At 52.1% G+C, this 56448-nt stretch carries 57 protein-coding genes (2 of these 57 running past the window's edge); 42 read left to right on the top strand and 15 right to left on the bottom strand.

The window, feature by feature from the left end:
• The 6 genes from BUB13_RS01555 to galE form a co-directional block, all read left to right on the top strand.
• Window positions 1-347, top strand: partial view of a class I SAM-dependent methyltransferase gene (locus BUB13_RS01555; RefSeq protein ID WP_072904988.1) — the 3' portion only. The gene continues 316 nt to the left of window position 1, outside the view; the window shows 347 of its 663 coding nt (coding positions 317-663); the start codon falls outside the window, past its left edge; the stop codon is at window positions 345-347.
• Window positions 344-1372, top strand: a complete 1029-nt coding sequence (locus BUB13_RS01550) for a polyprenyl synthetase family protein (protein ID WP_072904987.1) — start codon at window positions 344-346, stop codon at window positions 1370-1372. Before BUB13_RS01555 ends, BUB13_RS01550 begins: the two co-directional genes overlap by 4 nt.
• On the top strand, window positions 1369-2556 hold the full coding sequence (locus BUB13_RS01545; protein WP_072904986.1) for an ABC transporter permease: 1188 nt from the start codon (window positions 1369-1371) through the stop codon (window positions 2554-2556). Before BUB13_RS01550 ends, BUB13_RS01545 begins: the two co-directional genes overlap by 4 nt.
• Window positions 2553-3242, top strand: a complete 690-nt coding sequence (locus tag BUB13_RS01540) for an ABC transporter ATP-binding protein (RefSeq protein ID WP_072904985.1) — start codon at window positions 2553-2555, stop codon at window positions 3240-3242. The genes BUB13_RS01545 and BUB13_RS01540 overlap by 4 nt, the downstream gene beginning before the upstream one ends.
• Before the next feature lie 146 nt (window positions 3243-3388).
• A complete protein-coding gene (locus BUB13_RS01535) occupies window positions 3389-4687 on the top strand; it encodes an NCS2 family permease (RefSeq protein WP_072904984.1) in 1299 nt (432 codons plus the stop codon).
• 28 nt (window positions 4688-4715) lie between these two features.
• On the top strand, window positions 4716-5732 hold the full coding sequence (gene galE, locus BUB13_RS01530; RefSeq protein ID WP_072904983.1) for a UDP-glucose 4-epimerase GalE: 1017 nt from the start codon (window positions 4716-4718) through the stop codon (window positions 5730-5732).
• A gap of 311 nt (window positions 5733-6043) precedes the next feature.
• On the opposite strand, the gene BUB13_RS01525 is transcribed toward galE, so the two are convergent.
• Window positions 6044-6712 carry a 3'-5' exonuclease gene (locus BUB13_RS01525; RefSeq protein ID WP_072904982.1) on the bottom strand — a complete coding sequence of 223 codons (669 nt, stop codon included), beginning with the start codon at window positions 6710-6712 and terminating at the stop codon, window positions 6044-6046.
• 95 nt (window positions 6713-6807) lie between these two features.
• On the opposite strand from BUB13_RS01525, the gene BUB13_RS01520 reads away from it, so the two are divergent.
• Entirely contained in the window at window positions 6808-7065 is a 258-nt protein-coding gene (locus BUB13_RS01520; protein ID WP_072904981.1) for a carboxymuconolactone decarboxylase family protein, read from the top strand.
• A 105-nt stretch (window positions 7066-7170) separates the two neighbouring features.
• Window positions 7171-7347, top strand: a complete 177-nt coding sequence (locus tag BUB13_RS18725) for a carboxymuconolactone decarboxylase family protein (protein ID WP_139249270.1) — start codon at window positions 7171-7173, stop codon at window positions 7345-7347.
• A gap of 45 nt (window positions 7348-7392) precedes the next feature.
• Here BUB13_RS18725 and BUB13_RS01515 read toward each other — a convergent pair whose 3' ends face one another.
• Entirely contained in the window at window positions 7393-7899 is a 507-nt protein-coding gene (locus BUB13_RS01515) for an FKBP-type peptidyl-prolyl cis-trans isomerase (RefSeq protein WP_072904980.1), read from the bottom strand.
• A gap of 153 nt (window positions 7900-8052) precedes the next feature.
• Between BUB13_RS01515 and BUB13_RS01510 the strand changes: the two genes are divergently transcribed.
• The 4 genes from BUB13_RS01510 to BUB13_RS01495 are packed head-to-tail and all read left to right on the top strand — an operon-like array spanning window position 8053 to window position 10466.
• The gene (locus tag BUB13_RS01510; protein ID WP_072904979.1) at window positions 8053-8433 is read left to right on the top strand and encodes a nucleotide pyrophosphohydrolase; all 381 of its coding nucleotides are present in this window, start codon (window positions 8053-8055) and stop codon (window positions 8431-8433) included.
• Window positions 8430-9443: a helix-turn-helix transcriptional regulator gene (locus BUB13_RS01505; protein ID WP_072904978.1), complete on the top strand. Its 1014-nt coding sequence runs from the start codon at window positions 8430-8432 to the stop codon at window positions 9441-9443. Before BUB13_RS01510 ends, BUB13_RS01505 begins: the two co-directional genes overlap by 4 nt.
• Window positions 9444-9503: 60 nt before the next feature.
• Window positions 9504-9869, top strand: a complete 366-nt coding sequence (locus tag BUB13_RS01500; protein ID WP_072904977.1) for a hypothetical protein — start codon at window positions 9504-9506, stop codon at window positions 9867-9869.
• Window positions 9870-9878: 9 nt separating this feature from the next.
• Window positions 9879-10466, top strand: coding sequence for a Maf family protein (locus BUB13_RS01495; protein ID WP_072904976.1), 588 nt, complete (start codon window positions 9879-9881; stop codon window positions 10464-10466).
• A 1-nt stretch (window position 10467) separates the two neighbouring features.
• Here BUB13_RS01495 and BUB13_RS01490 read toward each other — a convergent pair whose 3' ends face one another.
• The 4 genes from BUB13_RS01490 to BUB13_RS01475 all read right to left on the bottom strand — a co-directional run bounded on the left by BUB13_RS01490 (window position 10468) and on the right by BUB13_RS01475 (window position 15177).
• Entirely contained in the window at window positions 10468-11778 is a 1311-nt protein-coding gene (locus tag BUB13_RS01490; RefSeq protein WP_072904975.1) for a DUF3422 family protein, read from the bottom strand.
• Window positions 11779-11881: 103 nt separating this feature from the next.
• Complete coding sequence (locus BUB13_RS01485; protein ID WP_072904974.1) at window positions 11882-12919, bottom strand: GMP reductase; 1038 nt, start codon at window positions 12917-12919, stop codon at window positions 11882-11884.
• A gap of 74 nt (window positions 12920-12993) precedes the next feature.
• Window positions 12994-14202 carry a cation:proton antiporter gene (locus BUB13_RS01480; RefSeq protein ID WP_072904973.1) on the bottom strand — a complete coding sequence of 403 codons (1209 nt, stop codon included), beginning with the start codon at window positions 14200-14202 and terminating at the stop codon, window positions 12994-12996.
• Between the two features lie 111 nt (window positions 14203-14313).
• Window positions 14314-15177, bottom strand: a complete 864-nt coding sequence (locus BUB13_RS01475; protein ID WP_072904972.1) for an HDOD domain-containing protein — start codon at window positions 15175-15177, stop codon at window positions 14314-14316.
• A 297-nt stretch (window positions 15178-15474) separates the two neighbouring features.
• Between BUB13_RS01475 and dnaE the strand changes: the two genes are divergently transcribed.
• The 9 genes from dnaE to BUB13_RS01430 all read left to right on the top strand — a co-directional run bounded on the left by dnaE (window position 15475) and on the right by BUB13_RS01430 (window position 25630).
• Entirely contained in the window at window positions 15475-18945 is a 3471-nt protein-coding gene (dnaE, locus tag BUB13_RS01470) for a DNA polymerase III subunit alpha (RefSeq protein ID WP_072904971.1), read from the top strand.
• A 49-nt stretch (window positions 18946-18994) separates the two neighbouring features.
• The gene (locus BUB13_RS01465) at window positions 18995-19966 is read left to right on the top strand and encodes an acetyl-CoA carboxylase carboxyltransferase subunit alpha (RefSeq protein ID WP_072904970.1); all 972 of its coding nucleotides are present in this window, start codon (window positions 18995-18997) and stop codon (window positions 19964-19966) included.
• 5 nt (window positions 19967-19971) lie between these two features.
• Complete coding sequence (locus BUB13_RS01460; RefSeq protein WP_072904969.1) at window positions 19972-20724, top strand: septal ring lytic transglycosylase RlpA family protein; 753 nt, start codon at window positions 19972-19974, stop codon at window positions 20722-20724.
• A 353-nt stretch (window positions 20725-21077) separates the two neighbouring features.
• A complete protein-coding gene (locus BUB13_RS01455; RefSeq protein ID WP_072904968.1) occupies window positions 21078-21278 on the top strand; it encodes a cold-shock protein in 201 nt (66 codons plus the stop codon).
• Window positions 21279-21406: 128 nt separating this feature from the next.
• Entirely contained in the window at window positions 21407-22348 is a 942-nt protein-coding gene (locus BUB13_RS01450) for an AAA family ATPase (RefSeq protein ID WP_072904967.1), read from the top strand.
• Window positions 22345-23208, top strand: a complete 864-nt coding sequence (locus BUB13_RS01445; protein WP_072904966.1) for a DUF58 domain-containing protein — start codon at window positions 22345-22347, stop codon at window positions 23206-23208. Before BUB13_RS01450 ends, BUB13_RS01445 begins: the two co-directional genes overlap by 4 nt.
• On the top strand, window positions 23195-25156 hold the full coding sequence (locus tag BUB13_RS01440; protein ID WP_072904965.1) for a transglutaminase TgpA family protein: 1962 nt from the start codon (window positions 23195-23197) through the stop codon (window positions 25154-25156). Before BUB13_RS01445 ends, BUB13_RS01440 begins: the two co-directional genes overlap by 14 nt.
• Before the next feature lie 18 nt (window positions 25157-25174).
• Window positions 25175-25396, top strand: a complete 222-nt coding sequence (locus BUB13_RS01435; RefSeq protein WP_072904964.1) for a tautomerase family protein — start codon at window positions 25175-25177, stop codon at window positions 25394-25396.
• 12 nt (window positions 25397-25408) lie between these two features.
• Window positions 25409-25630, top strand: a complete 222-nt coding sequence (locus BUB13_RS01430; protein ID WP_072904963.1) for a hypothetical protein — start codon at window positions 25409-25411, stop codon at window positions 25628-25630.
• Window positions 25631-25679: 49 nt separating this feature from the next.
• On the opposite strand, the gene tgt is transcribed toward BUB13_RS01430, so the two are convergent.
• A complete protein-coding gene (gene tgt / locus BUB13_RS01425) occupies window positions 25680-26816 on the bottom strand; it encodes a tRNA guanosine(34) transglycosylase Tgt (protein ID WP_072904962.1) in 1137 nt (378 codons plus the stop codon).
• Window positions 26817-26906: 90 nt separating this feature from the next.
• Here tgt and cas6 point away from each other — a divergent pair, with 90 nt between their 5' ends.
• The 3 genes from cas6 to BUB13_RS01410 all read left to right on the top strand — a co-directional run bounded on the left by cas6 (window position 26907) and on the right by BUB13_RS01410 (window position 28715).
• Window positions 26907-27860: a CRISPR system precrRNA processing endoribonuclease RAMP protein Cas6 gene (gene cas6 / locus BUB13_RS01420; protein ID WP_072904961.1), complete on the top strand. Its 954-nt coding sequence runs from the start codon at window positions 26907-26909 to the stop codon at window positions 27858-27860.
• 90 nt (window positions 27861-27950) lie between these two features.
• Entirely contained in the window at window positions 27951-28271 is a 321-nt protein-coding gene (locus tag BUB13_RS01415; RefSeq protein ID WP_072904960.1) for a TFIIB-type zinc ribbon-containing protein, read from the top strand.
• Window positions 28272-28715, top strand: a complete 444-nt coding sequence (locus BUB13_RS01410; protein ID WP_072904959.1) for a hypothetical protein — start codon at window positions 28272-28274, stop codon at window positions 28713-28715. It abuts the gene before it with no gap.
• A gap of 79 nt (window positions 28716-28794) precedes the next feature.
• On the opposite strand, the gene BUB13_RS01405 is transcribed toward BUB13_RS01410, so the two are convergent.
• Window positions 28795-30159, bottom strand: coding sequence for a sigma-54-dependent transcriptional regulator (locus BUB13_RS01405; RefSeq protein ID WP_072904958.1), 1365 nt, complete (start codon window positions 30157-30159; stop codon window positions 28795-28797).
• A complete protein-coding gene (locus tag BUB13_RS01400; RefSeq protein WP_072904957.1) occupies window positions 30156-31262 on the bottom strand; it encodes a sensor histidine kinase in 1107 nt (368 codons plus the stop codon). The genes BUB13_RS01405 and BUB13_RS01400 overlap by 4 nt, the downstream gene beginning before the upstream one ends.
• 393 nt (window positions 31263-31655) lie before the next feature.
• Between BUB13_RS01400 and BUB13_RS01395 the strand changes: the two genes are divergently transcribed.
• Genes BUB13_RS01395 through BUB13_RS01380 form a run of 4 tightly spaced genes read left to right on the top strand, consistent with a single transcriptional unit; the run spans window position 31656 to window position 38189 of the window.
• The gene (locus BUB13_RS01395) at window positions 31656-32933 is read left to right on the top strand and encodes a TolC family protein (RefSeq protein WP_072904956.1); all 1278 of its coding nucleotides are present in this window, start codon (window positions 31656-31658) and stop codon (window positions 32931-32933) included.
• A 3-nt stretch (window positions 32934-32936) separates the two neighbouring features.
• The gene (locus BUB13_RS01390) at window positions 32937-34442 is read left to right on the top strand and encodes an efflux RND transporter periplasmic adaptor subunit (protein WP_084091690.1); all 1506 of its coding nucleotides are present in this window, start codon (window positions 32937-32939) and stop codon (window positions 34440-34442) included.
• A 21-nt stretch (window positions 34443-34463) separates the two neighbouring features.
• Window positions 34464-37691, top strand: a complete 3228-nt coding sequence (locus BUB13_RS01385; RefSeq protein ID WP_072904954.1) for an efflux RND transporter permease subunit — start codon at window positions 34464-34466, stop codon at window positions 37689-37691.
• 51 nt (window positions 37692-37742) lie between these two features.
• The gene (locus BUB13_RS01380) at window positions 37743-38189 is read left to right on the top strand and encodes a hypothetical protein (protein ID WP_072904953.1); all 447 of its coding nucleotides are present in this window, start codon (window positions 37743-37745) and stop codon (window positions 38187-38189) included.
• Between the two features lie 84 nt (window positions 38190-38273).
• Here the strand turns inward: BUB13_RS01380 and BUB13_RS01375 are convergent, their stop codons facing one another.
• Both BUB13_RS01375 and eno read right to left on the bottom strand, forming a co-directional pair.
• Window positions 38274-38471, bottom strand: coding sequence for a hypothetical protein (locus tag BUB13_RS01375; RefSeq protein ID WP_072904952.1), 198 nt, complete (start codon window positions 38469-38471; stop codon window positions 38274-38276).
• 178 nt (window positions 38472-38649) lie between these two features.
• Window positions 38650-39936 carry a phosphopyruvate hydratase gene (eno, locus tag BUB13_RS01370; RefSeq protein ID WP_072904951.1) on the bottom strand — a complete coding sequence of 429 codons (1287 nt, stop codon included), beginning with the start codon at window positions 39934-39936 and terminating at the stop codon, window positions 38650-38652.
• 147 nt (window positions 39937-40083) lie between these two features.
• Between eno and BUB13_RS01365 the strand changes: the two genes are divergently transcribed.
• On the top strand, window positions 40084-41139 hold the full coding sequence (locus BUB13_RS01365; RefSeq protein WP_072904950.1) for a TIGR04283 family arsenosugar biosynthesis glycosyltransferase: 1056 nt from the start codon (window positions 40084-40086) through the stop codon (window positions 41137-41139).
• Between the two features lie 69 nt (window positions 41140-41208).
• On the opposite strand, the gene BUB13_RS19455 is transcribed toward BUB13_RS01365, so the two are convergent.
• Both BUB13_RS19455 and BUB13_RS01355 read right to left on the bottom strand, forming a co-directional pair.
• On the bottom strand, window positions 41209-41373 hold the full coding sequence (locus BUB13_RS19455; RefSeq protein ID WP_084091650.1) for an SdiA-regulated domain-containing protein: 165 nt from the start codon (window positions 41371-41373) through the stop codon (window positions 41209-41211).
• Between the two features lie 99 nt (window positions 41374-41472).
• Window positions 41473-42228 carry a GAF domain-containing protein gene (locus BUB13_RS01355; protein ID WP_072904949.1) on the bottom strand — a complete coding sequence of 252 codons (756 nt, stop codon included), beginning with the start codon at window positions 42226-42228 and terminating at the stop codon, window positions 41473-41475.
• Window positions 42229-42651: 423 nt separating this feature from the next.
• Here BUB13_RS01355 and ahcY point away from each other — a divergent pair, with 423 nt between their 5' ends.
• Window positions 42652-44082 (top strand): adenosylhomocysteinase, encoded by a 1431-nt coding sequence (gene ahcY / locus BUB13_RS01350; RefSeq protein WP_072904948.1) that lies wholly within the window; start codon window positions 42652-42654, stop codon window positions 44080-44082.
• A gap of 77 nt (window positions 44083-44159) precedes the next feature.
• Here the strand turns inward: ahcY and lptG are convergent, their stop codons facing one another.
• Complete coding sequence (gene lptG / locus BUB13_RS01345) at window positions 44160-45239, bottom strand: LPS export ABC transporter permease LptG (RefSeq protein ID WP_072904947.1); 1080 nt, start codon at window positions 45237-45239, stop codon at window positions 44160-44162.
• Window positions 45236-46411 (bottom strand): LPS export ABC transporter permease LptF, encoded by a 1176-nt coding sequence (gene lptF, locus BUB13_RS01340; RefSeq protein ID WP_072904946.1) that lies wholly within the window; start codon window positions 46409-46411, stop codon window positions 45236-45238. The genes lptG and lptF overlap by 4 nt, the downstream gene beginning before the upstream one ends.
• A gap of 226 nt (window positions 46412-46637) precedes the next feature.
• On the opposite strand from lptF, the gene rpsB reads away from it, so the two are divergent.
• From rpsB to ilvD, 12 genes are all read left to right on the top strand, one after another.
• Complete coding sequence (gene rpsB, locus BUB13_RS01335; RefSeq protein ID WP_072904945.1) at window positions 46638-47435, top strand: 30S ribosomal protein S2; 798 nt, start codon at window positions 46638-46640, stop codon at window positions 47433-47435.
• 120 nt (window positions 47436-47555) lie between these two features.
• Window positions 47556-48464 (top strand): translation elongation factor Ts, encoded by a 909-nt coding sequence (tsf, locus tag BUB13_RS01330; protein WP_072904944.1) that lies wholly within the window; start codon window positions 47556-47558, stop codon window positions 48462-48464.
• A 58-nt stretch (window positions 48465-48522) separates the two neighbouring features.
• Window positions 48523-49248 carry a UMP kinase gene (gene pyrH / locus BUB13_RS01325; RefSeq protein ID WP_072904943.1) on the top strand — a complete coding sequence of 242 codons (726 nt, stop codon included), beginning with the start codon at window positions 48523-48525 and terminating at the stop codon, window positions 49246-49248.
• On the top strand, window positions 49245-49802 hold the full coding sequence (gene frr / locus BUB13_RS01320; RefSeq protein ID WP_072904942.1) for a ribosome recycling factor: 558 nt from the start codon (window positions 49245-49247) through the stop codon (window positions 49800-49802). Before pyrH ends, frr begins: the two co-directional genes overlap by 4 nt.
• Window positions 49803-49834: 32 nt before the next feature.
• Complete coding sequence (locus BUB13_RS01315) at window positions 49835-49999, top strand: DUF362 domain-containing protein (protein WP_072904941.1); 165 nt, start codon at window positions 49835-49837, stop codon at window positions 49997-49999.
• 139 nt (window positions 50000-50138) lie between these two features.
• On the top strand, window positions 50139-50915 hold the full coding sequence (locus tag BUB13_RS01310; protein WP_084091646.1) for an isoprenyl transferase: 777 nt from the start codon (window positions 50139-50141) through the stop codon (window positions 50913-50915).
• The gene (locus BUB13_RS01305; RefSeq protein WP_341860467.1) at window positions 50860-51711 is read left to right on the top strand and encodes a phosphatidate cytidylyltransferase; all 852 of its coding nucleotides are present in this window, start codon (window positions 50860-50862) and stop codon (window positions 51709-51711) included. The genes BUB13_RS01310 and BUB13_RS01305 overlap by 56 nt, the downstream gene beginning before the upstream one ends.
• Window positions 51712-51724: 13 nt before the next feature.
• Window positions 51725-52885 carry a 1-deoxy-D-xylulose-5-phosphate reductoisomerase gene (locus BUB13_RS01300; protein WP_072905329.1) on the top strand — a complete coding sequence of 387 codons (1161 nt, stop codon included), beginning with the start codon at window positions 51725-51727 and terminating at the stop codon, window positions 52883-52885.
• Entirely contained in the window at window positions 52882-54201 is a 1320-nt protein-coding gene (gene rseP, locus BUB13_RS01295) for an RIP metalloprotease RseP (protein ID WP_072904940.1), read from the top strand. Before BUB13_RS01300 ends, rseP begins: the two co-directional genes overlap by 4 nt.
• Window positions 54201-54902 (top strand): tRNA (adenosine(37)-N6)-threonylcarbamoyltransferase complex dimerization subunit type 1 TsaB, encoded by a 702-nt coding sequence (gene tsaB / locus BUB13_RS01290; protein ID WP_072904939.1) that lies wholly within the window; start codon window positions 54201-54203, stop codon window positions 54900-54902. Before rseP ends, tsaB begins: the two co-directional genes overlap by 1 nt.
• A gap of 106 nt (window positions 54903-55008) precedes the next feature.
• A complete protein-coding gene (locus BUB13_RS01285) occupies window positions 55009-55227 on the top strand; it encodes a DUF465 domain-containing protein (RefSeq protein WP_072904938.1) in 219 nt (72 codons plus the stop codon).
• 152 nt (window positions 55228-55379) lie between these two features.
• A protein-coding gene (gene ilvD / locus BUB13_RS01280; RefSeq protein ID WP_072904937.1) for a dihydroxy-acid dehydratase crosses the window boundary here: on the top strand, window positions 55380-56448 show its 5' portion. Its footprint extends 602 nt past the window's final position; the window shows 1069 of its 1671 coding nt (coding positions 1-1069); it begins with the start codon at window positions 55380-55382; its stop codon lies off the right edge, out of view.

The following is a 56448-nucleotide window of genomic DNA, read 5'->3' as shown; positions in this document are numbered from 1 at the left end:
CTCTGGCGGAAGAACTGCCATTTGCCGATGGACAATTTGATCTTGTAACTTCGGCCCTTTTTTTTCACCATGTTGACCGAGAACTGAAACTACAGTCTTTGCGAGAAATTCATCGTGTCCTCAAACCTGGAGGAAGCCTGCTGATTGCCGATATGGATCGTCCTTATACCTGGCTTGGCTGGGCGATGTCGTGGGTAGCCTGGAAGCTCCTGCGCCAACCGGAAATCAAGGAAAACATGGATGGTCTATTGCATGAACTTATTGACCAAGGTGGTTTCTCTAAACCCAATGAGATTGGACGTTTTTCTGGTTATATCAAGGTTCTGCTGGCGAAGAGGGATCTATGAAGGAAAACGCTCTATCAGTTCTACGGCACTGCGAACCCTGGCAGCGGGCTTATCAACTGCAACAGAAAACAGTCGGCCATTTTTATCAAAGCTGCAGCGAATTGCTTGATATGAGCTGCGCCATCGAGCCGTTGCCGGAAGAGTACTTTTCGATGGAGCGCAACCTGTTTTCTACGCTGTTTCTTCTGGCGCTGGAGGCTTCTGGTGTCGCCAGCGAAAAAATGCCATTTTATGCCATGGTCAATCAATGTCTACGGGTGCAGGTGACCGGTTGCGACAACCTGCTTGATGACGAATATAAAAGCGTCATCCCTTTCTCTATGGCAGGAGAAGGGATCCGTTTTCGTTCAGTGTTGACTATCATGACCGGTGATGCGGTGCTGGCAATGCTGGCTGCAGATGAAGTTGCTTCCGGCCGTTTCGATGCGCAGGCGGCCAAATGCCTGTTGTCGGCGGTACTGGCTGTGTTGATTCCCAGTGGCATTGAAGAGCATGAAGAAGAGAGACGCGGTGAAAGAGTTATGCTTTCCGTTGAGCAGATGCTCAAAGAAATTCACTACCGTAAAACCGGCCTTTTGTTCGAAGCGCCGGTCCGGTTGGCGGCAAAAATGCGGGATGTGGATTCTCAGCGGGCAGAGCAGGTAGCCAAGGCATTATCAACCTTCGGAATCGGCTGTCAAATTCTTGATGATTTGAAAGATATTGCCGACGACCTGTATTTCAATAAACATAACCTTGTCGTATCCGTGGCCCATTACGGAGCGAGCGAGGCCGAGCGAGATAGCATTTCTGCATTTGTTGAGAAACGTGGGTCGCTTGAAGATGCGCGACTATTGGCGAATCAGCTTCCAGCTGCTAAAAAACGCTGTTGGGAGTTGGCGGTAGATTATTTTCAGCGTGCTCAGCACGATTTCAGCCGGTTGATGCCCGCTTTTGGCGATGTGCAGGCCGCTGCTCTCGGAATCCTGGTGCAGGGGGCGATTATGGCAGAACGAAATGAGCTGGCGCTGCGGAGCTTCTCATGAGCTTCTGGCTGCGGTTTGCTTTTCGTTCGGTGCTGCGCAGACGGCGGCGGACGATGATTACCTTTGCTGCTGTTGGTTTTGGCATTGCCATGCTGATTGTGCTTGGGGCGATCATGGTCGGCGTGAACGATACCATGGTGAGAAATGCTGTCGCGTTGCGAAGTGGTCACCTGCTGATTGAATCTTCTCCAGTCGCTATGCCTGACGCACTTGCAGAGACTGAACATTGGCAAACAGTTGTCAGCCAGCAGGAGAGGGTGACAATGTTGCCGCGATGTTCCCTCAGTGGCGTATTGAAGCAGGGCAATCAACTACGGGCTCTTAAAGTGCAACTGGTTGATCCGGCAGCTGAATTTCGACAGTCGCCAATCCCGAAAAACATTAAGGCCGGAAGTTGGCTGAAGGATCAGCCGGGACTGGTGATCGGTGATCAGGTTGCAACTGATTTGGCGTTGGAAATTGGTGACATTGTGCAGCTCGAAACACCTCAAGGCGACTATCGATTGCCGCTGCTGGGTACTTTCCACACCGGAGTACAAGCTCTGGACCAAACACTCGGCTATTTATCATTGGCTGTTGCGGAGCTGTTTACCGCTGAACCGGCGATCAGCGTCGAGAGCGCGTTATTTGCAGACCCCGGAAGTGACCTCAGCTCTCTCCGTAACGAATTGCAGCTGGCCGGTGGCTCTTCGGCGCAAGTTTTTATCTGGCCGGAGAAATTGCCCGAAGTGGAACAGTTGGTCAAGTTGAACGAATTTTCCATGCAGGTGATGATTCTGCTGGTTATCGCTATCCTTGCCTTTGGAGTTGCCAATTCCCTGCTGATCTCAGTTATGGACCGTTATCGCTACTTCGCTATTCTCAAAGCGATTGGGGTGCGCCCGAGAGAGCTGGTTGTGACTGTCATCGGTGAGGCGCTGGTTCTCTGCCTTGGGGCTGGTTTGCTCGGAACTCTGATGGGCATTATCGTCAGTCTTGCCTGGGGCGAGGTCGGTCTCGACCTGAGCCGTTACACGTCCTTCAACCCACATTTCAGTATAAATCCCGTCATTTATCCGCGCTTGGAACCGGTCATGGTATTGCTGCCACAGGGCTTGGCGCTGTTGGCCGGTTGCCTTGCTGCTTTTTGGCCGGCTTTGGTTGCTGCACGGCGCACAGTGAGTGGGGGAATGAGAGATTTATGAGCAGCTCATTTCTATCTCTTGAGCGGGTTTCCCGCTGTTTTGGTACTGGTCATGCTGCGGTTCAAGCGTTGAGCGAAGTCAGTTTTTCTTTGGCTGCTGGTGAGCAGGCTGCTTTGATTGGACCGAGTGGGTCGGGAAAAACCACATTGTTGAATGTGGTTGGGGCTCTCGATCGACCAAGTTCCGGTCGAGTGTTTATTGATGGTGAATGCAGCTCAGCTTTTTCTGAAGCGCAGGCCGCTGAATTTCGTCGTCGCCGGGTCGGGTTCGTTTTTCAGGATGATGCCCTGGTGCCCGAATTGACTTTGGAAGAAAATATCGCGTTGCCACTGGTTTTGTTGAGTGTTCCGAAAGTAGAGAGACAGCAGCGGGTCGCTGAGCTATTGACAGAGTTCGGTTTGCAGGACCGTGCTAAAGCTTATCCTCCTTTGCTTTCCGGTGGAGAAAAGCAGCGCGGAGCAGTTGCACGGGCAGTTATCCATTGTCCCGGAATACTGTTGGCTGATGAACCGACGGCGAACCTTGATGCAGGCGCTGCAACGAGGGTCATACAAAAAATTCAAAAACTGGCGAATCAGCAGGGCATGGTGGTGTTGGTGTCGAGTCATGACCCCCGGGTGTTTGAGCAGTTCCCTCTGCGACTATGCCTGGAAGATGGGTGCTTAGTCGGCGCCCCGGGTTGTTGAGGACGCTTCGCTATCCGCCGGTGCCGGTTTCAATGGACCTGAATCTGTGGGTATATTGATTTGATTTTTGCTACAGGATAAGGCATTTTTATCCTTTTTTCGGAGTCGAGACTCCGAGTGTTATTCATTTTTTTCAAGGCGAGTTTATGTTCGAAAAACTTTTCAAGCTGCAGGAAAACGGTACCGATGTCAAAACCGAAGTGATTGCTGGAATCACGACTTTCATGACGATGGCTTATATTATCTTCGTCAACCCGGCGATCTTGTCGAAAACCGGGATGGATTTCGGCGCAGTGATGATGGCGACGGTTCTGGCAGCCGGTTTTGCCAGTATCTTTATGGGACTGTTTGCTAATTACCCGTTTGCCCTGGCCCCGGGGATGGGACTGAACGCCTACTTTACTTTCACTGTCGTTATGCAGATGGGCTACGAATGGCAGACGGCACTCGGTGCGGTGTTTATTTCCGGTGTGCTTTTCATCGTGCTGACAGTGGCACGTATCCGCCAGTGGATCGTCAATGCCATTCCAAATTCGATGAAGCTGGCAACTGCCGGCGGTATCGGCCTGTTTATCGCTCTGATCGGGTTCAAGGAAGCTGGCCTGGTTGTTGATAACCCGGCGACTCTTGTCGGGCTGGGTAAAGTGACGGAGTGGGGCCCTCTGCTGGCGATTGTCGGTGTGATTATCATCGGTGGTTTGATGGCACGTAAAATCAAAGGGGCGATTCTGATCGGCATTCTGTTGACCTGGGTGCTCGGACTGGTCGCCGGTGCTGCAGAGTTCAAAGGGGTTTTCGGCATGCCTCCATCACTTGAACCGGTTTTTTTCAAGCTGGATATTGCCGCCGCTCTCGACATCGGTTTCTTCGGTATTGTTTTCGCCTTTCTTTTTGTCGATCTGTTTGACACCACTGGCACCCTTGTTGGTATTGCCGAGCAAGGGGGGTTCATCAAGAAAGATGGTGAGTTCCCGCGCGTTAACAGGGCGCTGACCGTCGATGCCGTTGGCACAATGGCGGGCAGCTGCCTCGGGACTTCTACAGTCACTACTTACATTGAAAGTGCGTCCGGCATCGGCGAAGGTGGCCGCACCGGTTTGACCGCTGTGACGACCGGAGTTTTCTTCTTGCTGGCGATGTTCCTCTCTCCGTTGGCCGGTTCGATTCCCGCATTCGCTACTGCTCCAGCGCTGATTGTGGTCGGCGTGATGATGCTGAAATCGGTGATTCAAATTGATTGGGATGACATGACCGAAGCTGTTCCGGCATTCATCGTCATGGTATCGATGCCGTTTTCTTTCAGCATAGCGACAGGTATCGCGCTGGGCTTCATTTTTTACCCGCTGGTGAAACTGCTGGCTGGTCGCGCGCAGGAAGTTTCGATTTCAGTCTGGATTCTGGCGCTGATTTTTATCATCCGTTTCGTCTATCTAGGTGCGGGTTAGGGCTGACATTGTTTTGAAGGGGGCTGGCATGAAGACTGTACTTCTCACCGGCGGTGCCGGTTACATCGGGTCGCATACGGCAATCGAATTAATTTCATCTGGTTATCAGGTGGTGATTGCCGATAACTTCTGCAACAGTTCGCCGGTCGTTCTCGATCGGCTGGAAGAGATCACGGGTCAACCGATTGGCTGTGAGCGGGGCGATATCCGTGATGCCGATTTTATGAGTCAGCTGTTTGCGACCTACCGTCTCGATGCTGTTATTCATTTTGCCGCGTTGAAAGCAGTCGGTGAGTCATGTGAAAAGCCGCTGGAATATTTTGATAACAACATTTCCGGCACAATTTCTCTACTGCAAATGATGCGTGAAGCTGATTGTAATAATCTGGTGTTCAGCTCCTCGGCGACCGTCTACGGCGACCCGGACAAATGCCCAATTACAGAAGATGCCGCCCTGCGGGTGACCAACCCCTACGGACGTACCAAGCTGGTGATGGAGCAACTGATCAACGATGTCTGTGCTTCACACAGTGACTTTAAGGCAGCAATTCTGCGCTACTTCAATCCGGTTGGGGCACATGCTAGCGGACTGATCGGTGAAGATCCTAACGACATCCCCAATAACCTGATGCCTTTTGTCAGCCAGGTGGCTGTTGGGCGACGCGAACAGTTACAGGTGTTCGGCAACGATTACCCGACCCCGGACGGCACAGGCGTGCGCGATTACATCCACGTGGTCGATCTGGCCCGTGCTCATGTCGCAGCAGTCGATTACCTGCTACGTGAACAACAGAACCTGACGGTTAACCTCGGAACCGGTCATGGTATCAGTGTGCTGGAAATGGTGCAGGCGTTCGAAAAGGCAAGCGGCAAACAGGTGCCATACAAAATTGCCCCCCGCCGGGCTGGGGATATTGCCGAATGTTACGCGGATCCCGCGTTGGCCAATAAACTGCTCGGCTGGCAGGCCGAGTTCGGTGTCGATGAAATGTGTGTTGATGCCTGGCGTTGGCAATCACAGAATCCGAATGGGTTTGAGGATTAATTTAAAAAAGCGCCGACGATTGCCGGCGGTTTTTTTGAACGTAAATACAGAACTAGCATTCCCGTAAAAGCAACTGAGTGAAGCCTTAACTGTCTTTGCTGGAGTCGCTACCATTCTTTATCTCGGAAGGGATAAGAGCCAGAATTAAACCGATGCTGCCACCAAAAATGATCCCTGACCAGGGAGTCGAGAGGAGCACTCATGTCGGCCCCATGCACTGGGCGAGATATCCGATCACCCCTCCGACTGCAGAGCCAATACCGATCAGCAGGCTGAACTTGACGAGATATTTCATGTTGTATCCTTAGGGTTCAAAACAACGAACCGGTCGTGTCTGGTGGTGCGCTTTTCAACTCCTCAGCAGTTTTCTGTAGAAACTGATCAACCTGGGGATAGGGCGTTTTGCCGAGTTTGTTTAAGGTCTCGAAGGGAATATCGGTGAAACCGTATCGCTGGCCCAGGTCAGAGATGATTCTCAACCAGAGTGCCGCGGTCATTTCTGCATCGGCCAGGGCGCGGTGAAACTGACCATTTCCTGCCAACCCCTTCAACTTCACCAGCGTTTCCAGTTTGTAATTCGGCAGATCGGGATAAATTCTCCTGGCAATTTTCAATGTACACCCGAAGTTGAACGGTCGCTTTTTGCCGGTCAGGGCAAATTCGCTTTCGAGAAACTTCTGATCGAAGGAGGCGTTGTGCGCGACCAGAGGATGAGTGCCAATAAAATGGGCCAGATCACCCATGACCGCTGCTGCGCTCGGTGCTTCATTGAGCATACGGTTGTTGATGCCGGTGACCATCTCAATTTCACGGCTAACCAGGAAACCAGGATTCACCAAGGTCTGGAAACTGTCGGCAACTTTTCCGTGACGGATTAACACCGCGCCGATTTCGATAACACGATCGCCTTGTTCTGGCGACATGCCACTGGTTTCGAAGTCGATGACCACCACAGTTTCGTTGCACAGGGTATAATTCATCAATATGGCCTTTCAGGTGTAGAGGATTAAAGTATCTTACGCTGTGCAGACAGCTGCTGACCAGTGCTGTGGTGAAAAAACTGAGGAGGAAATCAATGGTATGGAACTCATGGATTCGTATTGAGCCGGAAGACTCAAACAACGACAAGGTGCAGAAACTCTATAAAAAAGCACGTAAGCCGCTGACCGGAAAATTGTCCGATTTAACCCAGTTGACCAGCCTGTCGCCCGACATGTCGGATGCGCTGCATAGTCTGGGCGTTGCGGTCTATCGTGATGCTGGGAATTTAAGCTTGCGGGAAAAGGAGGTCGCCGCGCTGGTTACGTCGACACTGATCGGCTGCGTGCATTGAACTGCGACCCATCGGGATGCCCTCAGTCGAGCGGCAAAAAATGAAGAACTGGCTACGCAGGTCGCCGAAGATTACACCAAGGCGAATCTCACCGAGCGCGAACGCATGATTGCAGATTATGCGGTGAAAGTGACCCGCTCTGCCGATACCTGCAGTCCACAGGATGTTGAACGGTTGCGTGAAGCAGGTCTTTCGGATGAAGATATTTTAGGGGTAGTTGGCATCGTGACTTATCAGAATATGACGACGCGGATCATGGAGGCGCTCAGCACGGTTGATTGAAAATGAAAAAAGGAGGCTGTAACAAGCCTCCTTTTTGCTATTCCGTTAGACGATTTCAGCCAACTCGACTTCGTAAGTCAGGGTTTCCCCTGCCAGAGGATGGTTGGTGTCGAGGGTGATCTGCTCGTCGGTCACCTCGATGACTGTGACCATGTAAAGCTCGTCATCCTCGCCAGTCACTTCCAGTCCCATGCCGACGACCGGGTCGATATCGTCCGGAAACTCACTGCGCTCGACGCTGAAAACATTTTCCGGATTGTAATCGCCAAAAGCATCATCCGGAGAAATGGTGACAGTTTTTTTTTCGCCGACTTGCATGCCGACCAGCTCTTCTTCAACCGGGATGTAGAAATCGCCTTCGCCGATGACGATTTCAAACGGACCGGTATCCTGACAGCAGTCACCATCATCGCCGCAGTTATGTTCTGCCCCGTCACCGCAACCGCACTCTGATTGTTTTTCTTCCGGGTAGGTGGAATCCATAATGGAACCATCTTCCATGCGGCCGATGAAATTGATGAGGACTGTGTCGCCTTTTTTTGCTTGTGCCATGAAACTTTCCTTTATGGGTTAGGTTGTTGCATTCTACTGTCGCAAGGTTCTAGCACAGCTCGATAAATGGAAAAAGGTTTACTTTCTGTTGGCGCTTTTTTTTCTGCCATGCTGCACCTATAATCTGGCAATCGACTTTAACATGGAGTTTGTATGAACGATCAGCATGCCACCTTGCACGACCTGAGGGAACGGATGGCTTCCTTTGTCCGCGAGCGCGACTGGGAGCAGTTTCACAGCCCGAAAAACCTGTCGATGTCGATTGCGATTGAAGCAGCTGAGCTGATGGAGCATTTCCAGTGGCTGACGACGGAGCAGTCGGAGCATCTCGACCCAGCTGCATTACAGGAAATCGGCGAGGAACTGGCCGATATTGTGCTCTATTCGTTGTCGCTGGCCAACCATCTGCAGATTGACCTGGCCGAAACAGTGCTGGCGAAAATGGCTAAGAACGAACGCAAATACCCGAAAGAGCAGGTGCGCGGTAAGGCGCATAAATATACCTATTACCGTAAGCAGGAAGGTGAAAAGTGAGCAGTCAGCGAAAAGTAGGGCGCCAGCCGAAAAAGTACAGCCAGGCAGCGCGGCTGCACGACCTGATCCGCATCCTCGAAAACCGCTACGGTGCCACTGTGGAAGAGTTAGTGGAAGAATGTGAGGTGACTCGGCGGACCATTTATCGCGACCTGAAAGCGATTGAGGAGGCTGGTTACCCGCTGATCAGCGAGCGGCAGGACGACGGTCAGGTCCTTTATAGCTTCATCGAGGGCTACAATAAAATTCCGCCGATCACCTTTTCGCTGGAAGAGTTGATGACTCTTTACCTCTGCCGCGGTCAGCTCGACTTTCTGCAGGGCACTCCGTTTCACGATGATCTGGAAGCGATCTTCACCCGTTTTCGCTCCAGTTTGCCGCCACGCAGCGTAGCCCACCTGGAGCGGTTGGCAAAAGCCTCGGCCCCGCGCTTTCACGGTTTTAAAGATTATTCAGGCCAGCGGCAGTTGCTCACCGATCTGCGCCAGGCGCTGCTGAAGCAGCAGCGGATCGAAATCGCATATCGTCCGGCCAAACGCAAACGCAATCTTTATCAGGTCGATCCCTATACGCTGCTGTTTTTCAAAAATGCCCTCTACCTTGGTGGCTACGCGCACAACCGCGAAGCTCTGCGTCTGTTTGCAGTCGAACGGATTGAGAGCTTGAGTTTTCTGCCGGATCGTTTCGAGGTGCCGGAAGATTATTCTGCAACGGCCCTGACTGGCGAAGCTTTCGGATTGATCGATGATGGTGCCACCCAGCAGGTTGAATTGCAGTTCGATAAAGAGGTGACCTACCTGATCCGTGAACGGATTTGGCATCCACAGCAGCAGCTGCAGAAAGGGGCGGACGGCAACCTGATTCTGCGTTTCGATGCTGCTGGCGATAAGGAGATCCTTTCCTGGGTTTACTCTTTTGTTCCGCATGTGCGTGTGCTCGGGCCGGAATCGCTGAAGCAGCAGTTTATCGCTGGGCTGATGCGTGGTCTGGAGTATCAGAACGGAGAGTGACATAATTTGACGCACTTGTGGGTAGGATGGAGATAATCGAACAGCGCAAAAGGAGGCGTTATGATCTGGTTATCTCCAATGACAGGTACGGAAGAGGGCAGCGTTTATTTTGATATTCGGGATATTTCCCTGCAGCCGACCGGAAGAGGAACGGATGGTGTTATCAGTGGATTGCTGGGTGACGGGCAGCGGGAAATCTGGGGGGAAGTTCATCTTGGCAGTCAGCCCCAGGTGAGGATTCTTCCCTTGTGGACTGACGATGGCCAGATTGAGGAGTTGTCTCTTGCCGTTGACGAAGAGCTGCTCAAACAGCAACTGCTTGAGAGTGTACAGAATGTTTTTTCGACGGTCGAACGCTGGGCCGTCGCAACATCTTTCGAAGACGTGAAGCCGATCGTGCAGAGCCATGATTGGCTTGCCGCCTGATGAGGACATATGCAACAGATTATTCTGGCATCAACCAGCCCCTACAGGAAGCAGCTGCTGGAACAGTTACAGCTGCCGTTCAATACGGCTGCGCCGAAATATGCAGAGCAGATCAATCAGGAACTTGAGCCGACGCTGCTGGTACAGCATCTCGCCCTCGGTAAGGCTCAGAGCTTGGAAAAAGACTATCCCAACGCCCTGATTATTGGGTCCGACCAGGTTTTTGTCGATCCTAAAGGGCAGAGTATCGGCAAGCCGGGCTGCTTTGAGAAAGCCTTCGAACAGTTGCGGCAGATGGTCGGCCTGACCCACACCTTTTATACCGGGCTGGTGCTTTACGACAGCCGCACTGGTGAAGTCAGTAGTGATGTCGCCTCCTTCGCCGTCACCCTGCGGCCGTTGACTGATGGTCAGATTCAAGACTACCTGCAGCGCGAGCAACCTTACGACTGCGCCGGGTCCTTTAAAGTTGAAGGTTTAGGCATTGCCCTGATGGAACGGATGGCAGGGGACGATTACAATGCCCTGATCGGCCTGCCACTTATCAAACTGGTGTCGATGCTGGACGATGCCGGGGTTAAGGTGCTGGGTCGTTAACTTATTCTTCGCCCAGTGGGTTCTTGATCAGGCGATGCTTGATCCTGTGGGTGATGGTCGCAACGACCAGCAATACCAACGGAACCGAGCATGTGGTCAGCACTTTTTTGCTCAACCCCCATTCCTCCAGCGGCAATCCTGCCAGCAGATAACCGATCAAACCGACCATATAATAACTGACGGCAACAATCGACAGGCCCTCGACAGTCTCCTGCAGGCGAAACTGCAGCTGGCTGCGCCGGTTCATCGCTGATAGCAGCGAACGGTTCTGCTCCTGCAGGTTCAGGTTGACGCGGGTTCGCAACAGGTCGCTGGCGCGTTCAATCCGCTTCGATAGATCATCCATCCAGCCCTGCAGAGATTCACAAGTGCGCAGTGCCGGGGTGAGTCGTCGACCCATGAATTCCTGCAGAGACAGGTGACCGTTGATGCTTTCCTCCTGCATGCTGGCCAGCCGGTTGTGGACCAGTTCGTGGTAAGCACGGGTCGCCGAGAAGCGGCGGGTGGTCGCTGCGCGGTGATTTTCCAGCTGCGCTTGCAGTTCGGTCAAGGTGCTGAGCAGATTCCGTTCTCCGCGGGTCGAGTCAAGTTCGTTGACCTTGGTCAGGATGTTTGCCAGCTGCTGATCCATCTCGACCAGCTGCGGACCGATCTGTCGCGCGATCGGCAGGGCGATCAAGGCCAGCAGCCGGTAGGTCTCCATTTCCATCAACCTGCGCGCCAGCTGTCCCATCTGCTCATCATCCATACCGTTGTTGCGGATAATGAAGCGACCATATCCGTCGCCGTGCAGCTTGAACGCAGTATAAAATTGTGCTTTGCCTTTCTTGGCCGCACTGACCATTACCTTCTGGCCTTCAAAATAGCGGCACAGAGCCGAGCATTGATCGTCCAGTTGCTGGTTGTCGATAATCAGATGAAATGCTGCAACCATCTGTCCCGGCAGCTGTTTCAGCCAGTCGTCCGGCAACAGGTTGATGGCTGGGTGTTCAAAGGGTTCGCCGCTTGGAGACGCCGCCTGCATGACAGTGAGTGAATAGAACTCGACGTGACGTTCCCAGTGAATGCTGAAATCGCCGAAGTCCTGATAGAAAGAGACGGCATCGGCTGCAGGCTGGTTGACGTTGTAGCGGTGGCAGAGTTCGCAGATCTGTTGGTATGCCAGGCTCAATTCGCCCTGCTGGGCACAGGAGGCAAGGTGGGAGATCTGTTGCGGGCTGCTGAGTGGATGGAACGGGCGGATGTGCAGCTCGTTGTACAGGGCATCTCGTTGCGGATGAATTTGAAATTCAGCGTTTCTGGCACCAGCCATTTATATCCCCCTGGGGAAATTGCAGAATATTGTATTGAAATGAAATGGAGCGGGAGCGGCTCCTGCCGAAACAGGAGCCGCTGGAAAAAATCTGGTCCCGGGCTCAGGTGAAGGTTTTGTTTTCCTGCTCCTGCACGCGAATAAAGGTGGTGCGTTTAGTCAGCTCCTTCAGCGCACCGGCTCCAACATAGGTGCAGGTGGAGCGGACACCTCCAAGGATATCCTTGACCGTATCGGCGACTGGGCCGCGGTAGGGAACTTCGACGGTTTTACCTTCCGATGCCCGGTACTCGGCAACGCCACCGGCATGTTTTTCCATCGCTGTCGATGAGCTCATGCCATAGAACAGTTTGAACTGCTGGCCGTCGCGCTGTACCAGTTGGCCGCCGCTTTCATCATGGCCGGCTAGCATGCCGCCGAGCATGACAAAGTCGGCCCCGCCGCCGAAGGCTTTGGAAACATCACCAGCGCAGACGCAGCCACCGTCGGAGATAATGCGCCCACCGAGGCCGTGGGCAGCGTCAGCACACTCGATGACGGCAGAGAGTTGCGGATAGCCGACGCCCGTTTTCACCCGGGTGGTGCAGACTGAACCAGGGCCGATGCCGACTTTGACGATGTCGGCGCCGGAGAGTAGCAGCTCTTCGACCATCTCCCCGGTGACCACGTTGCCGGCGACAATTGTTTGATCCGGGAATTCATCACGCACCCGTTTGACGAAGTCAACAAAGGCTTCGGCGTAGCCGTTGGCGACATCGATACAGATGAACTGCAGCTTCGGGTGTTGGCCAATGATCTGCTGCATCAGGCTGAAATCGTCTTTAGCAGTGCCGGTACTGACCATAATCCGCTGGTAGATATCGTCAGATTTCCCCTGCAGATAATTATCCCATTGTTGCAGCGAATAGTGCTTGTGGACAGCTGTCAGAAGGCCGAATTCGGCCAGCGCGTCAGCGGTTTGGAAGGTGCCAACAGTGTCCATGTTGGCAGCAATCACCGGGATGCCGTGCCATTTCAGTTTGCTGTGCAGAAAAGTAAATTCGCGATCCAGATTGACCTGTGCGCGGCTTTTCAGGGTTGAGCGTTTGGGGCGGATCAGCACATCTTTAAAGCCGAGCTTCACATCAGTTTCTATTCGCATCTAATTTATGACTCCATGATGATTTGTTGAAATAAAGTCAAAATATATCTGATTTTATGAGAGTTAAATTTTGGTTACGTTTTAAAATCATAATTGATTTTATCAAGGTACAGTTTCATCGATAAGGGTGGCAAGCTGGTGGTGACGAATGCGATCAACACCAGGATGGAAAAGATCTCGTCGTTTATCAGTCCCAGCTGTAAGCCGATCGAAGCAACGATTAATTCTACCGCACCACGACCGTTCATGGCCAGCCCGATAACCGTAGCTTCTTTGCGATTCATGCCGCAGAGGAAAGAGCCGCATCCAGCGCCGAGCATTTTACCAAAAATCGCTGCCAGCAGAAGAACCAGTGTCAGCAGCAGGTGGGTTTTGAAGATACTGAAAGTGACATGAAACGACAGGCTGACGAAGAAGATCGGGCCGAGGAAACCGTAGGTGATGGAGACGAAACGGTCGGAGATTTTGGTCAACAGCTCCTGGCTGACAACACCTTCACGCACGAACAGACCGGCCATGTACGCGCCGATGATCAAATGCAGTCCGGCGATCTCAGCCAGCATGCCGAACATCAGGGCCATCACCAGCGCAAAAGTGAATCCTTTGGAACTGCGCGAGGAAAAGTGGCGGCCGATTTTCGGGTAAAGCCAGATGCCGATGCCGATCGCCAGCATGAAGAAGAGGATGACTTTCCCCATGGTCAGACCGAAGTGCAACCAGTTGATATGCCCCTGGTTGGTTCCGAGGTCGATGATGGCGGTGAAAAAGGAGAGGGCCAGCACATCGTCGACGATCGATGCGCCGATGATCACCGGGGTCACATGGTGTTCCGTTAATTCAAGATCGTGCAGTATCCGGGCGCTGACTGCAATTGCGGTAATCGACAGCCCGAGGGAAATGAACAGGCTTTCGATGGATGATAAGGCAAATAGCTGGCAGGTCAGGTAAGCGACGGCGAACGGGATGAGAAAGCCGGCAATACCGACACAGGTTGAGTGAAAGCGGAAGCGTTTCAGGTCGAGTGGATTGGTTTCCAGCCCGGCATAGAACATGAGGAAGAAAACGCCAAGCTCTGAGAGAACCGACAGCATTTCGTTTGGCGCAATCAGACCGAGAAAGGCAGGGCCGAATATGATCCCGGCGGTCAACTCTCCCAGGACCGGCGGCTGGTGAATTTTACGGCAGATGACTCCGGTGGTCCAGACGATGACCATCAGCATCAGCAGGTTCAGCGTCGGGTCATCATGGGTCATTTGGTTGAGAATGTGAATAAAGTCGTCCATTTACAGCCTGCCGGGTCAATATCGGGTGACGTTTCGACCTGCTGGGGATGTCATATGTTCACATTGAATTTTAGCACAAAGCCTGTTTTATTCAGCTTAAGGTTGCTGCGATTAGAAAATCATCGTGGCTTTTGGATTGATGATTGCCAGGACATCGAAGCTTTCCAAGTTGGCATCTGTAACAATCATTTCCAGTTGCTCGGTCGTCGGTTCAACACCGTTCACCGCGGTGGCCTGTAGTTTCTTAAGCTCGAGGGGCTGACCGGTTTTTAACTCTGGCTCGACACAATCGGTAATTTGTCGGGCCAGTTTTAGAATTTCCGTTTCTGTCTGGTACGTTGCCGTGATTTCTGGATGGTACTGAAAGCGTACTGGTTCCCACAATTTTTTTGGCAGCCTCCAGCTTTCAAGCAGGGTGGATCCCAGTTGCGCCGAATCGAAGCCGAGAACTTCTTTTTCCACCTCGGCAAGGCTGCGCCCACTTTGATCAGCTTGGTCGACAATCAACTGCGCCTGCTCCGGCAGCCGTGAAAACAGAATGAGGGTGCCGATATTGTGAAGCAGTCCTGTCAGAAACATCGCTTCGCCGTTTTCTTCCAGCAGAACACTGGCCAGCTTTTTTGCCACGATGCCGCAATAAACGCTACGCAGCCAGAAGACATCCATATCAATTTTTTCCGGCGCCAGTTGCTGGAATGTCTGTGTGGCTTTTGAAGCGAAAATCAGTGAGCGCAGTTCGTTCAGTCCGACCAGGGTGATGGCGCGGGAAACGGTTTCGATCTGGCCTGGAAAATTGTAAAAGGCGCTGTTGACCAGTTTCAAAAGTTGCGCAGAAAGGGCCGGGTCGTGACCAATAACCTCACCAATAGCGGATGCGTCTGCCTCGGGGGAGTCGATCAGCTGATTGGCGCGCAGAACCACATCGGGCAGCGAGACTAGTTGTTTGATATCTTTAATAATTTCGTCCGGCATCATGGTCATCACCTCTGTCGTTGGACTTTTAGTCGCGGCCAAATCGCTGCAGGTATCTGTTTTTGTTGTCTATCCGGTAAGTATAACAGCTATGAATATATTTTTATCGGAGAAATTTTATTTTCCTGAAGTGCGTCGTTTTAGCTGGAATTCAGTTTTGAAAAAGGAGGCACTGCAAAGCGGTTTTGGTTGACCCTCACTTTATAGCGGTGGTAAATTCCTCTGACAATTTTCGGACCGATCAGCTGCCTTGTCGATGATCGGTTTTTCTTGTTTTAACCCCCTATCTCTGCCGGATTTATGGAACACGCCAATTTCGTACATCTCCATCTGCACAGTCAGTACAGCCTGCTTGACGGTGCGATCAAGCTGGATGAGCTGGTTAATCGTGCCAAAGAATACAAGATGCCCGCAGTCGCAGTGACTGATCATGGCAACATGTTTGGCGCGGTCGAGTTTTACAGCAAGGCGATGTCAGCAGGCATCAAGCCGATCGTCGGTTGCGAGGTTTATGTCGCCCCCGGTTCCCGCTTTACCAAAGGCAACGCGCGCGGCTCCTCTGAAGCTTCTTATCACCTGGTGTTGCTGTGCATGAATCTGGCGGGTTATCAGAACATCTGCCGTCTGATTTCCGCCGCCTATCGTGAGGGTTTCTATTACAAACCGCGTATCGACTGGGAACTGCTGGAAAAACACAACGAAGGGCTGATCGCGTTGTCCGCCTGCTTAGGCGGCGAGCTTCCGACCCTGATCAACCTGAATCAGCCGGACGAAGCCTTGGAACGCGCACGGGCGATGGCGGAGGTTTTCGACGATAACCGTTTCTACCTGGAGCTGCAGGAAAACTATCTGCCGGAGCAGGCCAAGGCGAACAAAGGCCTGATGGCGATTGCCGAGGCGCTCGACCTGCCGCTGGTAGCCACCAACGATTGTCATTACCTGAAAAAAGAGGACGCCTTCGCTCACGAGGTACTGCTCTGTATTCAGACTGGCAAAACCATGGACGATCCGAACCGGATGCGTTTCTGCAACGACGAGTTTTATGTTAAGTCGCCGGAAGAGATGATCGAGCTGTTCAAGGATTATCCCGGCGCTACGAACAACACTGTCAAAATCGCCGAGCGCTGCAACCTGGAACTCGACTTTGATACCTATCATTTTCCACAGTACGAAAAACCAGCGGATAAAACGTTGGACGACGTGCTGGAGGAGATGAGCTATGCCGGGCTGGAAGAGCGGTTGGATGAAATCCGCAAACTGCGCGAGCTGACCGAGGAAGATGTAAAACTCTACAATGACCGCCTGGCCGAAGAGCTTAATTGTATCAAGAGCATGGGCTTCCCCGGCTACTTCCTGATTGTTGCCGACTTTATCAACTGGGGCAAGGATCATGATATCCCAGTCGGCCCGGGACGGGGCTCGGCGGCGGGCTCGCTGGTCGCTTTCGCCATGCGCATCACCGATATCGACCCGATCCCCTACAACCTGCTGTTCGAACGTTTCCTCAACCCGGAACGGATTTCGATGCCGGATATCGACGTCGATTTCTGCATCTACGGCCGGGAGAAGGTGATCGACTACGTGCGCGACCACTATGGTCACGAGAACGTCGCCCAGATCATTACTTTTGGTACCATGCTGGCCAAGGGTGTACTGCGCGATGTCGGCCGGGCGCTGAATATTCCTTACGGCGAAGTCGATAAAATAGCCAAGCTGGTGCCGGGCGTGCTCGGCATCACTTTGAAACAGGCGATCGAGCAGGAACCGAAGCTTAAAGAGCTGATCGACAAGGATAAAAAGGTTGGCGAACTGGTGAAGATCGCTCTGGCGCTGGAAGGCCTGACCCGTCACGCCTCGACCCACGCCGCCGGTGTTGTCGTCACGCCGAAGCCGCTCTCGGAGTACCTGCCGCTCTACGTCGATCCGAAGACCGGTGGTCAGGTCACCCAGTACCCGATGAGCTACGCTGAGAAGATCGGCTTGGTCAAGTTCGATTTCCTCGGTCTGAAAACGTTGACTGTTATCGAGAATGCGGTGCGGTTGATTCGTGAAGGAAAGGACCCGAACTTCGATCTCAAGATGATCCGCGACGACGACAAGAAAACCTACGAGCTGCTTTCCCACGGCGAGACCACCGGTGTCTTCCAGCTTGAGTCCTCCGGTATGAAGGAATACCTGGTCAAGCTGAAGCCGAGCTGTTTTGAAGACCTGATCGCGATGGTCGCTCTTTATCGGCCCGGCCCGCTCGGCTCCGGTATGGTCGATTCATTTATCAAGAGAAAGCACGGGCTGGAAGAGTTCAAGTACGATTTTCCACAGCTGAAGCCGATCCTCGATGATACCTACGGTGTCATCGTCTACCAGGAGCAGGTCATGCTGATCGCTCAGGTGTTGGGCGGTTACAGCCTCGGTGGCGCTGACCTTTTGCGCCGGGCGATGGGGAAGAAAAAAGCCGAGGAGATGGCCAAGCAGAAGAAGATCTTCCTCGAAGGGGCGAAGGAGAACAAGCTCGATCTGAAAAAGGCAGAAGCGGTTTTCGACCTGATGGAAAAGTTTGCCGCTTACGGTTTCAATAAATCGCACTCGGCTGCATACGCCTTGGTTTCCTATCATACAGCTTATCTCAAAGCGCACTACCCGGTCGAGTTTATGGCCGCTCTTCTGACCGAGGATATGGAGAATACCGACAAGGTCATCAAGAACATTGCGGATGTGCGTTCCATGGGGATCGAGGTTCATCCGCCTGACATCAACGCTTCCGACCGGTCTTTCACAGTCGCTGATGATTCGATGCGTTTTGGCCTCGGTGCGGTAAAGGGTGTCGGTGCTTCGGCTCTCGATTCAATCCTCGAGGTGAAAAAAGATAAGCCCTTCAGTTCGCTGCAGGATTTCTGTGAGCGGGTCGACTTGCGTAAGGTCAACAAGAAGGTCGGCGAAGCGCTGATCAAGTGCGGTGCCTTCGATTCCCTCGGCGGCAAGCGAGCGCAGTACATGGCCGGTCTGGAAGAGGCGATGGAAATCGGCCAGCGTTTGCAGAAGGAGAAGGAGTCGGGACAGGATTCCCTCTTCGGCAGCAACGAGATCGTCTCTACTGGTGGCAACGGTTACGGTGAACTGCCTGATATCGATGAGTGGGATGAAAAGTCATTACTCGGCTACGAAAAAGAAGCCCTCGGTTTTTACGTCACCGGCCACCCGCTGGCGCGTTACAGCGAGTCGATCAAACGTTTCGCCACCTGCGAGACATCGGCCCTGGTCGAACGCAGTGACAAAGAGCAGGTGCGGGTTGCCGGCATCGTTTCCGGCATCAAGGAGTTGATGACAAAAAAAGGCGACCGGATGGCTTTTGTCACTCTGGAAGATTTGAGCGGTTCGATCGAAATGGTGGTTTTCCCCGAAACCTATGCGGCCGCGATGGACCTGCTCAAAGGTGAGGAGCCGCTACTGGTCAGCGGCGAACTTGATGTTGGCGAGGAATCCTGTAAAATGCTCGCCAGTGAAGTGCAGTTGCTTAAAGATGTCAAAGAAACCATGACGGAATGTGTCCATATCCGCTTGACCACACCAGGTCTGGATGAGATACAGATGCGGCAACTGAAAGGCGTTATCCAGAAATACCGGGGCGACTGTAAAGTCAAGTTGCATGTGGTGATCCCGAACCGGAGTGAAACAATCATCAGCCTGCCGGAAAGTTTGAAAATGGCTGCTTCCGACGAAGCGATGGCTGATGCCGAACAGGTGTTCGGGTACAACGTCATGAATTTTGAATAGTTTCAGGCTTCTGCCGAATAGAAATGTCCATTTTGGGACAGGGAGTTAAATGATGAATCAACAATACCTCGATTTTGAAAAACCGATTGCCGATCTGGAAACCAAGATCGGTGAATTGCGTGAGTTTTCGACTGACAGCGTCGATTTTTCCGGCGATATCAAGAAGCTGGAGAAAAAAGCTGAAAAGCTAAAAACTGAAATCTACTCTAAGCTCAGCCGCTGGCAGCGGACCCAGTTGGCGCGTCATGCCAACCGCCCTTACACCTTCGATTACATCGAACATATCTTCACCGATTTCTTCGAGGTGCACGGCGATCGCAACTTCCGTGATGACCCAGCGCTGGTCTGCGGTTTTGCCCGGATCGACGGCAATCCTTGTTGCGTCATCGGTCACCAGAAAGGGCGCAACACCAAGGAGAAGGTACACCGCAATTTCGGTATGCCGAACCCTGAAGGGTACCGTAAGGCGCTGCGGGTGATGCAGATGGCCGATCAGTTCGGTCTGCCGATCTTCACCTTTGTTGACACTCCCGGTGCATTCCCCGGCATCGGTGCTGAAGAACGTGGCCAGGCGGAAGCGATTGCGCGCAATCTGCGTGAAATGGCGATGTTCAAAGTTCCAATTATCGTCACCGTGACCGGTGAAGGCGGTTCAGGCGGTGCTTTAGCGATTGCTGTCGGTAACCGGGTGCTGATGATGGAGTATTCTGTCTACGCAGTTATCTCGCCGGAAGGTTGCGCTGCAATCCTGTGGAGTGATGGTACCAAGGGGCCACAAGCCGCTGAAGCTCTGAAGCTGACAGCGCAGGATGTCGACAGCCTGGGCACTGTTATCGATGATGTCGTCCCTGAGCCGCTCGGTGGTGCGCATCAGGATCACCAAGTCACTGCAGCGACTCTGAAAAAATATCTGTTGAAACATCTGGCAGAGCTGGAAGCCATGTCGGCGGAAGAGCTGATCGAGCAGCGTTATCAGCGTTTCCGTGCCATGTCTGAAATTGAAGAACCGCAACAAGACTAGGCTTTATGCGGCTTGTTCTTCACTGTTTGCTGCTGCTTTTGCTGGCCTTTGCACTGAGCAGCTGCGGTGGCCACACCACCAGAGTCATCGAAACCCCGGAAACGCGTGAACTGAAGGGGTGGGAAAAACCGTACGAGGTTGATGGCAAGCGTTACGACCCGCTACGCGATCACAGTGGCTTCAGTCAGCGTGGCGTTGCGAGTTGGTACGGGCGTAAATTTCACGGGCGCAAAACCAGTAACGGTGAAATTTATAACATGTATGCCATGACGGCCGCTCACAAGACCCTGCCGCTTGGCGTTTATGTCCGCGTCACCCATCTGCAGAATGGCTGCTCCATCATCGTGCGGGTGAACGATCGAGGCCCTTTTGTGGCCGGACGGATTATCGATCTTTCCTACGCCGCGGCCAACAAGCTGGGGATGGCTGATGCCGGTACGGCAAAGGTTCAGGTACAGGCCCTCGGTTATCGGCAAAGCGATAAGGGGCAGATCAGCTATCGTCCTCCGACCAGTTACGATGCCGGTAGCTTTGCAGTGCAGATCGGGGCGTTTTCAGTCCAGGAAAATGCCTACCGTCTGGCGAGTCAGATGCGAAGCCGCTATGGCAAATCTGAGGTGCAGGCAGTGCTGGTGAATGGAGTGAAAATGTACCGCGTGCGCGTCGGTGATTACCATTCACTGGAGCGGGCCGAAAGGGCTGCCCTTGATTTCGCAAATGGCGGATTCAGAGGAAGTTTTGTTGTGGCTTTCGATTGAAAAATACAACTTGCCAACGACTTGAAATTGTCTAAAGGACGGCTTTTTTTGTTTGTATGTCATTATTTTTTTATCGAAATTAGCAGCTTTTTGCGCTTTCAGTTCTAAGCTGTTGATTTTTAGACACTAAAAAAGTGTTCTGGAACATGTTAAATTGTTCTATTATCGCTTGCTTTTGTCAAAAGACCGTGCTAGCGTTTCAAAATCTCAGATTCAGTTTGTGTAGATTTTAGTACTGCAAGTCAGCAAATAAACCGCACAGACCATATGGACTGGGCGGTTTTTTTAATGGCAGCAGAACAGTCTGCGCCACAACACATCCCGCAGAAATGGGAACAGCAAGGAGAAAGAAGATGGCAGAAGGTACCGTCAAGTGGTTTAACGATTCCAAGGGTTTTGGCTTCATCGAGCAGGACAATGGTCCTGACGTATTCGTACACTTCTCAGCAATTGGTGGTGACGGATTCAAATCCCTGGCAGAAGGCCAGCGCGTCAGCTTCGAAGTTGTCGACGGTCAGAAGGGCCCTCAAGCAAGCAACGTTGAGAAGCTCTAAAAATCGCTTGACAGTTAGCGATACAAAGGCTCCGCGGGAAACCGCGGAGCCTTTTTTTTGTCCAGAGGTAGGCTACAGCAGTTTAAATCTTCTATACTTATCAGCAACCATATTTCACAGGAGAGCTGATGGAACTGTACCAGCGAAAACAGATTCTGGAGGTTATCGAAACCCTGTCCAGTAAATATCTACAAGGCAAGGTACGGGCGATCCGGCTGGCGATTGTCAGCCTGCTTGCCGGTGGTCACATTTTGCTAGAGGATATCCCGGGATTGGGGAAAACCAGTCTTGCGCTGGCGCTCTCCGGTATTCTTGACCTCGATTTTGGTCGCGTGCAGTGCACCAGTGACCTTCTTCCTTCCGACATCACGGGCCTGTCAGTTTTCGATCGACAAAAAAGTGAATTCAAATTTGTCAAAGGCCCAATCTTTAACAACCTGGTGCTGGTTGATGAAGTCAACCGGGCGATGCCAAAGACGCAGAGTGCAATGCTGGAAGCGATGGAAGAACGGCGGGTCACGGTTGAAGGTGTGACATACGGGTTGCCTGAGCCTTTTCTGGTCATCGCGACCCAGAATCCGGCCGAGCAAGTCGGCACATTCCCATTGCCTGAATCACAGCTTGATCGTTTTCTCATTACCACCGGCATCGGTTATCCGCCGCCTGAGCTGGAAAAACAGATCATCCAGCGCGGTAGTGTGCGCGACGAGCTTGAGACAATCAAACCGTTGCTTGGCCGCGACAAAATCATCGAAACTTCGCGCTTTATCCGCGATAACGTAAAATTGGGGGATCTGGTTGCCGATTACATTCATACCCTGATCGAGCGCAGCCGTAACCACCCGCAGGTGTTTTCCGGTATTTCGACTCGTGGGGGGTTGAGTCTGGCCGCCGCTGCACGGGCCGAAGCCTATCTTGAAGGGCGCGATTATGTGGTCCCTGAAGATGTACAGCAGATCGCCGTGCCGGTGGTTGCCCATCGGCTGATCCTGAGACCGGAATTCCAGACAGTCCGCAAAGAAGAGGTGTTCCAATCGCTGCTCGCAGAAATTCCCGTTCCTATGGCTTGAAGCTAACCCGGGCGGGGATCATCTACATTGTGCTGACCCTGCTGCTCGGTTTTGCAGCCGTCAACACCGGTAACAATCTGCTTTATCTGATGATTTCGGCGTTACTCGGATTTATGGCGATTTCAGGATTGCTCGGACAGCAGAACCTGCAGCGTTTGCAGGCGAAGGTTCTGCCTGCTGATGACCTGTTCGCTACTTTGCCGGGACGGGTCGAAATTGAGCTGAGTAACCATCGCCGCTGGTTACCGGCGTTTTTGATCAGCGTTGAAATCGGTACGGGAACACGTCTGTTTCCCATTCTTGCTCCCGGTAAAACCGAGCGTCGCCCACTGGCCGTGACCTTGCCCGGACGTGGTTATCAAACCTTGCCGCCGATCTGGATTCGTTCCTGCTTCCCGATCAATTTTTTTATCCGTTCTCGTCGCCTGTCTCTGCAACAGCAGGTTTTGGTTTTCCCCTGTCCGCATTCGGCGAACCTGCCCCTTGGTGACGGAGTCGGCAGGCAAACACGGCAACATGAAACAACTCGTCCCGGCATCGACGGTGAACTGCGCAGTATCGATAATTACAGTTCCAGCGACCCGCTGAAATCGATCCACTGGAAGCTGTCGGCACGACACGACGAATATAAGGTGAAAAGACAGAATCGACTCGGCTCTCCATCTTTACTGCTCAATCTGGATGATTTTCCAGGTTCCTTGGAAGAGCGGATCGGGCAATGTACTTTTCTGGTTGATCAGCTGTTTCGGCAGCAGCGCTCTGTCGGCCTGCAACTGGAAGACAAACAGTTGCAGCCGGGCAGCGGACCTCACCATCGCTTGAAGCTTTTGACGGAGTTGGCACTTTATGGTCGGTGTTGAGGCAATTTTGCGGATACTGGCCTATTTGGCCTCTGTTGTCGGCCTGCTGCCGCTGTTGCCTTATTTGCCTGTCTGGGTTTTGGGCTTGTTGGTCGGCGGTTTTGTCCTTGGTTGGGTGGGAGACCGGCGGGGCAATTACCTGCTGAGCAATCATCTTGCGACCGGGGTGTCGATCGCTTTTTTCATCTGGTTTGTTTCTCAAGCCTCTATTGCCAACCTCGTTCATCCTTTGATTGAACTGCTCTGTCAACTCTTGGCTGTGCGACTGGCAACAGAGAAGTCACCTCGACACCTGCTTCAGTTGTTCCTGCTGGCGACCATCATTCTGGCAGCGTCTTCGATGCTGACCCTGGATCTCGGCTACCTGTTTTATCTGGTGTTGAACATCCTGCTGGTCACAACAGGTCTGGTTATGCTCAGTTTTTATGTGACTGATCCGCATCTTCGTTTTACACGGCCTCAATGGCGTTTGTTGCTGAAGACATTGCTTCTGCTGCCCGCGGGCTCTTTGGTTTTGATGCTGGTTTTGTTCGTGGTTCTGCCGCGAACCCAGACACCGCTGTGGAATTTTCTCAACCCGCAGCCGACAGGCAGGATTGGGATGAGCGATCAGGTGCAGCCTGGGTCAGTCGCGGAACTGGCTGAGAGCGGAGAGATCGCTTTTCGCGTCGAAACCGAGCAGTTGCCGATTGATGCACTCTATTGGCGCGGAATCGTACTCAATCGACTGGAAGGCAATATCTGGCGCCGGGAGCTGCGAAATATTGAGGAAAAACTGGTTTCAAAATCATCGTCACAAGTGGAGTTGACAATCTACTCCGAGCCGAAAGCGGATCATTACCTGGTGACTCTCGATCGACCGATCCGGATTGCCGATGTGAGACATGAAATAAAAAGTGACGGGGTGATCCGGGGCAGACTGCGGCGTGATGGCAAAGTCAGCTATCGTGTCTGGGCACAGTACAATTCAAAAAGCAGGCAGTTGGGCGATACCTGGCATTATCTTCAGGTGCCGAACCGCTTCAGTGACCGGATGCTGCAGCTTGCCGAAGAGATCGCGCAGCAGAAAAATTACGCGGCAAAAATTGATCGGCTCGATCGATTCTTCCTTCAGCAGCAGCTCAGTTATTCGACAACGAAACTCGCGAAGACGGAAAATCCCGTGGAAACTTTTTTGTTCGATAGTCGCCGTGGATATTGTGAGTATTTCGCGTCCTCTTACGCCGTGTTGTTACGTCTTGCGGGGGTGCCTGCACGACTTGTCGGCGGCTATCTGGGGGGAGAGTTCAACCAGCTCGGTGGCTATTATCTGGTTGGAGAGGATGCGGCCCATGTCTGGGTAGAAGCTATGGATGATGACGGTTTCTGGCAGCGAATCGATCCGAGTCGTCTGGCAGTTAACGCTGAAGAGGCTTTGGCGACCAACCGAAGTGGCAATGTTTCGACATTACAGGCCTTTGCTGATGCCTTGAAACACAACTGGAGCCGCATGGTGCTTAATTACGATTTGCGGCAGCAGATCAGTGCCGTGCGCAGTTTTGTCGGGCAGGTTCGTTCTGTCAAGAAGTTTGATCCTGCGTCTCTGGGGAAACTTGCCTGGGGACTTCCCTTGTTGCTGCTGCCGGCAACATGGTTTTTCTTCCGCTACCGTCAGCAGCGTTTGCAACGTTTGATCAGTGACTATCGTCACGTGATAGCGCAAGCGGCCGCCTTGGATAAATTGCCGGACAGCCTCGGCCTGTTTGCGTTGGCTGATTTGTCCGGCGAACCGCTCTGCCGGGAGTTTGCCCAGCTTTATGGGGCGGCCGTTTATAATGGTCGCCGTGTGACTGAGGCTGAATATCAACGATTGAAAGAAATCATCAGGCAGTTGAAAAAGCTGCAACTCTCTATTGATGTTGCAAAGCTCTGCCCGCTTGGTAATAATGAAGCTTCTAGAATTTTGTGAAAAAAGGAGGAGAGACTTATGCCTTTTATCAACGTCAATATAACCAAAGGGGCCACCAACGAGCAGAAGGCCGAGTTGATCGAGGGGATCACCGATCTGATGGTGAAAATTCTCGATAAGAATCCGTTCTCGACCCACGTGATTATCAATGAAGTAGAGACTGAAAACTGGGGGATCGCCGGGCGTTCCGTGAAGAAGCTGCGGGAAGAAGGGAAAACCGCGAATATTTCAAAAAAATAGAAAGGTAGCAGGATGTCAAATCCGGGTGAGTTTCTGCAAGCCTGCGCCGATGGTAAAATCTGGCTCTATTGTGCAGAATGTAATGAACCGATCAATTTTAACGATGCAGAGCATCTCGACTGTATCGCCAACGAAAATTACTGGGGACAGGAGCCCTGGTGGCACGATATCAGGGTGTTCAAGTGTAAAAAATGTGGCACCGAGCAGGAATCGAAAATCGAGTATGTGCCATAAAACATAAAGTTTGAAACGAAGAAAGGGGCCGGATGATCGGCCCCTTTTTCTATCTCTTCTTCTTTTTCCCACCGCCTTTTTCGCCCGATTTATATTCGGCAAGAAATTCATTTTTGTAGGCAGGATAATCGCCCGCTTCAATCGCCTTTCGTGCACCGGCAACCATGTTCAGGTAGAAACGCACGTTGTGGATCGCTGCAAGTGTCGCCGATAGGATTTCGTTGGCGTTGTAGAGGTGATGCAGGTACGCACGAGTGAAATTGCGGCAGCAGTAGCAGTCGCAGGACGGGTCGACGGGGAAGAAATCACGGCGGAAGTTTTTATTGGTCAGACGGATTTTGCCCCGTCTGGTGAACAGGGTCGCGCTGCGGGCATAACGGGTCGGGATGACGCAGTCGAACATGTCCATGCCGCGTTCGATCGATTCGAGGATATCTTCCGGCAGGCCGACACCCATCAGGTAACGTGGCTTGTGCTTCGGCATGTGTGGCTCGGTGAAATCAACCACTTTTTTCAGCAGTTCCAGTCCCTCGCCGACGCTGACGCCGCCGATCGCGTAGCCGGGAAAATCCATCGCTGTAAGTTCCTCGGCGCAAATGCGACGCAAATCTTCATAGACACTGCCTTGGACAATGCCGAACAGCGCCTGATCCTCGCGACTGTGGTGTTTCAGGCAAGCTTCTGCCCAGCGGATGGTTTTCTTGATCGATTTAGCCGAATAGTCGTGGCTGGCCGGGTAGGGGATACACTCATCGAAAGCCATCATGATGTCAGCGCCCAGATCGTTTTCAATCTGCATCGCTTCTTTTGGCCCGAGAAAGATTTCCTCACCGGTCAGTTCGTGACGAAAGTGGACACCGTCCTCGGCAATTCGCTTTTTCGGCAGGGAGAAAACCTGGAAACCGCCGCTGTCGGTGAGAATCGGCTTGTCCCAGTTCATAAATTTATGCAGTCCACCTGCTTTCTTCACCAAGCCTTCCCCTGGTTTCAGGTGCAGGTGATAGGTGTTGGAGAGGATGATCTGTGCTTCTGTCTCCTCAACCTGTGCCGGGGTCATCGCTTTGAGCGCGCCATGAGTGCCGACCGGCATGAAGATTGGCGTTTCGATGGTGCCATGCGGGGTTTCCAGTCGACCGCGGCGGGCGCGGCTTTTCGGATCTTCCTTGAGCAGTGTGAACTGAAACATTGAAGTTGTTCTCCCTTGAGGGTACCTTTAGATTTAAGGTGCCAAGCTATAACAGAAACTTGGTGCCGGTGCAATCATATCGGAGACTGCGTGAATTATCTTCCCCCACTTCCCGAACAGTTACAACAGGTTGAATACAGTAAACTGTATTTTTATCTTCAGTTTCAGGAGTATTTTGACCTGCCGCAATGGGGATTACTGCAGCTGCGCCGGGAATTTCAGCAGGCGTTGAAGGCTCTTGAGAGCTGGGGGAGATGCAGTGAAACTGATCAAATTAAAAATTTGCTGCAACCGCAGATATCGAACGATCCGCTGATCCGTCGTCAGGCTCAGAAGCCATCCCCGGCGTTTGTCCTTCTCCCAGATCCACAGAGCAAAGGCTTGTTCCAGCCGCAGCAGTCATTGAAACTGCCGGTTTTTTTTCTTGGCCAGGGGATTCAGGGTATTAACGCCTTTATCATTTTGCTCCAGCAGGTTGGCCAACAGGGGCTACATAACGGGAACGGACGTTTTGTTTTAGACGCGGTGGAAAGTGAAGATGGCAGCGGTGTGCGCTCAATGGAATGGAGTGGAGGGCAATCCGAATTTTTCTCAGCACCGGTCAACAATTTAAGCTGGCTGCTGGAGCAGCAGACAAATTTCGCTGAAACTGTTTCTTTGGAAGTGATAAGCCCACTGCGATTGTTGAAACAGAAAAAACCGCTGTTCAAAGCTTCCATCGGTGAGCTTTTTCCCTTTATTGTGCGTCGTGTCTCCTCCCTTCTCGCCTGTCATGCCGGGGTAGAAATATGTGATGACCCGAAGCGCTACATTCAATTGGCTCAACAGATCGAAGAGATTGAAAACGCTCTGCAATGGCGTGATTGGCGCCGTTTGAAAAATGATCATCAGGCTCAGGACGTCGGCGGTTTAATGGGGTCTCTGCTGCTGAGCGGGGAACATCTTTCCGAGCTGTTTTGGTATCTGCAAATGGGCAGTTTGTTCAATGTCGGTAAAGGCGCAGCTTATGGTGCTGGCCAGTTTACTCTGAAAACTAACTGTTAGGACTCAGCTTTTTTTGTTTACAGCTGTTGCCCGGCCCGTATACTTGGTTATAATTTTGTTATGTAGCCAACTTATGAAAGGAGGCTGTTCATGACAAATGCATGGGATGAAAGAAAAAAAGCACTTGAAAACGAATATTTCCACAAGAAAGAACAGGAAATCATCGATAAGATGAAGAATGACGCCGAGGAAACTCTGGCGCACAACTACTCAAAGGGTCGCTGCCCGAAGTGTGGCGAAAAGATCGAACCGATGACGTTCCGTGATGTGCCGCTGGATCGTTGCCCCGGCTGTGGAGGTGTCTGGCTGGGACCGAACGATTTGAGAATATTGGCTGAAAAGGACCACCGGACATGGTTTGACCGCTGGTTCCATGCTGACAACCAGGAAACATCTGATCAGGAGGTATAAATGTTTTGGTTTATTGTTCTGTTATTACTTGCCGGGGCGGGATTCTACTTTTATCAGAAGATGATGACCATCGAGCGGGAGATCCGTGAAGAGCAGGACGCTGCCCAAGCCGATGCCGAACCGGTTGAAGAAGCCAAAGTTGAAGAAGTGAAGGCAGAGGAACCGGCGGCAGAAGAAGCAAGTGATCCTCCGGTGGTGACCCCGGAAGTAGAAAAAATGGCTGCGAAGGCTGAACCGGTAGCTGACGTGGAAATGAATCTCGAAGATGAGATTCTGGAAGCGGTGAAAAACCTGCCGGGGATGAAACAGACCGATATTTACACCAGCTTTGCCGATGTCGGCAAAAGCCAGCTACAGAAATTGCTCAAAGAGATGGACGATGATGGCAAACTGAAGCGGGAAAAGAAAGGAAGTAGTTATCTGCTGTATCCTGCAGAAGATTGAACCAATTTACAGAGATAATGATAACGAAGGCCTGCAGCATTGTGTTGCAGGCCTTCGTTGTTGTTTGTCGAGCAAAAAGTCATTCAGATTTTTTCAGCTGGTATTTTTCCATACGGTAAATGAGAGTATGGCGGGGGGTGTGTAACAGCTCTGCGGCTTTCGTCTGGTTCCAGTTGGAGCGCTCAAGCGCTTGGATGATAGCTTCTTTTTCGAGGGCAGCCAATGGGTAGCCGCCAGGCGGTAGATTGACGACACCGCACAGCTGATCTGTTGGCTGTCGAAGGACTTTGTCCGGCAGGTCGTTTAGGTCAATGGTATCTCCATGGCGGAGGATTACTGTCTGCTCTATGGCATTTTCCAGCTCGCGTACATTTCCAGGCCAGCCATACGCTTGCAGCTTTTTCATCGCCTGATCTGAAAATTCCAGACGTTTGTCCGGCAGGAAGCGATCGAGAAAATGTCTGGCCAGAAGAGGGATATCATCTTTTCTGTCGCGTAACGGTGGTAAAACCAAGGGGATGACAGCCAGTCGATAATACAGGTCTTCGCGGAAGAGGCTGTTATCTATCGCCGTTTCCAGATTTCGATTTGAGGCTGCTATGACCCGGACATCGACTTTGCGGGTTTGTCCAGCACCGACCGGTTCGATTTCCATCTCCTGTAGGGCCCGCAACAGCTTGGGTTGTAGGTCGATTGGCATTTCACCGACTTCGTCGAGGAACAAGGTACCGCCATCCGCCAGTTCGAATTTTCCTTTACGGTCCTTGACCGCTCCAGTGAAAGAGCCTTTCAGGTGACCAAAAAGTTCACTCTCCAACAATTCACGGGGAATGGCGGCACAGTTCACAGGGATGAAGGGGCTGTCAGCACGTTCACTGCGGATATGAATCGCCCGGGCGATCAGCTCTTTGCCGGTCCCGCTTTCGCCGCCGATGAGAACTGTCGCTTCGCTTGGTGCCACCCGATTCACCATATCGAAAACTTTCTGCATTGCATCGGAAATGCCGACAAGATGTTCGAAGTCGGTTTGCGTATCCAGCCTTTGCCGGAGTTGCTGGTTCTCTGCCTGCAGGTTGCGAAAGGATAGGGCGCGTTTTACCACCAGTAGCAGTTCATCATTGCCGAAAGGCTTGGTGATGTAGTCGAAGGCACCGTCTTTCATAGCGGTGACGGCTTGCTCGACCGTCCCGAATGCGGTGATCATGACCACCAGGCAATCGGCATCACGCCTTTTAATCTCTTGCAGCACTTCGTAACCGGACAATCCAGGCATCTGGATATCGGTGATCACCATGGCCGGGCGCTCGGCTTGGTAAACTTCCAGCCCCTTCGCGCCATCTTCGGCGGTGAGAACCTGGTAACCGGCCTGCTCCAGAACATATTCGATAACACGGCGCAGGGAGCTGTCATCATCAATAACGAGAATCGTGTTTTTGTGGGTCATGAGTGTGCTCCGTTAGCAATCGGCAGCTCAATTGAGAAGCAAGCTCCTGCACCCGGTTTGCTGCTGACTTTGAGCTTTCCGCCGTGAGCGTCAATAATACGGTGTGAGATGGCTAGACCCAGCCCGGTTCCATCGCTACGTGTCGTGTAAAAGGGATTGAAAATACGATCCTGGAGATCCTCTGGTATGCCTGGCCCAGTGTCGGTGAAAGAGATGATGGCTTTATCCTGTCCTCTTGTGCATGAAATTCCCAGCGTGCCGCCATCGGGCATGGCCTGTAATGCATTCAGAACAAGGTTCAGAAAGGCCTGTTTGTATTGTTCCAGGCTGCCGAAGACCTTTTTCGGTTGATCGTCGTTGTACAAAGAAACTTCTACTTTGGCCTTAACCGCCTGCTGTCGTGTCAGGGTTGCCACTTCCTGCAGGGCATCACAAATTTCAACAGTTTTCTGCTCGCTGTCTGCAGGCCGGGCAAAATTGAGAAAGTCGCGGACGACGCCGTCGAGGCGGTTGACTTCTTTTACCAGAATTTCTGCGAATTCAAGGCGTTTGTCGTTCTTGTCCATCCCTTCTTTCAGTATTTCTGCTGTGCCGCGTATCGAGCCGAGGGGATTGCGGATTTCATGCGCCATCCCGGCCGATAGCTCACCAAGAGCTGACAGCCGATCTGCGCGTCGCAGTTGTTCTTCCGTTTCGAGTAGTTGATCCGCCTGTGACTTCAGTTTGGCGTAACTTTCTTCAAGCCGATTAGTTGTTTTTTCTAGCTGTTTCTTCTGTTTTTGCTCGCGCGAGGCGAGAGCTCCTGTTAGCAGACCGATGATATTGTAGAGCAGAATTTCGAGATATTGCTCAATTCCTGTCGTTGGATGGTGCCCCCACTGGAACAGTACATGGGGAAGGTAAATTGCCGATACGAAGAGGGCAACAATAATTCCCCCGCGGAGCATGAACCAGAGCCCGCCGAGAATGATCGGGATGTAATACAGTCTCCTGTAAATTCCATGGTAGGAATGCATGCTTGTCGAAGTGAGATAGTGAAGTGCGGTGATCGCAAGAACCAGTATCAGGATGATGGCAAGTTGATTTCTGCTTGATTTGCTCATTGTGTATCAGCCTGCGAATGGGGTGTGAAGAATATCCTACAGGAAATAAAAGGTCCTTTAACTTGCTTATGTTGCTGTTGAAATATGAGCAAGAATTATTCCTCTATTCAATAAAGTGTTTGGGCAGCAGTGCTCAAGTGTCTTGAAATTAAGAAGGTTTTCCTTATTGCTGTGCGGCACGGACTTCCTTTTGCTTTTGCCAGACAATTCATTTGCGCCTCAGATTGTAGAATATTCTTCATATGACTGTTGGATATTCTACATGTTGTCTTGAAAGATTCCAATCGCAATTCTCTATCTCACCGGTTTTAAACAAGAAGTCATTGTTGGTACGATTCCTGATTGTATTGCTAGGAAAAGCAATATCTTTTATGCAAAAGGATCGTTTGGCTTATGCAGAGAACATTTTTCAAGGCTTTGCTGCTTATCACCGTTTTGGCTGGAATGTCATCCGCTGCTCTGGGCGCCATAACGCCGCAGTTGCAGCAATTACTTGCAGAAGCGGATAACAACCCGGCGCTTACAAAAAGGTTTGCGGAGATAGATGTCTACCAAAACAAGGTGGTTCAAGCGGGAGCATTGAGCGATCCAGTGATGTCTTTGTCGGTCTTGAATTTCCCGATCGAGGATGGATCGGATGACGATCACAGGGTTTTCTACGAGCTAAGAATCTCACAAATGTTTCCGTTCTGGGGAAAACTGGACGCGCGGGCAAAAGCTGCGGCCAGAAAGGCCCAGTGGTATTCCGGAGCGTTTGAGGATGTTCGTTTGCAGGTACGTGGGCAGGTGAAAGACGCTTGGTTCCGTTTACTTTTTCAACAGCAGGCTATCGAACTGACCAAGCGTAATCTCAAACTCATTGATGATTTTATCCGGTTGACAGAAACCCGTTACGAGGTTGGCACGGGGCTGCAGCAGAATGTTTTGAAGGCGCACCTGCAACGGTCTAAACAGCTGGATAAGTTACTCGAGTTTGAACAGTTGAAAGAAGCGACTAGCGCAGAGCTGAACAGTCTTGCCGGGAGAGCTTCGCACCAAAGCCTAGAACCCGACGGTCGTCTTGTTAAGTCGAATCTGGATCTAAGCCTGGTTGAGTTGCAGCAGAATGTTGACTCCAGACGACCAATGTTCACTGCCTACGAGGCTTTGATTGAAGCGTTTGAGACAAATAGAACCTTGGCAAAACTTGATGACTGGCCTGACTTCACCCTGTTTGCTGCCTATCGTTATGAGCCGGAAGAGGATGATGCTGGCGTAGTTGGTATCAGTTTCAACCTGCCTGTACGCCGGGAACGTCGAGCCGCTGCAAAAGCTGAAGCTGATTCTGCACTGCGTCAAGTTATCCAGGAGCGCAATGATTTCGGCATAAAGGTTGATTTAGCAATTCATCGCGCCCTGACTCGTTATCAACAAAGCGGGAAACTGGCCGAACTTTATCAGAGTGGGATTATCCCACAGGCAGATCAGACCTTTCAGGCAACTCTCAGTGCTTACCAGGTCGATAAAGTCGATTTTCTCGATCTGCTCGATTCACTGATGACTCTCTACAGTTACCAGATCGATCACATCAAAGCGATCAGTGACCAGCAGCGTAGCTTGGCAGCGATTGAGGCCGCAGCAGGTTTGGAGATTGATCTGCTGCCGGTTTACCTGAATTCCGAAGAAGGATAGATGATGCGTACTCTATGGAAAATTTCTCTGGCCAGTCTCTCTGTATTGGTGCTGGCACTTGGGGTTCTGCTCAGCACCGATTTAAGCTTTCGGAACGTGCCGATTCAAGGAACGGAGCTGGTTCACGCTGAAGATGACCATGACCATGCGGCAGGAACCAAGTGGACCTGTGGCATGCACCCGATGATCATCGTTGATGAGCCGGGGCTGTGCCCGATCTGCCACATGGACCTGACACCGATGAAGGAAGAAACCGGTGGCAGCGCGGCTGCTACGGGAGAGCGTAAGGTCAAGTTCTGGCAGGATCCGAATGACCCGACCTATATCAGCGACGAGCCTGGCCAGTCGCCGCTGGGGATAGCGTTGATTCCAGTATACGAGGATGAGGCGACTGGAGGGACTTTAATCAGTATCGATCCGACGACGATTCAGAATATGGGCGTGCGCACCGTCGGGGTGATGCGGGGTGATCTTTCCCGCTCGATCCGCACCGTCGGTCTGGTCAGTTACGAAGAGCCGAAGCAGTACGTGGTCAACGCCAAGATTGCTGGCTGGGTAGAAAAACTCTACATTGCCGAAACTGGGCAGCAAGTGAAAAAAGGGCAGAAGCTGCTCGAAATTTACAGCCCCGAACTGGTCACAGCCCAGCAGGAACTGTTGCTGGCGCGCGATAATTACAACTCGCTTAAAGACAGTACCTTCCCGCAGATCTCCGAGAGCGCCAGACGACTGCTTGAATCCTCACGTAAGCGGCTGCAGCTGTGGGATGTCAGCAAGTGGCAGATTGAGCAGCTGGAGAAGATGGGTCAGGTAAGAAAAACAGTGACCCTGTTCGCTCCCTACGATGGCGTGGTGACCATGAAAATGGTCAACGAAGGGATGTATGTTACTCCCGGCATGAGTCTGCTTGATCTGGCCGATCTGTCGCGCGTTTGGGTGATGGCCGATATCTATGAATATCAACTGCCCTGGATCAAAGTGGGGCAACCAGTGCGGGTCGAGCTACCTTATGTCAAAGGCCGCACCCTGAACGCTCATGTCAGTTACATCTATCCTTTTGTTGATCCGAAGACCCGCACGGTTAAAGCTCGCATCGAGTTTGATAATACCGATTTTGAATTACGCCCCGATATGTACGTGACCGTTTATCTCGCTGGCGAGCAGAAGCAGGATGCACTGATTGTTCCACAGGAGGCGATTCTTCACTCCGGGGAAAAACAGACGGTGTTCGTTGCGTTGGTCGCAGGCCGGTTTGAACCGCGCCTGGTAAAGACCGGTCTGCAGGGCGAAGACGGTCATATAGAAATTATTCAAGGCCTGTTTGAGGGGGAGCAGGTGGTAACCAGTGCGCAGTTTATGCTCGATTCAGAGAGCAAATTGCGCGAAGCGATCCAGAAGATGATGAAGCCGGCTCGAGCCGAATCGCCGCAAAGAAATACCGAAGATGAACTCGACGATTTATTCGCCGATGATGCAGGCGCAGAAAGTCTGGAAGAGCTGTTCAATTAATCGGTCGACAGGATAAATTCCATGCTGGAAAAAATCATAGAGTGGTCGATCCGCAATAAATTCATGGTCGTGCTGCTGACCGCGTTTCTGCTGGTTGGTGGCATCTATGCCCTGAAAAATACGCCACTCGACGCCATCCCCGATCTTTCCGACGTGCAGGTGATCGTTTTTACCGAGTACGCAGGGCAGGCGCCGCAGGTCGTCGAGGACCAAGTGACTTATCCGCTGACCACCCAGATGCTGGCGGTGCCGCAGGCGAAAACGGTGCGTGGTTTCTCCTTTTTCGGTCTCTCCTTTGTCTACATCATTTTCGAGGATGGCACCGATCTCTACTGGGCCCGATCACGGGTGCTGGAATACCTGAACTACGCTTCCGGCAAGTTGCCGAAGGGAGTGACACCGAGCCTCGGTCCGGACGCCACCGGGGTTGGCTGGATTTACGAGTATGTCCTGGAGAGCGATCGTCATGATTTGCAGGAGCTGCGCTCTATTCAGGATTGGTTCCTGCGCTACGAGCTGACTGCGGTCGACGGTGTCTCCGAAGTGGCGAGTATCGGCGGTTACGTCAAACAGTACCAGGTTGAAGTCGATCCACAGCGCCTGCTTGCCTACCACCTGACCATTCCGCAGATCCGCATGGCGATCCAGCGCAGTAACAATGATGTTGGCGGCCGCCTGGTCGAGATGGCGGAGACCGAGTTCATGGTCCGTGGTCTCGGCTATATTCAATCGCCCGATGACCTGGAACAGGTCGTGGTCGGCACCGATCAGCGTGGTACACCGATCCTGCTGCGCGATCTGGCGCGGGTGACTATCGGCCCGGAACTGCGCCGCGGTGGAGCCGAGTTGGACGGTGCTGGCGAAGCGGTCGGTGGTATCGTGGTCATGCGTTTCGGAGAAAATGCCCTGCAAACGATCGAGAATGTCAAAGGGAAGCTGCTGCAGCTGCAGTCTGGCTTGCCGGAAGGGGTGAAGATCGTCCCGGTCTACGATCGCAGCGGCCTGATCGAACGGGCGGTCGATACCCTCAAACACAAACTGCTCGAAGAGAGTATTGTCGTTGCGGTGGTGACCGCGCTCTTCCTGTTCCATCTGCCGAGCGCCTTCGTCGCTATCTTTACCCTGCCGGTGGCGATCCTGATTGCGTTCCTGATTATGTACGCTCAGGGGATCAACGCCAACATCATGAGTCTCGGAGGCATTGCTATTGCCATCGGCGCCATGATCGACGCGGCGATCATCATGATCGAGAATGCCCACAAGCATCTGGAGCGAGATCAGGGTAAAAAGCCTCACTGGCAGATCATCCTCGATTCTTCGAAAGAGGTCGGCCCGACCCTGTTCTTCTCTCTGCTGGTGATTACCGTTTCCTTTGTGCCGGTGTTTGCCCTGCAGGAACAGTCTGGGCGTCTGTTCAAACCGCTCGCTTACACCAAAACCTACTCGATGGGTGCTGCTGCCTTACTGTCGATCACCATCGTGCCGGTACTGATGGGCTGGTTTATTCGTGGCAAGATCAAGCCGGAACATGCCAACCCGATTAACCGGCTGCTGATCCGCATCTATCATCCGGTCGTCGACTTTGTCCTCAACTGGCGCAAGTTGACCCTGCTGGTAGCATTGCTACTGATCTGCTCGATCTGGTATCCACTTTCGAAAATGGGCAGTGAGTTTATGCCACCGCTCTACGAGGGCGACCTGCTTTACATGCCGACCACCATGCCGGGCATTTCAGTGACCAAGGCGAAGGAGTTGCTGCAGCAGACTGACCGGATTATCGCCCGTTTCCCGGAAGTGGAGCGCACCTTCGGTAAGGTTGGCCGGGCAGAAACCGCGACTGACCCGGCACCGCTGTCGATGTTGGAGACCACTATCATGTTGAAGCCGGAATCGGAGTGGCGCAAGGTGCAGGCCGCACGCTTTTATTCCGATTGGGACGAGTCGCTTGAATTGATCAAAAAGCCGCTGCGACTGATTTGGCCCGAGGAACAGCCGATTTCGATCGACAAATTGATCGCGGAATTGGACAAGTCTATCCAGTTCCCGGGCCTAACCAATGCCTGGACCATGCCGATCAAAACTCGTATTGACATGCTCTCGACCGGCATCAAGACCCCGGTGGGAATCAAAATTATGGGCCCGGACCTGCAGATTTTGAGCGATTTGGGCGAGCAGATCGAGGCGCTAGTCCGTGATCTGCCCGGCACCCTGACCGCGTTTTCCGAGCGGGTGGTCGGCGGCAATTACCTCGACTATAGGATTGACCGCGCAGAAGCGGCACGCTACGGCCTGACCGTAGCTGACGTGCAGGAGAGCATCCAGGCGGCGATCGGTGGCATGAACGTGACCCAGACGATCGAAGGTCTGGAGCGTTATCCGGTCAATATCCGCTACCAGCGTGACTACCGCAATGACCTGACCGCGCTTGGGCAGGTGCTAGTGCCGCTGAAGGATGGTAAGCATGTACCGATCTCCCAGCTTGCTGAAATCGAGATTAAAAAAGGCCCGCCGGGGATCAAAAGCGAGAACGCTCGCCGGACCGCCTGGGTCTATGTTGACCTGCGTGGTATCGACGTTGGCACCTATGTCAAGTGGGCGCAGGAACTGGTCGGCGAGCAGATCAAACTGCCGCCCGGTTACAGCATCGTCTGGAGCGGCCAGTTCGAATACATGGAGTCGGCGAAAAAGCGCTTCATGGTGATCATCCCCCTGACCGTGCTGATCATCTTCGTCATCATCTACGCCAGCACCAAGTCGATGATCAAAACATCTATTGTCTTCCTCGCGGTACCTTTCTCGTTGGTCGGCGCTTTTTGGTTCCTCTGGTTGCTCGATTACAACATGTCGGTTGCTGTCTGGGTCGGGGTGATCGCCCTGGCCGGACTAGATGCTGAAACCGGGGTGGTTATGCTGCTCTACCTCGATTTGGCGCACAAGTTGTGGGGTGACAACGGTCGGATGAACAACCTTGGCGATTTGAAACAGGCGATCCATCACGGTGCGGTCAAGCGGATACGACCGAAAATCATGACCATCGCCGTGATTATCGCCGGTTTGCTGCCGATCATGTGGAGTCACGGCGCAGGAGCCGACGTGATGAAGCGGATCGCCGCGCCGATGGTTGGCGGGGTGGTCACTTCGGGGATCATGGAGTTGATGGTTTACCCGGTGATCTTCTATCTCTGGCGTGGAAAAAAATTGCAAAAGGATTTACAGCCGACCAGTACGGTCGAGTTGCTTGAACACTAATAAAGAAAGGGGATCAGTTATCCTCAAAACAAAGTGAAAAGGAGAAAGAAGATGAAGAAACAGATTCTGGTACTGGTGATGGTTTTTCTGATGTTCCCGCTGGCAGCAATTGCTATGCAGCATGGCGAGAGTCATGGAGGCATGTCGATGGGTGGCAGCATGATCATGTTGCAGGACATTGAAGTCGATGGTGTGATGGCTTCCGGCCACATGTTGGATACTCGTGAAAAAATGGCTGCCCTTGGCATGAAGGAGACCCATCACTTTATGGTCGGTTTTATGAACACCGAGGGTGAAGGGTTGAGCGATGGAGTGGTGGCATTGAAAATTCAGGCCCCGGATGGATCGGTTGGTGGTCCGATTCGCCTGATGGCGATGAATGGTGCATTCGGCAGTGATGTCACTCTGGATCAGAAAGGGATGTATAAGTTTACGATCGGCAGCAAGTTGGCAGATGGGAAAAAAAGATCGTTCGAGATGTCCTACCACAGTAAATAATAAATATGTGATTGAGCAACAAGACAGCCTGTGCCGAAATCGGCACAGGCTGAAAAGGAGCGGCTTCTTTGTTGTCAGTTGGCACTAAGGAGTCGAAGTCAACTGCTGCAGTTTTGCCAGACAGGCGGCAACCATTACGCCGACACCTGCATTGAAAACGGTCATCGCCTCATAGGAAAAAACATAATAGTTTCCGCTCAGGCGAGCAAATCCGGCCACGACGCAAAGCAGCAGGCCAACTCCGCCCAGGATGTTTCCAGCGATTGCTAATATCTTACCCATGCGACCTCCCTGGTGATTAGACGATTCAGTGTCATAAAGAAAAATACCTCTTACGCTGAAAGCATAGCAGCTGTTAGCCGACCTGTCTCAGGTGGAGATTGTTTTGAACGTGGCGAGGCTGGGTGTGGGAGGAAGAAAGAAGAAAGGGGACAGGCAAGGATGCCTGTCCCCGGTTCGGTTAACGCAGGTTGTAGAATACGTCTTTGCCGTTGAAGACAGCGGTATCGTCCAGCTCGTCCTCGATGCGCAGCAGTTGGTTGTACTTGCAGACGCGATCGGTTCGGCAGAGGGAGCCGGTCTTGATCTGACCACAGTTGGTGGCGACGGCCAGGTCGGCGATGGTGGTGTCTTCGGTCTCACCGGAGCGGTGGGAGGCGACTGCGGTGTAACCGGCGCGCTTGGCCATCTCGATCGCTTCCAGAGTCTCGGTCAGGGTGCCGATCTGGTTGACCTTGATCAGGATCGAGTTGGCGATGCCTTTCTCGATGCCTTCCTTCAAAATTTTGGTGTTGGTGACAAACAGGTCATCGCCGACGATCTGGATCTTCTTGCCGAGTTTTTCGGTCATCAGCTTCCAGCCATCCCAGTCATTCTCAGCCAGACCGTCTTCGATGGAGATGATCGGGTACTTGGAGACCAGCCCTTCGTAGAACTCGACCATGTCGGCAGCGCTCTTCTTCGGCTGGGCTTCGTTTTCCAGAATGTAGGTGCCGTTCTTGTACAGCTCAGAAGCGGCAACATCAAGGGCCAGAACCACTTCTTCGCCCGGCTTGTAACCGGCAGCCTTGATCGCTTCCATGATCACTTCCAGAGCTTCTTCATTGCTCTTCAGGTCAGGAGCGAACCCGCCTTCATCACCGACAGCGGTGTTGTAGCCTTTGTCCTTGAGGACTTTTTTCAGGGCGTGGAAGATCTCGGCGCCCATGCGCAACGCTTCTTTGAAACTGTCGGCACCGGCCGGCATGATCATGAATTCCTGAATGTCGACGTTGTTGTCGGCATGCTCGCCACCGTTGAGGATGTTCATCATCGGCAGCGGTAATTCTTTGGCGTTGGAACCACCGATGTACTGGTAGAGCGGCAGTCCGGCATCTTCAGCAGCGGCTTTGGCACAGGCCATGGATACACCGAGCAGGGCGTTGGCGCCAAGCTTCGATTTAAAATCGGTGCCGTCCAGAGCGAGCAGCTTTTTATCGATACCGATCTGGTCGGAGGCTTCCCAGCCAATCAGTTCGGCAGCAATCACTTCGTTGACGTGGGAGACAGCTTTGAGCACACCTTTACCGAGGTAACGCGCCTTGTCGCCGTCGCGCAGTTCCAACGCTTCACGCTCACCGGTCGAAGCACCACTCGGCACTGCCGCACGTCCAATAACGCCGGTTTCCAGCGCGACTTCCACTTCAACGGTCGGGTTGCCGCGCGAGTCGAGAATCTCGCGGGCGTAGATGTCAATAATTTCGCTCATGTTCCACCCCTTGCTAAGTCATGGTTTAAAGGTTATCGTCCTGACGTGTACGCCGGGACGGATAGGTTGAAAAATCAGGGATTAGTTATAGCACAGGCACCGGCGATTTAAAGCCGTTTTTTCCTTTATTTCCGAATACATTTTTGAATGCGAAAACCTGAACTGAACATCATTGTTCCCCTGCTGAATGAGCGATCTGAAATCGCTTCGTTTCTTACCAATATGGTCGAACAGCAGGATGTTGATTATGAACTCATCTTTGTTGATGGAGGTTCAACGGATGGCAGCCTGGAATATCTGCAGCAGGCCGTTTTTCCAGGCCGGGTTTTCTCTTCAGAAGTCGGTCGTGCGCGGCAGATGAATGCCGGAGTGCAACAGGCGGAGGCGGAGTGGTTGCTGTTTCTGCATATTGACAGCCGCTTTTCCGATCCCCGGGCATTACGTAGAGCACTCGATATGTTGCAGCAACCCGGCAGCATCAATCTGGCAGGGCACTTTGCTCTAAAATTCCGGAGACGTGAAAAAACTCCTTCGCATGCTTATTATTTTTACGAGTGGAAAGCCCGTCTTGGCCGCCCGGAGACGATTCACGGTGATCAGGGCTTTCTGCTGCGCAAAGAGCTGTTTTTTAGGTTAAACGGTTTTTCTGAAGATATGACGGTGATGGAAGATACCGACTTCGCTGAGCGCTTGCGTGAAGTTGGACAGTGGCAGCTGCTGCCTGCTGAAATCAGTACCTCTGCGCGGCGTTTTGAGACCGAAGGGTTATGGCAGCGACAACTCCTCGGTGCCTTGATCATGTGCTTCCGGGATGTTGGCTGGCAACAGTTTTTTGTTGAGGCTGCTGGTGTTTACCGGCAGCAGAACAAGGCCGATCAGCTGCAAATCAGGCCTTTTTTCGCTCTGGTTCGGCAGTTGTTGAAGGCTTTGCCGGTAAAAGAACGTTTTCTGCTCTGGTGGCGTTGTGGCGGTTATGTGCGAAGGCATGCCTGGCAGTTGTTTTTTGCTGTTGATGCAATGCGAGCGTTTTATCTAAAATTTCCGCCCGGACAGGGATCATTGAGAGTGACCAACTGTTTCGAGCCTCTCTGGAATTTGTTGAGTGATAATCTTTTCGGTCGGCTAGTTGCAACATTTGCATTGCGGTGCTGGTTTGAAATCGTAGATTTGTGGCTTCGGGTAAGGGAAGCGATTACTCGCTGATGCTGTTCTGCTTGGTGAAGATGTAGCGTAGGTTTGGTTCTCTGCAGACAAAGAGCGTACCATTTGGTATCAGCACAAAAGCCCTTCAGCCTGCGGGATATTTTCATGAAGGCCTGCCTTTCCTTTGTCGAGACTCAGCGAAGAGATCAGTTCTCTCTTACTGGGACGTTCTTCAATGCGTCGCGATTCGTCGCTGAGCAGCAGCAGATTGTCTGATGTCTCTAGGTATTGCAACGCCTACCTGCAAAGATGAGAATGATGTAAGTAGAACGCAAGCAGATGTTTAGCGTAAAGAGAAGGGGATATGCACGTCTGTGAGGCAGTCGGCTTATATTAAATTTTGTCCTGCAGTCGGCGACTGTGTCTCTTGACATTTTCTCCAAGCATGGAAATGACTTCAGTGGCTGCTTGAATGATGGCTTCGTCGTTAAAACCGATATTGTTCATTTCTCGATAAAAAGCTTTGCCAATTGTGCGGGCCATTTTGCTGGGGTTTCGGGCCGTTTCGCTTATCGAATTCCCTACAGTGGCGCGGGCTTCTTGGATAAGGGCTTGCTGAGTAAAGCGAGACTTGAGAATGTTCTGTAGCTGAACTACTTGAATCGATTTGCCCACTACGAGAGCGGTAGAAGACAGTAAATATAGATCTTTTTCGTTATAAATACGATGATCTTTAGGGGTGTTGACATTGATTACGCCTAAAACTTTTTGCCCAATAAAAATTGGTGCCGATAAAAAGCCCTTGTTGTTTCGGTCTGGCCAGCGAGCTTTGCTGGCGTAGGGAGATTTTTCAATATTGCTGACTAGAACGGCTTCCCCTGTCGCGGCTACATGTCCGGCAATTCCCTCTTTATGTCGTGCTATTTCTGTAAAAGCCACCGGAGGAAGATAGCCGTGACTGGCAAAAATTTTCATGATTGGATCGTTCGAATCATCTTCTTTAAAAAGCATGATAGAACAATTTTCAGAGTTTAGAATGTTAGCTGCCATTGCAGCCAGCTGTCCCAGATTTTGATCAAGGTCAGTTTTTTGTTCGAGGAAAGTGGCCAATCCCATGAGTTTAACAAAAGAGATTCCCTGAGCTTCCATATATATTCCTCACTTGAATTCAGCTGTCTAATTGCCAATAAAAAAACACGATAATTAATTGTAGCAAATCAAGATGGGAAATCAATTATTTGAATACAGCCTACAGGCGAATTTTTTTGTGTGCAAAAGCATTTCTGATCTAATTGTAAACTGTATTCTAAAAGTTAGATTGTCTTGCTGAGTTGGCTATTGCGATCGTCCTGATAAGGGGAAATTTATTGTTTCTTTCTCGATTAGTAAAACCTTAGAATAGATACTTCCGGAATTGATATGCTTTCATAAAGATAGAGTTTTTAATTGTTTATGTCGCTTGTTAGATGACAATCAAATGTCAGGAGCTGACTTGTATAGAATCAGTAATCTGTGGTAAATAAGCATCTTTGATTGTAAAAAGTTAAAGCTTTTCTAAGGAGATGAGATTAAGTGAACGATTTCAAGGTGAAAGATTTAGCGCTGGCCGAATGGGGCCGTAAAGAGATTATTCTGGCGCAAGAAGAAATGCCGGGCCTGATGGCGCTGCGCGAAGAATATGACGGCCAGAAGCCGCTTGAGGGAGCTCGCATTTCCGGTTCACTGCATATGACCATTCAGACCGCGGTTCTGATTGAAACCCTGGTTGAACTCGGAGCTGATGTGCGCTGGTGCTCCTGCAATATTTTCTCGACCCAGGATCATGCCGCTGCAGCGGTTGCGGTTGGTCCGAACGGGACCCCGGACAATCCGCAGGGTGTCCCGGTCTACGCCTGGAAGGGCGAAACTCTGGAAGAATACTGGTGGTGTACCGAGCAGATGCTGACTTGGCCGAACGGCGAGTATCCCAATATGATTCTTGATGATGGCGGCGATGCGACCCTGTACGTGCTCAAAGGGGACGAGTGGTCGAAAGATGCTGTGCCGAATGTCTCCGAGGATGATCCGGAAGACTGGCGCGAGTTGGTCGCCCAGTTGGAGAAGTCGATCATCGCCGATGCGCAGAAGTGGATCAAGACTGCCGCTTCGATCAAGGGTGTCACCGAAGAAACCACCACCGGTGTGCATCGTCTCTACCAGATGGAAGAAGAGGGCAGCCTGCTGTTCCCGGCAATGAACGTCAACGATGCTGTCACTAAGAGCAAGTTCGACAACGTCTACGGCTGCCGTCACTCGCTGGTTGACGGTATCATGCGTGCGACCGATGTCATGCTCTCCGGTAAAGTGGCCGTGGTCTGCGGGTATGGCGATGTCGGCAAGGGCTGCTGCCAGTCGCTGCGCGGACAGGGCGCACGGGTTATCGTCACCGAAATCGACCCGATCTGCGCGCTGCAGGCGTTGATGGAAGGCTATGAAGTGAAGCGGGTTGAGGATGTTCTTGATTATGCTGATCTCTATATCACCACAACCGGCAACAAGGACGTCATCACCTTCGAACATATGAAGCAGATGAAGAACAACGCTATTGTCGGCAACATCGGTCACTTTGATAACGAAATCGAAATGGCGGCGATGGAAAAAGCCGGCACGGTCAAGCGGATGAACATCAAGCCGCAGGTCGACCGCTGGGAATTCGAGGATGGTCACGGCGTTATCGTGCTGGCGGAGGGTCGTCTGCTCAACCTTGGCTGTGCGACCGGCCATCCGAGTTTCGTTATGTCGAACTCTTTTACCAACCAGGTGATGGCGCAGATCGAGCTGTTCCAGAATGGAGACAGCTACGAGAACAAGGTCTACGTTTTGCCGAAACAGCTAGATGAGAAGGTTGCTCGCCTGCATCTCGATAAACTGGGCGCAAAGCTGACGGTGCTGACCGAAGAGCAGTCGAAGTACCTCGGCGTGCCGGTCGATGGCCCGTACAAGCCGGATACCTATCGTTACTAAAACGGGTTGCTTAAAAAATTACAGAAGAAAAAATCCCGAAATCCCGGTCGAATTCGACCGGGATTTTTTTGTCTTCTTTATTCTTTAACACTGAGCAGCATCCAAACGCCAACCATCAGGAAAATGATGTTTGGCGCCCAAGCCGAGAGGATGGGGGGCAGGGCGCCGGAATAACCGAAAGCGGTGACCAGCGATTGCAGGATGAAGTAGACGACACCGATACTCAGGCTTAAACCGATCCCCAGTGCAATATTGCTGTTGCGGCCACGTTGCAGCGCGAAAGGGACGCCGAGAAAAGCCATGATCAGACAAGTAAAGGGCGCTGCCAGCCTGCTGTGCATCTCGACGCGATGGTGGGTCGAGTCAATCCCCTCGCTGTCCAGTTTTCCCACTGTCTGCCAGAGTTCACGGAAGGTCAGGCTGTTGTTCTGTTGCGCCTGGCGGGTGAAATCATTCGGCTCGCGGTTGATGTCGACCTGTTGGTTTTTTAACTCTGCTACTTTTTTCAGGTCACCGTATGCCGTGTCGAATTGCCATTCGGTCAGAAATGGGGTCGACCATCGTCCATCCCTGTATTCCAACTTCTGGATTTCCTGTCGCTGGACGATTTTTGGACTGTCATCCATGATGAAAATCGTGACGCCGTGCAGGTTGTTGTTGACCGGATCAGCGACCCGAATGTTTATAATCCGGTTTTTATCCCGGTACCAGAGCTCATTCCTTTTCAGGCTGAGCTGCTTTCCTTTCAGTTTTATTTCTTTCAGATCGTTCAGCATCTTGGTGTTAAACGGAACGACAAACTCGTTTAGCGCCATCTGAAAAATCGACAGGCAGAGGGCAAGCATCATGAGTGGACGAACGATGCGCCACAAACTGACCCCGCAGGCGCGCATCGCCGTAACCTCGTTGGTGCGGCCAAGAGTGCCGAGAGTCAGGACAACGCTCATCAGGATTGCCAGCGGAAGAATCTGTACAAAGATAAAGGGGATACTGTTGAACAGATAAGAAAAGTAATCTGTCGCGACTGCTTTGTGATCGATGAAGTCACTGACATTTTCGAAGAAATCGATCAGCAGGTAGATGCCGACAAAGGCCGCACCACTGAGCGATAAAATGCGGAGAAAATGGGCCAGGAGGAAGCGGTTCAGGATTTTCATGATCTTCCACCCGGTTTTCTTTTGAACTTGGCAAGAATGCGGCTCGGCCAGCTTAAGAACACCATCTGCCGCTCAACTGCTGTGCAGTGCAGAAAGTAACTGCCGCCAATCAGGAAAAAGACGTTGGGGAACCAGAGTGCGATGACCGGTGGAATGAACCCCCTGCTTGCCAGTGTTGTGTTGATCGACAGCAGCAGGTAATAAACCAGGGAGATCGCCAGCGCCATGGCGAAGCCGGCGCCTTTGCCGGAGCGAGTCGATTGCAGACCGAGGGGAACGCCGACCAGAGCAAGAACCAGTGGGGCAAAAGCAACTGAGAGGCGCTCATGTTTTTCCACAGAAAGCTTCAGTCTGGATTTTGCGTTTTCATTTTCTTTGTAAGCTTCGTTCAGTTGCGACCAGGACATGGAACTTCTCCTGACACGAGGCTGTTCGCCCGTTTCATTGTTGGTCGCGAGGTTGATGTCGTAGCTGGTAAAGCCTATGGTCTGGTAGGTGAGTTTTTTTTCGCCGTTCGGGCTGCGATGAATGGTGCCATTGTTCAGGCGCAGGGTCAGGGTGTAATTGTTCGGATCAGGAATGAAACGCCCCTGACGGGCAACGATGGTCGTTGGTGTCTCACCCTCTCGCTCATCGGAAATAAAAACCCCCCGCATGATGCCGTCACGGTCATTCATTTCGCGTGTGTAAAGCACCAGCCCGTCAAAATCGTCATTGAAAATCCCTGGGCGGATGCCAACGCTTGCCTGGCTGGAAGCGATCTGGAACAGTTTGGCGCTGAATGCTCTTTTTCCTGCCGGCTTGGCACTGATGGTCAGCCAGCCGGTCAGCAAAGAAAAACAGACTGCCATGACAATGACCGGTTTCAATAGCATGTAAAGGCTGACCCCGGACGCTTTCAGCGCGATGAATTCACTATCGGCAGAGAGACGACCAAAAGCCAGCAGGATTCCGAGGAGAAATGAAAGGGGGACGGTGATACTGAAAAAGTTAGGCAGCATGTAGGCGAACAGCTGAACAATATCGAAAAGTGGCACCCCTTTGTTGATGACCAGTTCGGTCAGACGGGGGATGCGCCCCATCAGGATTACGAAGGTAAAGATGAACAGGCTCAGCAGGGCGGGGGTGCTGATCTCTTTGATGATATAGCGGTGGATACGTAAAATAGACATGGCGGCGTATATTAGTACAGGCGTATGCCTGTGTAAATAAAGTAGACCGCTTCAGCCAAGGAAAAAAAGAAAAATTCCCTTGCCTGGGTTGCGCTACGATGTTATAGACGTGCAGTTATTCATCACACACGCTTCAGGATCTGATCAGGGTGGTTCTCGACGAACACCAGAGACCTGACGGAAATGAATGGGGCGGAGGATTAAAACCAGAACAAGGAGTAAGAAAATGGCACAAATTACCATGAAACAACTGCTCGAAGCTGGCGTTCACTTCGGTCACCAGACCAAGCGCTGGAACCCGAAAATGAAGCCTTACATCTTCGGCGCACGTAACGGTATCTACATCGTTGACCTGCAGAAGACCGTTCGCTACTTCAAGACCGCTTACCAGTTCATTCAGGACACCGTCGCCAGTGGCGAAAAGGTTCTGTTTGTCGGCACCAAAAAGCAGGCTCAGGACTCCATCATGGAAGAGTCGCTGCGTGCTGAGCAGTACTATGTCAACAATCGTTGGCTCGGCGGCATGCTGACTAACTTCACCACCATCAAGCAGAGCATCGATCGCCTGAAGAAGATCGAGGGCATGGCCGCTGATGGCACCATCGAGCAGTACACCAAGAAGGAAGCACTGCAGCTGGAGCGTGAGCGCGAGAAGCTGGAGAAAAACCTTGGTGGTATCAAGAATATGGCTAAGCTGCCTGCAGCTGTTTTCATCATCGACCCGAACAAGGAAGCAATCGCCGTCAAGGAAGCCAACAAGCTTGGTATCCCGGTTGTTGCTGTTGTCGATACCAACTGTGACCCGGACAACATCGACTACATCATCCCGGGTAATGATGACGCCATCCGTGCTATCCGCCTGTTTGCCAGCAAGATGGCAGAAGCCTGCGTTGAAGGTAACCAGCTGCGCAAAGATAAGAAACAGGTAGAGACTGAAGGCAAGGACGAGCCGGTTGTTGAGGCTGCTCCTGCCAAGGCCGAAGAGGCTGCCGCTCCTGCTGAGGAAGCACCGGCTGCCGAGTAATCGCCTGATCAGAAACACAATTTAATGCATAGGCCGGCGGCCGGGCTTCGGTCCGGCCGTTGCTTTAACGACGAAAATATTTTACGGGCGAAAGCCCGCAACAAATCTATGGAGGAAACCGTGAGTATTACTGCTTCGATGGTATCGGAACTGCGCAAAAAGACCGGCGCCGGCATGATGGACTGCAAGAAGGCCCTGACCGAAACCGGTGGCAACATGGAAGAGGCTGTCGATTTTCTACGGAAGAAAGGTCTTTCCGCTGCTGCCAAGAAGTCTGGTCGCGTGGCTGCTGAAGGTATGGTTGTTGCTGTTGCTGAAGGCACTGTGGGTGCCCTGGTTGAAGTTAACGCCGAGACCGACTTTGTCGCTAAAAATGACGCTTTTAAATCTTTTGCTGCCGGTGTTGGTCAGGTTGTCCTGGGTGCCGACGTCGCTGACGTTGAATCACTCAAAGCTGTCGCTTATCCCGAGACCGGCCGTAACGTTGGTGAAGAGCTGACACATCAAATTGCCACCATCGGCGAGAACATGGACATCCGTCGCTTCGCGCGCGTCGATGCCGGCAAAGGTGCTGTTGTCGATTACATTCACGGTGCAGGCAAGATCGGTGTTCTGGTTGAGCTGCAGACTGAGTCGACAGATGTTAAGGTTGTCGAGCTGGGCAAGCAGATCGCTATGCACGTTGCTGCTGCGGCACCGCAGTACCTGAAGCGTGATGACGTTCCTGCCGATGTCGTCGAGAAGGAAAAAGAAATCATGCGCGTCAAGGCGATCGACAGCGGCAAGCCGGAAAACATTGTTGAAAAGATCATCACCGGTCAGATCAACAAGTACTTCGGTGAAGTCTGCCTGATCGAGCAAGCCTTCGTTATCGACCCTGATCAGAAGGTTGGCAAAGTTGTAGAAGCTCTGGCTAAAGAGCTGGGCACCGAGATTGTCCTGAACAGCTACGTTCGCTACCAGCTTGGCGAGGGTATCGAAAAGAAGGAAGACGACTTCGCAGCGGAAGTCGCTGCGATGAGCAAGTAAATAAATAACAGCCGGAACCCTGTTGCAGGGATCCGGCTTTTTCACTGCAGGAGCTGTTGTGGCGATTGAGTATCGACGAATCCTACTGAAATTAAGTGGCGAAGCCCTCGCCGGTGATCAGGGTTACGGTATCGACCCGCAAGTAATTACCGGAATTGCCTCCGAGATCAAGGAAGTTGTCGAGCTGGGGGTTCAGGTTGCTCTGGTGATCGGTGGCGGAAATATCTTCCGCGGCTTGGCGGCCTCCTCCAAAGGGATGGATCGCGCCAGTGCAGATTACATGGGAATGCTGGCGACCTGCATGAACAGTCTTGCGATGCAGGATGCGCTGGAAAAGCAGGGGGTTGACACCCGGGTGCAGTCTGCGATCGAAATGCAGCAGATTGCTGAGCCTTACATCCGTCGTCGCGCCGTTCGCCATCTGGAAAAAGGACGGGTGGTCATTTTCAGTGCTGGTACCGGCAACCCCTATTTTACCACTGATACTGCCGCCAGCCTGCGGGCAATGGAAATTAACGCAGAAGTTATTCTCAAAGCGACCAAGGTCGATGGTGTTTATACTGCAGATCCGATGAAGGACAGCGATGCTGTCAAGTTGCCGACCCTGACCTACCTCGAAGTTCTGCAGAAGGGTTTACAGGTGATGGATGCAACCGCAACTTCGCTCTGCATGGATAACAATCTACCTATGGTTATTTTCGATCTGACTCAGCGCGGCAACATCCGCAAGGTTGTGCAGGGCGATCAGATCGGTACAATTGTCAAAGGAGGTGACACAGAATGATTGATGAAGTCATGAGTGAAGCCCGCACAGCCATGGATAAGGCTGTCAAGGCATTGAAAAAAGAGATGACCAAGGTGCGTACAGGTCGGGCAACCACCACTCTGCTGGACGATGTCCGGGTTGATTACTACGGTGTGCCGACCCCGCTGAATCAGGTAGCGACTCTTTCCGCGCCTGAGCCGCGTCTTATTACTGTTCAGCCTTGGGAAAAGAACCTGATCCCTGAAATCGAAAAAGCGCTCTTCAAGGCTGACCTCGGTTTGACTCCATCTTCTGACGGTCAATTGATTCGTCTGCCGGTTCCGGCTCTGACTGAGGAACGGCGTAAAGAGATGGTCAAGATTATCAAACGCATGGGTGAAGAAGCGAAGATTTCGGTTCGTAACGCACGCCGCGATGCCAACGAAACGCTGAAGATGCTGGAGAAGGAAAAAGAGATCACCGAGGACGATCTGAAGCGTTCGGAGAAAGATGTCCAGCAGCTGACAGATGATTTTGTCGGCACTATTGATTCGGTAGTGGAAAACAAAGAATCGGAAGTAATGGAGATCTGATTCTTTAAGAAATTACTTTAGGAGAGTTCCCTATGGCTTTGAAAATTAACGAAGATTGTATCGCTTGTGGAACATGTGTCGATACTTGCCCGCTTGGTGCCATCGTTGAATCTGGTGAGATTTACACCATTACCGATGAGTGTACTGAGTGTCGTGCCTGTGTTGACAGCTGTCCGGTTGATGCGATCGTCGACTAAAAAGGCTATAATTTACACGTCTGAGAAAAGGGTGTCCTGGAGGCACCCTTTTTTTGTAGGTCGTCTTTTCCAATCTTGCCGTTATCGCTGCAGTCATGTTATTTTTACGCCTTATGTTTGGGGGGTAGGGCAGAAGTAAATGTCAAATCAGGTTATGCAGAAAAACAAGGCGCCGTTGCAGCATCTGGCCATCATCATGGATGGTAACGGCCGCTGGGCAAAAAAACAGGGGTTGCCGCGCGTTGCCGGTCATCATCAGGGGGTACAGACCGTTCTCAATGTGGTGGATGAATGTGCTTCCCTTGGTATCCGTTATCTCAGCCTGTTTGCGTTCAGTTCGGAAAACTGGGGGCGCCCGCAACAGGAAGTAGATGCACTGATGGAACTGCTGCTTCAGTTTCTTGATTCGCAGCGGCAGAAGATGCTTGATAATGGTATCCGCCTGCAAGTGATCGGCGATCGGAACCGGTTGTCCGATTCGGTCTGCGAGGCTCTTCAAAGAGCAGAAGCGGAAACCTCTGGTGGAACGACTCTGACCCTGATTCTTGCTCTGTCGTACGGAGGTCGCGATGAAATTTTACGGGCGGCTAAAAAAATGGCAGAAGGAGCACTGGCCGGAACGATCGAGCTGGATAGTTTCGATAACAGGAAGTTTTCAACTCTGCTCGATACCGGAGATATCCCCGAACCTGACTTGCTGATCCGCACCAGTGGAGAGAAGCGGATCAGTAATTTCCTGCTCTGGCAGGCGGCTTATGCTGAATTTTATTTTACTGATGTCCTCTGGCCTGACTTTGATGCCGATGAGCTGCACAAGGCTTTGGAGGATTACCGGCCCCGCAAGCGTCGTTTCGGTTTGATTGACGATCAACTGGAGCCGACTTCTGCTCAATCGCCGGAAGGAGAGAGTCATTAAACAGCGTATATTGACAGCAGCGGTGGCTTTGCCGCTGCTGATACTATTGGTTGTTTTTGCCAATCCGTTGATCTTTACCCTTTTCCTTACTGTTGTTCTGCTACTGGCCTTACTCGAGTTCAACCGCATGGGGCTGGCAGAAGACCATCTTTTAGAGCAACGTTTTGCAGCTGTTGCCGGTGCGGCGGCTTTGCCGTTGCTACATTTTCAGCAGATAGCGTTGTTGTTTCCGCTGTACTCGTTCATCTTACTGTTGCTCGGAAGCTTTTTTCTTTTCCGTCTCCCCGATATTTCTGCTGTACCAAACAAGCTCGGCTGGCTTTGTCTCGGACTGGTTTACTTACCGTTTCTGCTGGGGCAGCTTGTGCTTCTGCGTCCCCTGCAGGATGGCAGGGGCTGGATTTTCTTGGCTCTTCTGGTCGTGATGGCCTGTGATACCTTCGCTTATTTTGTTGGCAGTAAGATAGGGAAAAGAAAGCTTTACCCTGCGGTCAGCCCGAATAAAAGTATCGAAGGCGGCATCGGCGGACTGGTCGGTTCGGTCCTGGCTGTGTTTATTGCTGGAGCAACCTTTTTGCCTCAGATCGGCTGGATTGACGGCTTGTTGATTGGTCTCCTGCTGGGGTGCGTGGGGCAACTCGGTGATCTTTTCGAGTCCCTGCTGAAGCGTGCTTGCAATGTTAAGGATTCCGGGACTATCATCCCCGGCCACGGAGGCATTCTCGATCGTCTCGATAGCTTGTTGTTTGCTTTCCCCATAGTTTATCTTCTGGCCAAGTATTGTTATGGCTGCTGAAACAGACACCTCGATGAAAAACCTGACTATCCTTGGTTCTACCGGTTCTATTGGCGTCAATACTCTGGAGATTGTTGCGGAATTCCCTGAACAGTACCGGGTTATTGCGCTGTCGGCGGGTAAAAATATCGACCTGCTGCAAAAACAGATTGAACAGTTCCGCCCAGAGGTGGTCACTGTCGCCTCAGCACGTAGTGCAGAAGAACTTTCTGTTCGTTTAGCCGGCTCCTCGGTTCGCATTCTTCACGGAATTGAGGGGCTGATAGAATGTGCGACTCATCCTGATGTAGAAATGGTCGTTGCCGCGATCGTTGGCGCGGCCGGTTTGGTGCCAACCATGGCTGCGGTTAAGGCAGGCAAGGATATCGCCCTGGCCAACAAGGAAACATTGGTCGCAGCCGGCTCATTGGTTATGGATGAGGTCAGAAGGCAGAGGGTCAGGATGATCCCTGTCGACAGTGAACATTCGGCGATTTTTCAATCGCTATCCGGCCAACGCAGCCAAGATGTTCGTCGTTTGATATTGACGGCGTCCGGCGGCCCTTTCCGCAAGCATGGCCTACAGCAGCTCGAATCGGTAACACCGGCAGATGCCCTGGCTCACCCAAACTGGGATATGGGACGCAAGATTTCGATCGATTCGGCGACGATGATGAACAAGGGGCTGGAAGTGATCGAAGCCCATTGGTTATTCGATGTGCCTGCCGATCGGATCGATGTCCATATCCACCCGGAAAGCATTGTTCATTCGCTGGTCGAATATCGTGATGGCGCGGTGATTGCGCAGCTCGGTATCCCCGATATGAAAACACCGATCGCCTATGCGCTGGCTTGGCCACAGCGGTTGCCACTGAAACAGGAACCGCTCGACCTGACGACCGCTGGTCGTTTGCAATTCGAGCCGCCGGATCACGAACGCTTCCCCTGTCTGCGTCTAGCCTACGAAGCTTTAAAGGTCGGCGATAGTTTGCCTGCCGTGATGAACGCTGCCAACGAGGTTGCCGTCGATAGTTTTCTTGCCGGGAAAATCGGCTTTCTAGGGATCCCTCGTTTAATTGAGAGGGTGATGGGAAATCATCAGCGCGAAGAGTTGACAACGCTCGACAAAGTGCTGCAGGCTGATAGGTGGGGTCGTCGAGAGGCGAGAAGCTTGATAGATGGAGGTCTCAAATGACAACCGTAATTGCCGGGATCCTGATGCTTGGGGTGCTGGTTTTTGTTCACGAGCTTGGCCATTTTGCAGTTGCCAAGTGGTGTAACGTAAAAGTTTTGCGTTTTTCCCTCGGGTTCGGGCCGAAGCTGGTTTCCAAACAGTGGGGGGAAACCGAATACCTGATCTGTGCCATCCCTCTGGGGGGATATGTGCAGATGCTGGGAGAAGGAAGCGGTGAGCATGGTGAAGAGGCCGAACTGACACCGGAAGAGCGAAGGCGCTCTTTTGCTGACCAGAAGGTCTCACGGCGGCTGGCGATTGTTTCTGCTGGCCCGCTGATGAATTTAATTCTGCCATTTCTGATCCTGCCGATTTCTTTCATGTCCGGCGTGCAGATGCCGACCTATCTCGAAGAGCCAGCCGTTATCGGTCATGTCATTGCCGAATCAGAGGCAGCGAAAAGCGGATTTATGGCTGGTGACCAGGTTCTTTCTGTCAACCAGCGGGCGGTCGAAAGCTGGAATCAAACCAACAAGGCATTTGTCAATTCAGCAGGTGATTTGCTCCGTTTTGAGGTAGAACGTGACGGCAAATTGCTGACGCTGGAAATCCCGGAGGAGAACAATAGCCTGGAAGGGATGCAGGCCCTCGGCCTGTTGCCAATGCAACAGGCTCGTGTTGGTGGGCTGGCCGATAATATGCCAGCGGAAAAAGCCGGTTTGCAAGTTGGTGACCTGATCCTGCAGATAGGCGATCAGAAAATTGCGACCTGGTACGATCTGAAAGTTGTCATTCAGCAGTATGGAGGCGCAACAGTTCCTCTGCAACTGGAACGTGCCGGCCAAACGATCTCTGTTGAACTGACCCCGGAACAGCGTGATGGTGAAGGTGATTTTCTTATCGGCATTGCTCCGATGCAGCAGACCGAGGTTAAACGCTACGGTTTTGTTGCCGCTTTTGAAGAGGGTGCAAAGCGGACCTGGGAGTTGATCGAGCTGACGGTCGTGTTTGTCCAGAAACTGTTCAGCGGTAGTGTCTCGGCGAAGAATATCGGTGGTCCGATCACCGTGGTTCAAGTCGCAGGTCAAGCTGCTCAGACCGATTTGGCAGCGATTTTGTCGGTGCTGGCTTTTATCTCGATCCAGCTTGGTATTCTCAACCTGTTGCCGATTCCTATCCTCGATGGTGGGCATATTCTGTTTAACCTGATCGAGCTGATCCTCCGGCGACCGGTTTCCATCCGCGTGCGTGAGATGGCTCAGCAGGTTGGCATCGCTATGCTGTTAATGTTGATGGTCCTCGCTTTTTACAACGATATTGTCAGGTTGTTGAGTTGATGGGGCAAATTGAAACCCCGAAAATTCTAGCTGTCGACACCTCTTCGATGACCGGCAGCGTTGCTCTCTGTGAAGGGGATAAGCTAGTCGCTGAGTCTCTGTTGAATGTGAGGGCAACCCACAGCGAAAAGCTGCTGCAACAGATTGATTTGCTGCTGCAGGAAGCAGGGTGGAAGTTGAATGATGTGGACCTGCTCGTCGCAGTGACCGGCCCTGGTTCATTTACTGGTCTGCGCATCGGTATTGCCACAGTCAAGGGGTTGGCGCAGGTGCTGAATAAACCGGTTGTTGGTGTTTCGTCTTTGCAGATGGTTGCGCTGAACGTGCCGGTTAACCCATTGCCGGTGTGTGTGTTCATCGATGCGCGTAAAAAGGAAGTTTACACCCAGCAGTTCGATGTGAGTCACGACTTTCCGGTTGCTTTGAATGCTGCACAGGTTTTGCCGCCGGAGCGGGTGCTGGAAGCATTGCCGCAACGGGTTGTGCTGGTAGGTGACGCTGTCCCGTTGTATCGTTCCTTGATTGAGGAGCAACAGGAAGACACCCTTTTGCTTGCCCCCGCAACGGCCCACCAGCCTCGGGCGTCTCAAGCGGCCTGGCTGGGATTGCAGAACTATCTGCGGGGCGAGGTTATAGGACCCGTAGAATTGCTGCCGACCTATATTCGCCCATCCGATGCGGAGTTAAGTAAAACGAAATAATTTTAAGTGATTCGCGGCGGTCTCGGCTGTTGACATTTGTGTTTCATTTTGATTAGCTATAAGCATGTTATTTCACAGCTCTCACCTTGACTAAGCGGAGGTCCCAATGGATATTGATCAGAATGTGCTGCAAACCCTTCTCGACAGTAACCCCCGTTTCCGCATGCTCTACGAAGAACACATCCTTTTCGAAAAACAATTGTCCGAATACGAAAAAAAAGGCTATCTCTCCCCGCAGGAAGAGCTGGAGAAAAATAAGGTTAAGAAGATGAAGCTGGCGGGCAAAGACGCAATGGAGAAAATCCTGCACACTGCTCGCGCCTGAGCGCCGTATCAGACCAGTTAATAAAAGAATTCATACAGCAAAGGGTTTAAGCAGTTCCGCTTAAACCCTTTGCTGTATTTTTGTTTATAGATTAAATAGTTTGACCATATCGAACTTTTATCCGGGGTGACCCCGATGACAGGTGAAAAATTATGAGCGAAAAACGTAGTGATGCCATCACCAAAGGTTTTGAAAGAACTCCCCACCGTGCTTTGCTCAAAAGCACCGGTGTCCCGAACGAAGAGATGAAGAAGCCCTTTATCGGTATCGCTTCCTCTTTTACCGACCTCATCCCCGGTCATACCGGAATGCGTGATCTGGAGCGCTTTATTGAAAAAGGTGTTCACACCGGTGGTGGTTATTCCTTTATTTTCGGTATTCCCGGTGTCTGTGATGGCATTGCCATGGGCCACAAGGGGATGCACTATTCGCTGCCGACCCGCGAATTGATCGCCGACATGGTGGAGTCGATTGCGGAAGCCCATCGTTTGGATGGTCTTGTGTTGTTGACTAACTGCGACAAGATTACTCCCGGCATGCTGATGGCGGCGGCACGGCTGGATATCCCCTGTATCGTTGTCACTGCCGGCCCGTCGCAGACCGGTTCCGGCCGGGAAGGCAAGCGCTTCTCTTTCGTGACCGATACGTTCGAAGCAATGGCCCAGTACAAGGCGGGTGTTATCGATGAAAAACAGCTGATGATGTGCGAGGACAACGCCTGTCCGACCGCCGGTTCCTGCCAGGGACTGTTCACTGCCAACACCATGGCGATTCTAACGGAAACCATGGGCATGAGCCTGCCGCGTTGCGGTACCGCTTCTTGCGTGTCTTCGCTGAAACGGCGCATCGCTTTTGCTTCTGGTGAGAAGGTCGTCGATCTGGTGCGCAATAATATTACTCCGCGCCAGATTTTGACTAAGGAAGCGTTTGAAAACGCCATCCGCGTAGACCTGGCTCTTGGCGGCTCCAGCAACACTGTCCTGCACCTGCTCTCTATCGCCCGCGAAGCCGGTGTCGATTTGCCGCTTGATGCTTTCGACGAGCTGGGCAAAACGACTCCTCAGCTGGCGTCGATGAATCCGGGTGGTGTTCATTTCATGGAAGATCTGGATGCTGCTGGTGGTGTGCCGGCGGTTCTTTACCAATTGCGCGATCGCATTAACGACAATCCGACTCTGCTCGGTGTCAATATCAAGCAGATTGTCGAGAGTGTCGAGTCTG

It is taken from the genome of Malonomonas rubra DSM 5091 (assembly GCF_900142125.1).
GTDB classification, from domain to species: domain Bacteria; phylum Desulfobacterota; class Desulfuromonadia; order Desulfuromonadales; family Geopsychrobacteraceae; genus Malonomonas; species Malonomonas rubra.
The sequence above is the reverse complement of the archived record's forward strand: the minus strand, read 5'-3'. Positions and strand labels throughout refer to the sequence as shown.

Bases quoted from the DNA above. Each gene is read 5' to 3' on its own strand.
- BUB13_RS01550 (WP_072904987.1), top strand. From the start codon at position 344: ATGAAGGAAAACGCTCTATCAGTTCTACGGCACTGCGAACCCTGGCAG.
- BUB13_RS01545 (WP_072904986.1), top strand. From the start codon at position 1,369: ATGAGCTTCTGGCTGCGGTTTGCTTTTCGTTCGGTGCTGCGCAGACGG.
- BUB13_RS01540 (WP_072904985.1), top strand. From the start codon at position 2,553: ATGAGCAGCTCATTTCTATCTCTTGAGCGGGTTTCCCGCTGTTTTGGT.
- BUB13_RS01535 (WP_072904984.1), top strand. From the start codon at position 3,389: ATGTTCGAAAAACTTTTCAAGCTGCAGGAAAACGGTACCGATGTCAAA.
- galE (WP_072904983.1), top strand. From the start codon at position 4,716: ATGAAGACTGTACTTCTCACCGGCGGTGCCGGTTACATCGGGTCGCAT.
- BUB13_RS01525 (WP_072904982.1), bottom strand. From the start codon at position 6,712: ATGAATTATACCCTGTGCAACGAAACTGTGGTGGTCATCGACTTCGAA.
- BUB13_RS01520 (WP_072904981.1), top strand. From the start codon at position 6,808: ATGGTATGGAACTCATGGATTCGTATTGAGCCGGAAGACTCAAACAAC.
- BUB13_RS18725 (WP_139249270.1), top strand. From the start codon at position 7,171: ATGATTGCAGATTATGCGGTGAAAGTGACCCGCTCTGCCGATACCTGC.
- BUB13_RS01515 (WP_072904980.1), bottom strand. From the start codon at position 7,899: ATGGCACAAGCAAAAAAAGGCGACACAGTCCTCATCAATTTCATCGGC.
- BUB13_RS01510 (WP_072904979.1), top strand. From the start codon at position 8,053: ATGAACGATCAGCATGCCACCTTGCACGACCTGAGGGAACGGATGGCT.
- BUB13_RS01500 (WP_072904977.1), top strand. From the start codon at position 9,504: ATGATCTGGTTATCTCCAATGACAGGTACGGAAGAGGGCAGCGTTTAT.
- BUB13_RS01495 (WP_072904976.1), top strand. From the start codon at position 9,879: ATGCAACAGATTATTCTGGCATCAACCAGCCCCTACAGGAAGCAGCTG.
- BUB13_RS01490 (WP_072904975.1), bottom strand. From the start codon at position 11,778: ATGGCTGGTGCCAGAAACGCTGAATTTCAAATTCATCCGCAACGAGAT.
- BUB13_RS01485 (WP_072904974.1), bottom strand. From the start codon at position 12,919: ATGCGAATAGAAACTGATGTGAAGCTCGGCTTTAAAGATGTGCTGATC.
- BUB13_RS01480 (WP_072904973.1), bottom strand. From the start codon at position 14,202: ATGGACGACTTTATTCACATTCTCAACCAAATGACCCATGATGACCCG.
- BUB13_RS01475 (WP_072904972.1), bottom strand. From the start codon at position 15,177: ATGATGCCGGACGAAATTATTAAAGATATCAAACAACTAGTCTCGCTG.
- dnaE (WP_072904971.1), top strand. From the start codon at position 15,475: ATGGAACACGCCAATTTCGTACATCTCCATCTGCACAGTCAGTACAGC.
- BUB13_RS01465 (WP_072904970.1), top strand. From the start codon at position 18,995: ATGATGAATCAACAATACCTCGATTTTGAAAAACCGATTGCCGATCTG.
- BUB13_RS01460 (WP_072904969.1), top strand. From the start codon at position 19,972: ATGCGGCTTGTTCTTCACTGTTTGCTGCTGCTTTTGCTGGCCTTTGCA.
- BUB13_RS01455 (WP_072904968.1), top strand. From the start codon at position 21,078: ATGGCAGAAGGTACCGTCAAGTGGTTTAACGATTCCAAGGGTTTTGGC.
- BUB13_RS01450 (WP_072904967.1), top strand. From the start codon at position 21,407: ATGGAACTGTACCAGCGAAAACAGATTCTGGAGGTTATCGAAACCCTG.
- BUB13_RS01440 (WP_072904965.1), top strand. From the start codon at position 23,195: ATGGTCGGTGTTGAGGCAATTTTGCGGATACTGGCCTATTTGGCCTCT.
- BUB13_RS01435 (WP_072904964.1), top strand. From the start codon at position 25,175: ATGCCTTTTATCAACGTCAATATAACCAAAGGGGCCACCAACGAGCAG.
- BUB13_RS01430 (WP_072904963.1), top strand. From the start codon at position 25,409: ATGTCAAATCCGGGTGAGTTTCTGCAAGCCTGCGCCGATGGTAAAATC.
- tgt (WP_072904962.1), bottom strand. From the start codon at position 26,816: ATGTTTCAGTTCACACTGCTCAAGGAAGATCCGAAAAGCCGCGCCCGC.
- BUB13_RS01415 (WP_072904960.1), top strand. From the start codon at position 27,951: ATGACAAATGCATGGGATGAAAGAAAAAAAGCACTTGAAAACGAATAT.
- BUB13_RS01410 (WP_072904959.1), top strand. From the start codon at position 28,272: ATGTTTTGGTTTATTGTTCTGTTATTACTTGCCGGGGCGGGATTCTAC.
- BUB13_RS01405 (WP_072904958.1), bottom strand. From the start codon at position 30,159: ATGACCCACAAAAACACGATTCTCGTTATTGATGATGACAGCTCCCTG.
- BUB13_RS01400 (WP_072904957.1), bottom strand. From the start codon at position 31,262: ATGAGCAAATCAAGCAGAAATCAACTTGCCATCATCCTGATACTGGTT.
- BUB13_RS01395 (WP_072904956.1), top strand. From the start codon at position 31,656: ATGCAGAGAACATTTTTCAAGGCTTTGCTGCTTATCACCGTTTTGGCT.
- BUB13_RS01390 (WP_084091690.1), top strand. From the start codon at position 32,937: ATGCGTACTCTATGGAAAATTTCTCTGGCCAGTCTCTCTGTATTGGTG.
- BUB13_RS01385 (WP_072904954.1), top strand. From the start codon at position 34,464: ATGCTGGAAAAAATCATAGAGTGGTCGATCCGCAATAAATTCATGGTC.
- BUB13_RS01380 (WP_072904953.1), top strand. From the start codon at position 37,743: ATGAAGAAACAGATTCTGGTACTGGTGATGGTTTTTCTGATGTTCCCG.
- BUB13_RS01375 (WP_072904952.1), bottom strand. From the start codon at position 38,471: ATGGGTAAGATATTAGCAATCGCTGGAAACATCCTGGGCGGAGTTGGC.
- eno (WP_072904951.1), bottom strand. From the start codon at position 39,936: ATGAGCGAAATTATTGACATCTACGCCCGCGAGATTCTCGACTCGCGC.
- BUB13_RS01365 (WP_072904950.1), top strand. From the start codon at position 40,084: ATGCGAAAACCTGAACTGAACATCATTGTTCCCCTGCTGAATGAGCGA.
- BUB13_RS01355 (WP_072904949.1), bottom strand. From the start codon at position 42,228: ATGGAAGCTCAGGGAATCTCTTTTGTTAAACTCATGGGATTGGCCACT.
- lptG (WP_072904947.1), bottom strand. From the start codon at position 45,239: ATGAAAATCCTGAACCGCTTCCTCCTGGCCCATTTTCTCCGCATTTTA.
- lptF (WP_072904946.1), bottom strand. From the start codon at position 46,411: ATGTCTATTTTACGTATCCACCGCTATATCATCAAAGAGATCAGCACC.
- rpsB (WP_072904945.1), top strand. From the start codon at position 46,638: ATGGCACAAATTACCATGAAACAACTGCTCGAAGCTGGCGTTCACTTC.
- frr (WP_072904942.1), top strand. From the start codon at position 49,245: ATGATTGATGAAGTCATGAGTGAAGCCCGCACAGCCATGGATAAGGCT.
- BUB13_RS01315 (WP_072904941.1), top strand. From the start codon at position 49,835: ATGGCTTTGAAAATTAACGAAGATTGTATCGCTTGTGGAACATGTGTC.
- BUB13_RS01310 (WP_084091646.1), top strand. From the start codon at position 50,139: ATGTCAAATCAGGTTATGCAGAAAAACAAGGCGCCGTTGCAGCATCTG.
- BUB13_RS01300 (WP_072905329.1), top strand. From the start codon at position 51,725: ATGAAAAACCTGACTATCCTTGGTTCTACCGGTTCTATTGGCGTCAAT.
- rseP (WP_072904940.1), top strand. From the start codon at position 52,882: ATGACAACCGTAATTGCCGGGATCCTGATGCTTGGGGTGCTGGTTTTT.
- tsaB (WP_072904939.1), top strand. From the start codon at position 54,201: ATGGGGCAAATTGAAACCCCGAAAATTCTAGCTGTCGACACCTCTTCG.
- BUB13_RS01285 (WP_072904938.1), top strand. From the start codon at position 55,009: ATGGATATTGATCAGAATGTGCTGCAAACCCTTCTCGACAGTAACCCC.